The organism is Sphingobacterium sp. SGG-5 (assembly GCF_011043525.1).
Taxonomy (GTDB): Bacteria; Bacteroidota; Bacteroidia; order Sphingobacteriales; family Sphingobacteriaceae; genus Sphingobacterium.
Genome location: NZ_JAAKGO010000002.1, coordinates 1 through 57,671 on the forward strand (window position 1 = coordinate 1; position 57,671 = coordinate 57,671).

The 57,671-nt window shown below is 43.1% G+C and carries 48 protein-coding genes; 13 read left to right on the forward strand and 35 right to left on the reverse strand.

Annotated elements, in window-relative coordinates; all coding sequences use genetic code 11:
• From G5B30_RS02365 to G5B30_RS02415, 11 genes are all read right to left on the reverse strand, one after another.
• Positions 1-297 (reverse strand): glycoside hydrolase family 20 zincin-like fold domain-containing protein (locus tag G5B30_RS02365; RefSeq protein WP_206366983.1); only part of this gene is annotated, 297 nt, incomplete at its 3' end.
• Positions 298-378: 81 nt separating this feature from the next.
• Positions 379-1,488 (reverse strand): family 43 glycosylhydrolase, encoded by a 1,110-nt coding sequence (locus tag G5B30_RS02370; RefSeq protein WP_240903078.1) that lies wholly within the window; start codon positions 1,486-1,488, stop codon positions 379-381.
• 40 nt (positions 1,489-1,528) lie between these two features.
• Entirely contained in the window at positions 1,529-2,704 is a 1,176-nt protein-coding gene (locus tag G5B30_RS02375) for a sialidase family protein (protein ID WP_165318371.1), read from the reverse strand.
• Positions 2,704-4,413: a hypothetical protein gene (locus G5B30_RS02380; protein WP_165318372.1), complete on the reverse strand. Its 1,710-nt coding sequence runs from the start codon at positions 4,411-4,413 to the stop codon at positions 2,704-2,706. Before G5B30_RS02380 ends, G5B30_RS02375 begins: the two co-directional genes overlap by 1 nt.
• Positions 4,414-4,418: 5 nt before the next feature.
• On the reverse strand, positions 4,419-5,750 hold the full coding sequence (locus G5B30_RS02385) for a sialidase family protein (RefSeq protein WP_165318373.1): 1,332 nt from the start codon (positions 5,748-5,750) through the stop codon (positions 4,419-4,421).
• Positions 5,751-5,812: 62 nt separating this feature from the next.
• Positions 5,813-7,495: an IPT/TIG domain-containing protein gene (locus G5B30_RS02390; protein WP_165318374.1), complete on the reverse strand. Its 1,683-nt coding sequence runs from the start codon at positions 7,493-7,495 to the stop codon at positions 5,813-5,815.
• 97 nt (positions 7,496-7,592) lie between these two features.
• The gene (locus tag G5B30_RS02395; RefSeq protein WP_165318375.1) at positions 7,593-9,008 is read right to left on the reverse strand and encodes a DUF4998 domain-containing protein; all 1,416 of its coding nucleotides are present in this window, start codon (positions 9,006-9,008) and stop codon (positions 7,593-7,595) included.
• Positions 9,009-9,019: 11 nt separating this feature from the next.
• Positions 9,020-10,195 (reverse strand): DUF5000 domain-containing lipoprotein, encoded by a 1,176-nt coding sequence (locus G5B30_RS02400; RefSeq protein ID WP_165318376.1) that lies wholly within the window; start codon positions 10,193-10,195, stop codon positions 9,020-9,022.
• Between the two features lie 80 nt (positions 10,196-10,275).
• A complete protein-coding gene (locus G5B30_RS02405; RefSeq protein ID WP_165318377.1) occupies positions 10,276-12,204 on the reverse strand; it encodes a RagB/SusD family nutrient uptake outer membrane protein in 1,929 nt (642 codons plus the stop codon).
• Positions 12,205-12,217: 13 nt separating this feature from the next.
• Positions 12,218-15,388 (reverse strand): SusC/RagA family TonB-linked outer membrane protein, encoded by a 3,171-nt coding sequence (locus tag G5B30_RS02410; RefSeq protein ID WP_206366984.1) that lies wholly within the window; start codon positions 15,386-15,388, stop codon positions 12,218-12,220.
• 250 nt (positions 15,389-15,638) lie between these two features.
• A complete protein-coding gene (locus G5B30_RS02415) occupies positions 15,639-17,003 on the reverse strand; it encodes a hypothetical protein (protein ID WP_165318378.1) in 1,365 nt (454 codons plus the stop codon).
• 311 nt (positions 17,004-17,314) lie between these two features.
• Between G5B30_RS02415 and G5B30_RS02420 the strand changes: the two genes are divergently transcribed.
• The 3 genes from G5B30_RS02420 (at position 17,315) to G5B30_RS02430 (ending at position 20,371) form a co-directional block, all read left to right on the forward strand.
• Positions 17,315-18,301: a helix-turn-helix domain-containing protein gene (locus tag G5B30_RS02420; RefSeq protein WP_165318379.1), complete on the forward strand. Its 987-nt coding sequence runs from the start codon at positions 17,315-17,317 to the stop codon at positions 18,299-18,301.
• Between the two features lie 678 nt (positions 18,302-18,979).
• Positions 18,980-19,597, forward strand: coding sequence for a hypothetical protein (locus tag G5B30_RS02425; RefSeq protein ID WP_165318380.1), 618 nt, complete (start codon positions 18,980-18,982; stop codon positions 19,595-19,597).
• Between the two features lie 90 nt (positions 19,598-19,687).
• A complete protein-coding gene (locus G5B30_RS02430; protein ID WP_165318381.1) occupies positions 19,688-20,371 on the forward strand; it encodes a hypothetical protein in 684 nt (227 codons plus the stop codon).
• Here the strand turns inward: G5B30_RS02430 and rfbC are convergent.
• From rfbC to G5B30_RS02445, 3 genes are all read right to left on the reverse strand, one after another.
• Positions 20,352-20,897: a dTDP-4-dehydrorhamnose 3,5-epimerase gene (gene rfbC / locus G5B30_RS02435; RefSeq protein ID WP_165318382.1), complete on the reverse strand. Its 546-nt coding sequence runs from the start codon at positions 20,895-20,897 to the stop codon at positions 20,352-20,354. The two genes, G5B30_RS02430 and rfbC, sit on opposite strands and share 20 nt — an antisense overlap.
• 95 nt (positions 20,898-20,992) lie before the next feature.
• On the reverse strand, positions 20,993-22,042 hold the full coding sequence (rfbB, locus tag G5B30_RS02440; RefSeq protein ID WP_165318383.1) for a dTDP-glucose 4,6-dehydratase: 1,050 nt from the start codon (positions 22,040-22,042) through the stop codon (positions 20,993-20,995).
• Positions 22,043-22,046: 4 nt separating this feature from the next.
• Positions 22,047-22,535 (reverse strand): adenylyltransferase/cytidyltransferase family protein, encoded by a 489-nt coding sequence (locus G5B30_RS02445; protein WP_165318384.1) that lies wholly within the window; start codon positions 22,533-22,535, stop codon positions 22,047-22,049.
• 267 nt (positions 22,536-22,802) lie between these two features.
• On the opposite strand from G5B30_RS02445, the gene G5B30_RS02450 reads away from it, so the two are divergent.
• Positions 22,803-23,603: a tyrosine-protein phosphatase gene (locus tag G5B30_RS02450; protein WP_165318385.1), complete on the forward strand. Its 801-nt coding sequence runs from the start codon at positions 22,803-22,805 to the stop codon at positions 23,601-23,603.
• On the opposite strand, the gene G5B30_RS02455 is transcribed toward G5B30_RS02450, so the two are convergent.
• The 7 genes from G5B30_RS02455 to G5B30_RS02485 all read right to left on the reverse strand — a co-directional run bounded on the left by G5B30_RS02455 (position 23,600) and on the right by G5B30_RS02485 (position 30,065).
• Positions 23,600-24,604: a type IX secretion system membrane protein PorP/SprF gene (locus G5B30_RS02455; protein WP_165318386.1), complete on the reverse strand. Its 1,005-nt coding sequence runs from the start codon at positions 24,602-24,604 to the stop codon at positions 23,600-23,602. The two genes, G5B30_RS02450 and G5B30_RS02455, sit on opposite strands and share 4 nt — an antisense overlap.
• Before the next feature lie 85 nt (positions 24,605-24,689).
• Positions 24,690-24,863: a hypothetical protein gene (locus G5B30_RS02460; protein WP_165318387.1), complete on the reverse strand. Its 174-nt coding sequence runs from the start codon at positions 24,861-24,863 to the stop codon at positions 24,690-24,692.
• 318 nt (positions 24,864-25,181) lie between these two features.
• Positions 25,182-25,832 (reverse strand): carboxypeptidase-like regulatory domain-containing protein, encoded by a 651-nt coding sequence (locus G5B30_RS02465; RefSeq protein ID WP_165318388.1) that lies wholly within the window; start codon positions 25,830-25,832, stop codon positions 25,182-25,184.
• 68 nt (positions 25,833-25,900) lie between these two features.
• Complete coding sequence (locus tag G5B30_RS02470) at positions 25,901-26,176, reverse strand: NifU family protein (protein WP_165318389.1); 276 nt, start codon at positions 26,174-26,176, stop codon at positions 25,901-25,903.
• Between the two features lie 12 nt (positions 26,177-26,188).
• Positions 26,189-26,407: a hypothetical protein gene (locus G5B30_RS02475; protein ID WP_165318390.1), complete on the reverse strand. Its 219-nt coding sequence runs from the start codon at positions 26,405-26,407 to the stop codon at positions 26,189-26,191.
• 77 nt (positions 26,408-26,484) lie between these two features.
• Positions 26,485-29,310, reverse strand: a complete 2,826-nt coding sequence (locus G5B30_RS02480; protein ID WP_165318391.1) for an outer membrane beta-barrel protein — start codon at positions 29,308-29,310, stop codon at positions 26,485-26,487.
• Between the two features lie 11 nt (positions 29,311-29,321).
• Entirely contained in the window at positions 29,322-30,065 is a 744-nt protein-coding gene (locus G5B30_RS02485) for a hypothetical protein (RefSeq protein ID WP_165318392.1), read from the reverse strand.
• A 191-nt stretch (positions 30,066-30,256) separates the two neighbouring features.
• Between G5B30_RS02485 and G5B30_RS02490 the strand changes: the two genes are divergently transcribed.
• From G5B30_RS02490 to fabD, 3 genes are all read left to right on the forward strand, one after another.
• Complete coding sequence (locus tag G5B30_RS02490; RefSeq protein ID WP_165318393.1) at positions 30,257-30,856, forward strand: ribonuclease HII; 600 nt, start codon at positions 30,257-30,259, stop codon at positions 30,854-30,856.
• Between the two features lie 566 nt (positions 30,857-31,422).
• Positions 31,423-32,655 carry a pitrilysin family protein gene (locus G5B30_RS02495; protein WP_317164308.1) on the forward strand — a complete coding sequence of 411 codons (1,233 nt, stop codon included), beginning with the start codon at positions 31,423-31,425 and terminating at the stop codon, positions 32,653-32,655.
• Between the two features lie 131 nt (positions 32,656-32,786).
• Positions 32,787-33,674: an ACP S-malonyltransferase gene (gene fabD, locus G5B30_RS02500; RefSeq protein ID WP_165318394.1), complete on the forward strand. Its 888-nt coding sequence runs from the start codon at positions 32,787-32,789 to the stop codon at positions 33,672-33,674.
• Positions 33,675-33,706: 32 nt separating this feature from the next.
• On the opposite strand, the gene G5B30_RS02505 is transcribed toward fabD, so the two are convergent.
• Together G5B30_RS02505 and G5B30_RS02510 are read right to left on the reverse strand one after the other, a co-directional pair.
• Positions 33,707-35,011 (reverse strand): acetylxylan esterase, encoded by a 1,305-nt coding sequence (locus G5B30_RS02505; RefSeq protein ID WP_165318395.1) that lies wholly within the window; start codon positions 35,009-35,011, stop codon positions 33,707-33,709.
• 67 nt (positions 35,012-35,078) lie between these two features.
• Complete coding sequence (locus tag G5B30_RS02510; RefSeq protein WP_165318396.1) at positions 35,079-35,636, reverse strand: thioredoxin family protein; 558 nt, start codon at positions 35,634-35,636, stop codon at positions 35,079-35,081.
• Positions 35,637-35,944: 308 nt separating this feature from the next.
• Between G5B30_RS02510 and G5B30_RS02515 the strand changes: the two genes are divergently transcribed.
• The 3 genes from G5B30_RS02515 (at position 35,945) to dnaK (ending at position 41,509) form a co-directional block, all read left to right on the forward strand.
• Positions 35,945-38,605 (forward strand): outer membrane beta-barrel protein, encoded by a 2,661-nt coding sequence (locus tag G5B30_RS02515; RefSeq protein ID WP_206366985.1) that lies wholly within the window; start codon positions 35,945-35,947, stop codon positions 38,603-38,605.
• Positions 38,598-39,449 carry a GLPGLI family protein gene (locus tag G5B30_RS02520; RefSeq protein ID WP_165318398.1) on the forward strand — a complete coding sequence of 284 codons (852 nt, stop codon included), beginning with the start codon at positions 38,598-38,600 and terminating at the stop codon, positions 39,447-39,449. The genes G5B30_RS02515 and G5B30_RS02520 overlap by 8 nt, the downstream gene beginning before the upstream one ends.
• Before the next feature lie 146 nt (positions 39,450-39,595).
• Positions 39,596-41,509: a molecular chaperone DnaK gene (gene dnaK / locus G5B30_RS02525; protein ID WP_165318399.1), complete on the forward strand. Its 1,914-nt coding sequence runs from the start codon at positions 39,596-39,598 to the stop codon at positions 41,507-41,509.
• Between the two features lie 79 nt (positions 41,510-41,588).
• Here dnaK and G5B30_RS02530 read toward each other — a convergent pair whose 3' ends face one another.
• From G5B30_RS02530 to G5B30_RS02540, 3 genes are read right to left on the reverse strand one after another with little or no spacing between them, the layout of a single operon-like run.
• Positions 41,589-41,834: a hypothetical protein gene (locus G5B30_RS02530; RefSeq protein ID WP_165318400.1), complete on the reverse strand. Its 246-nt coding sequence runs from the start codon at positions 41,832-41,834 to the stop codon at positions 41,589-41,591.
• A gap of 18 nt (positions 41,835-41,852) precedes the next feature.
• On the reverse strand, positions 41,853-42,767 hold the full coding sequence (locus tag G5B30_RS02535; protein ID WP_165318401.1) for a sugar phosphate nucleotidyltransferase: 915 nt from the start codon (positions 42,765-42,767) through the stop codon (positions 41,853-41,855).
• Between the two features lie 19 nt (positions 42,768-42,786).
• Positions 42,787-44,346 (reverse strand): helicase HerA-like domain-containing protein, encoded by a 1,560-nt coding sequence (locus G5B30_RS02540; RefSeq protein ID WP_165318402.1) that lies wholly within the window; start codon positions 44,344-44,346, stop codon positions 42,787-42,789.
• 154 nt (positions 44,347-44,500) lie between these two features.
• On the opposite strand from G5B30_RS02540, the gene G5B30_RS02545 reads away from it, so the two are divergent.
• The 3 genes from G5B30_RS02545 to G5B30_RS02555 all read left to right on the forward strand — a co-directional run bounded on the left by G5B30_RS02545 (position 44,501) and on the right by G5B30_RS02555 (position 47,301).
• Positions 44,501-44,866, forward strand: a complete 366-nt coding sequence (locus G5B30_RS02545) for a hypothetical protein (protein ID WP_165318403.1) — start codon at positions 44,501-44,503, stop codon at positions 44,864-44,866.
• Between the two features lie 177 nt (positions 44,867-45,043).
• Complete coding sequence (locus tag G5B30_RS02550) at positions 45,044-46,585, forward strand: SulP family inorganic anion transporter (protein ID WP_165318404.1); 1,542 nt, start codon at positions 45,044-45,046, stop codon at positions 46,583-46,585.
• A gap of 68 nt (positions 46,586-46,653) precedes the next feature.
• Positions 46,654-47,301 carry a carbonic anhydrase gene (locus tag G5B30_RS02555; RefSeq protein ID WP_165318405.1) on the forward strand — a complete coding sequence of 216 codons (648 nt, stop codon included), beginning with the start codon at positions 46,654-46,656 and terminating at the stop codon, positions 47,299-47,301.
• 77 nt (positions 47,302-47,378) lie between these two features.
• On the opposite strand, the gene G5B30_RS02560 is transcribed toward G5B30_RS02555, so the two are convergent.
• From G5B30_RS02560 to G5B30_RS02600, 9 genes are read right to left on the reverse strand one after another with little or no spacing between them, the layout of a single operon-like run.
• The gene (locus G5B30_RS02560; RefSeq protein WP_165318406.1) at positions 47,379-48,557 is read right to left on the reverse strand and encodes an AGE family epimerase/isomerase; all 1,179 of its coding nucleotides are present in this window, start codon (positions 48,555-48,557) and stop codon (positions 47,379-47,381) included.
• A 12-nt stretch (positions 48,558-48,569) separates the two neighbouring features.
• Positions 48,570-49,505, reverse strand: coding sequence for a DUF4434 domain-containing protein (locus G5B30_RS02565; RefSeq protein ID WP_165318407.1), 936 nt, complete (start codon positions 49,503-49,505; stop codon positions 48,570-48,572).
• The gene (locus tag G5B30_RS02570) at positions 49,506-50,186 is read right to left on the reverse strand and encodes a GDSL-type esterase/lipase family protein (RefSeq protein WP_165318408.1); all 681 of its coding nucleotides are present in this window, start codon (positions 50,184-50,186) and stop codon (positions 49,506-49,508) included.
• A 2-nt stretch (positions 50,187-50,188) separates the two neighbouring features.
• Complete coding sequence (locus tag G5B30_RS02575) at positions 50,189-50,875, reverse strand: GDSL-type esterase/lipase family protein (protein ID WP_165318409.1); 687 nt, start codon at positions 50,873-50,875, stop codon at positions 50,189-50,191.
• A 12-nt stretch (positions 50,876-50,887) separates the two neighbouring features.
• A complete protein-coding gene (locus tag G5B30_RS02580; RefSeq protein ID WP_165318410.1) occupies positions 50,888-52,288 on the reverse strand; it encodes a DUF5009 domain-containing protein in 1,401 nt (466 codons plus the stop codon).
• Positions 52,289-52,296: 8 nt separating this feature from the next.
• Complete coding sequence (locus G5B30_RS02585) at positions 52,297-53,730, reverse strand: calcineurin-like phosphoesterase C-terminal domain-containing protein (protein ID WP_165318411.1); 1,434 nt, start codon at positions 53,728-53,730, stop codon at positions 52,297-52,299.
• 8 nt (positions 53,731-53,738) lie between these two features.
• Positions 53,739-54,917, reverse strand: coding sequence for a copper amine oxidase (locus G5B30_RS02590; RefSeq protein WP_165318412.1), 1,179 nt, complete (start codon positions 54,915-54,917; stop codon positions 53,739-53,741).
• A gap of 13 nt (positions 54,918-54,930) precedes the next feature.
• On the reverse strand, positions 54,931-56,256 hold the full coding sequence (locus G5B30_RS02595; RefSeq protein ID WP_206366986.1) for an alpha amylase family protein: 1,326 nt from the start codon (positions 56,254-56,256) through the stop codon (positions 54,931-54,933).
• 8 nt (positions 56,257-56,264) lie between these two features.
• On the reverse strand, positions 56,265-57,659 hold the full coding sequence (locus G5B30_RS02600; RefSeq protein WP_165318413.1) for an alpha amylase family protein: 1,395 nt from the start codon (positions 57,657-57,659) through the stop codon (positions 56,265-56,267).
• Positions 57,660-57,671: the final 12 nt, after the last annotated feature.

Genomic DNA, 57,671 nt, shown 5'->3' on the forward strand with positions numbered 1-57,671 from the left:
CGTGTCGGGGACCAGTTCCAAAAGGATGGATTTCCCTTTTCCATCTGGTTTTCCCTTTTTGAGGGCCAGCCCAGTACGGTCATATACCCCCTGCACAAAAAGATCGGCCAGTTTCAGCAGTTCCGGGTTTCCTTCGTCGACCCGGATAGCCACATTCCGGTCCAGCCTGAACGAACCTTTATGCTGCTCCACATGCAACGGCTCGGGGATCAGTGACAGTTTCTGTCCGGACTCTTGGGCTCCGCTCACAAAAAAACAAAACAGCAGTGCTAAACAATAGAAAATCTTCCGTATCATGTTATATGTTAAACTTTGTATAATATCTTTATGAATCTGTATATGGAATATTCTGACAGGGTTATGCCTCTTCCAGTCCATTTATTTCTTCTTAAATACCGGTGCCGGCTTTGCGGTCACACTGGGCGAGTTCCCTTCTATCACAGGCCATCCGTCCACCCAGGTCACCCTGTCAAGCATGAGTGCCCGACGACTAGCCCCACTGGCGACCGTCCCTCTTTCCTTATCTATCGCATGGTATATGAACCAGTCCGTTCCCTCATCGTCGGTAATCAAACGTGCATTGTGACCGGGACCGGCATACATCGCATTGCCCTGCAGGAACAATGTTCCCTTTCCACGTTCACGGATATCGTTTCCGTTTTTGTCTAAATAAGGTCCTGCCAGTGTTGTCGATCTAGCAATCCTGACATGGTATGTACTGGATGCTCCGCTGCAACAGCCACCTTTTGAGCCAAAGAAATAGTAATATCCGTCTCGTCTGTGCAGCATGACCCCTTCAAAATCTCCTGCCGCGATCTTAAATTTTTTGCTAAGGTCAGGGACCGATCTCCCGTCCGGTGCCAGCTCTATTCCATAGGTACCCTGATTGGATGACGAACTGAAGCTTCCCCAGAACAGGTACTTTTTCTCCCCTTCTTCCCAGTACAGCGGATCGATGGAATTGGGCACGCCCACTTCACTGCTGGTAAACAGTTTGCCATGGTCCACAAACGGTACAGACGGGCCGGGAGACGTGGCCAGACCTATTCCGGGATCTGTGTCCCCCCACAGGGAATAGGAATAATAAAGGAAATACATGCCGTTGATCATGTTGAGGTCCGCTGCCCACAGAAAACCGCTGTTCTTCCATGCGGGCTTGGTAATAAAGGCTGCACCCGATACCCTCCAGTTCACCAGGTCCGTAGACCTCAGTACGGGCATCAGCCGGCTGCCTTTGCCATCCCCCCAGTTGTCCTCCGTACCGACTGCATAAAAAATACCCGTACCGGGATCCCGAATGACCGTCGGATCTGCCAGTATCGGCTCAAAAACCGGATTGGTATAGCTGCCTGAAACCTCTTCCTTTGTACCCTCATCCGGAGCCGGCAATCCTTCCCCCTTTTTATCCGGACCGTTGCCTTTTCCGCATCCTATAACCAAGACCGCTATCGTAAACAATACGGCGTATTTCAAATGTTTATTCATCATGGTATTCGCCAAATTCAGTTAAAATACTTCTGGAATACGTTTATTTCCCTTTTTGAGATCCTATTTCCAAAACGCTACCTGCTATAAATCTCGTTCCATTATCCTTATTGTAATAATAAACAACCAATACGCGTTGCTCGTCCAACTGTACCGACCAAGGGTAGCCTATATCACCGTTGCCCCCATCGTTTCGGATAACAAATTCTTCTGCCGTATCGAAATCCGTACATTCTGCATTCAGTATACGGGCACGTATACCATAAGGTTTATGCCGATAACCATAGACAAGCAATACCCGATCGTCCGGCAACCTCAGAGCATGGCACGGATGCCCTTTGAAGCCCATGGACTGCCAGGAAAAGGTCTTCCCTCCATCGGTAGACCGTGCAATACAAGCCTGATCACCAAAATTAGCGGTCCGCATGAAAGCGACAATATCTCCTTTAGGTGTTTCATAGACCGAAGTTTCATTGAAAGATATCCGCTCATCTTTTGCGACAATAGAAATATATTCCCATGTCAGTCCCTTATCTCTTGAAGTTAACAGATAGTTCGAAGTCTTCCCTATACTATCGTGTGCGACAGCTACCCAGAGTATACGACCATCTTTGGCTTCAAACATGGCACCACGGTTATAAGCAGATATACCTTCTCCATATGGCCCTACATGCCGTTCATCAGGAATATGAGGAGGATAATAAGGTCCATTCCAACTTTTACCCTGATCTGTCGACCGCAACATATATCCTCCTAAAAAAACAAACTCATTCGTATGGAAAAGAGGTTTAGGCGATTTATCTATCAAACTTTTATCTACAGTTGTCCAGCCATAGCTCGCACAAAGCAACGTACCGTCTTTAAGCTGTAACAAACAAGGATCTTGTGATCCGCCAAAGGCATGGGCATAAAGTATCTGCGAATTTTTTGTCCAAGTTTCCCCATCGTTAGAGTTGACAGTCACCAAATAACTATTGTGATCTACATGCATATTGTGTGAAGCACCTAACAAACGCCGGTCAGGCGCTTGTCGGAATGCGACAAGAAGTTCGCCACCTTTCTTTTTTATGACAGACGGAAAAGCGTTATAGAACAAGGTGTCTCGATAAACAATCACATCCTTTACTTTACGCAAACCACTATTACCTTGTGCAGATACAGCAGTCAATAATAAACAGCAAAACAAAGTAGCGCTTAATCTCCTACAATTTTGTCTCATTATCTTCTAAGTTTAAATGTCGTCATATTTGCCATAGATACGATGGACTCATTATCTTTATCAAGGTTACGAATACCCACGGGTTTTCGTTTATCCTGTATCCAGGTAATTATTCGGGTCTGTAATCGTCCCTCCAACACGACACCTGTTTCCTTGTCCACCCATTGCTCACGTTTAAACAGAATTTTGCCTCCACGCTCGTGCAAGAATCGGTAATTCGATTTACCGACACGCTTGACCTCCTCTTCCGGCAATATATCCTCTAATGTGATGCCCCAGTCGGACAACCATGCTTCCCCAGAAGACACCAATAATCTACAAGGTGTGTCTTCATACAATATATCTTTTTCATAGTGGATATCCAGCTCTTTCATTTTTACAGCCGGTAGATCTGTCGCGCGCAAAGCAGGTATCCTGATACTCTCTACGGATTGCCATCTATCTCCCGGTTGTAGTCCATCTGTAGGCAACAATGCCGAAAGTATAGCGATATCGGGAGCCAGCCATTGTGCGTACGCTCCTTTCGTGTTTACGTCCGAAATCTTTCCCTGCCTATTTATCCGCATCGAGATCTTTTGGTCTTCATTATTCTCGGCTGATTTATCAAACCATTTGAAACTATGAACCGAGATATCAGAAAGAAAAGAATTGCTGAATGTATCCTTCTGAACAGAAATATCCAACGCTGCCGTCGCTTCAAAATAAGGCATTTGAGTCGTAGGTCTTGGCATGAAAAGCTTATATTCTGTATGGTTTATTTTAGAAAGAGAATTAGCTCCCGGAACAGCCTGCAACCCCGCCACACTGACATCATAGTGTAAAGACCGATGTATCGAATAATCAGCAGGATGTACACCTCGATCTGGTTTCATATACCGAAATAGCTGCGTCAAGATCCTTCCGTTATCGGCCCAAGGTCTGGAAATGTTTCCTGTCCAAGACCCTGCATCTCCCACCAGGATTACCTTTCCTTTGCCCGGCCGAACCATCACAATACCAGCCCCAGACACCGAGCGATCTTGATATGTACTATCCGAATAGACATCCAATAAAATTTCAGCTCTTTCCGCCTCCGGTAATACTTTAAGTGTGCAACCCGCTCCATAATGAAATACCGGCACATCGTAGAAATAGGAATGTCCTGATGGTATGACATTGTCCGAATAGTGGGTATCGTCATTGTTCCACGTCAAACCAAAGCCTCGCAACAATTTTTTCACTTGTTTAGTTTCAAAAGACTCGTTAAAACGGTCTTTCTCTACAGCATTCAACATCACCATGAGACTACCTCCCCTCTTCACAAAATTGGTTAACACCACAATTTCCTGATCACTTATCACCTTTGCATCCGAAATCAATGCCGGATTATCTGCCGCAAAAATCACAACTCCATTATAGTCTTTCAACGTCTTATCATTATAAGCTATACGGCTCATGGATATGGCATACTCATCGGAAAGGATAGTATACAAATGGTCAAATGTATTCGTATGCACAAAATCATTCCAACCGTACCTCCCGTCCGAATCCAACCAACTCCCGGTAACGATATGATTACCTACTTTGGTCGACGGAAGATTATGGTGGTGATAATCAAACAACAATCTAAAACCCGTATTCTGGTTATAATGAATGATACCGTCCTGCCCAAACAGGCCATAGTTGCTGACCAGACAGACAAGTACAACAGTAAAAAGTCTAACTAACATATATATCACAAAAGTTTAATAGATACTTCACGAACCTTAATGGCTTTTCTCAATTCTCCTGATTCAGTTTTATACCTAAAATCCGAGTATATCAACAAAAACTTATCCTTTCCAGTAAATAATACTTCAGGGTAACTGCACGAAATATTATTTTCATGCACGCCTTCAACCCAAGGTAACATTTCAAAGGGATCAGACCAGGTATCTCCCTCTTTATCCAGAGCGACACGTATTTGCATTCCGGGTCTACCAGAAGCTAATATCAAAGCACCGTTATCCAATTGCCGTAGCTTGGGCAATACGCCATTTTTCGTAAAGGCGACCGGTTTAGTCCAATTCTTTCCCTCATCGTCAGACCGGCTAATGTACATAGGACTGTTTCCCAATCCATCGGTCGTCCTTAACACACATACATACGTGCCATCTTTCAAAATCTCAAATGTAGGTTCCGTATAGCCTAAAGCATGTCGTTGGCCGCCTTTAGGATCCTTTACCGGATCGTAGGCATAAGGGATGCGACCGATTAGCCGCCAGGTTTTCCCATTATCTTGCGATTCATAAAAAGGAACATCAGATGGAGGTACAGCGCCATTCTGAAAAGTAAATCCAGGATATACTCCCGCTACAATAGTACCATCAGTCTTTAACTTCATATCGCCCCACCATACGACAGGCAATAAATTATTGTCCGAATATCGAACCATATCAGGTTCCAGGATGGTATTATGCTCTATCGTCCAAGTGCTACTTTCCTTTGTCCGACGCAACAAATACACGCCCTGCAATTCCTTGGGCAGATCTTTTGTTTTCCAAAATTTAAATGTACGTCCATATGCTTCCCTGACAGTAGCAATAGGTTCGGGCAATTTAAGCGCTTTAAGAGGAATAGCAGCCGGTGTATGGATATTTAAAAATTCTCGATTTTTTAATGCCAGTCCTCCCCCGATAGGCTGCTTGGCAGGTCGTTCCCAAGTTTTCCCCCCATCTTTTGAAACAGCAAAGCCATTTCCTCCCTTTCCATAACTTTCCGCATGATCATCGGCCATATTCCACCGGGCAACTATTTCACCTTGGTCTGAAGTATACAAACTCGGGAACTGAAAGAATCCCCACTTATAAGCTTTATTGGCAACGGCTACGACGATAGGTTCACCAAAACTAATCTTAAAAAGATTCTGGCCATCTTTTTGATAGATATAATTCATTTTATCGTACGCAGCTATACCTTCTTTCAAAGGTTGCCTATCTGCATCAAACCGCGCGTCTTGCACTTTGGCAACCGGCGTTTGCACTGCACATCCTGTCAACAGAAAAAGCAATCCGTAGTATCTTCTCATTATATATTGTGATTTGCAACTTAATATTGTTCACACTATTTTTTCTTACGATTTAGACAGAGTTATATCCTTTTAACCGTCACTTTCCTTACTTTGATAGCCTTGCGGGTTAGCCCCTCAGGTGTTTTATACTGAAAATCCGAATAAATAATCAAAAAACTATTATCATCCATTTTCAACATTTGTGTATACCCACAGGAAGTACCTGTAGGGTCACCTGCGGAGGAACCTTCTCCTTCTAGCCAAGGCAACATCTCAAAAGGTTCCGACCAATCATTCGGATCATTATTCAGCATAAAACGTAACTGCACCCCCGGCCTTCCTGATGCCAATGCTACGACACCGTTATTCAGTTCCAATAGCTTAGGCAGCACCCCATTTCCGGTAAACACTTTTGGTGCAGACCAGCTTACGCCATTGTTGGTCGAAGTTGTCCAGTACATCGGGCCCTTTCCAAAACCGTCTTGTGTCCGAAGAACAGATAAGAAAGTGCCATTTTTTAAGGCTGCAAAAGCCGGCTCCGTCCATCCAAGTGTTTTCCGCTTATTACCATTCGGATCCAAGGAAAGGTCAGGCTGATAAGTAATGCTACCTTGCTTCACCCAGGTCTTACCAAAGTCTGTCGACTTGTAACAGATGACACCTGCAGGGTCTACCCCGCCACTTGAATTGATTTCGAAACCGGGATAAGGACAAGTATATACTCCATCGGAAATTTCCTGTATATCACCCCACCAAACCACTGGAAATACATTACCGTCAGCGTATCGAGCTAATTTAGGACTGACCAGTGCCCCTCGTTCGGCAATCCAGGAAGTCTGTCCTTTTTTCATACGAGATTGGTATGTGCCCTGCAACTGTAGCGGTAACTTATCGTACTCGTAGATTTTGAATATCCTTGAGTAGGTCGATTGATCTTGCAAGGTGGCCACTGGATCCAGGAGTTCTAAATCTTCTAATGGAACAGCAGCCGGGGTACTGATAGCAATTCTATCCCCATTGCTTAGCAGTATCCCCGCTCCGGTAGGTCCTTTGGCGACCGTTGTCCAAGTTTCCCCGCCATCATTCGACACAGCGCTATTGATGCCTGACGATGGTTTTCCGTAGCTCTCCGCATTATCATGATTCATGGACCAGCCAGCAGCTAATTGTCCGGACAAAGAGCGACGTATAGAAGGAAACTGATAAAAGCCCCAGCCAACCTCTTCCTCGGCCACTACGATCAACGATGGTTTACTTAATTCAACTTCTAACAACTGTTGTCCATTACGTATGTACTTGACCACCTGCTCATCATAAGACATAATACCATGTTCGATAGCTGCTATATTGGGATTTTTGTCTTCTATCCATTCGATGGTATCTTTCTGCACTACTACAGGCTCTTCTATTTTTCGCACACGGAATGACTTTATGTTAGAGGTATTACCTCCTACTACGACAGATACACCGATCTTTGACCCATCAGCCAATTCCGGGACTTTCACCGAAATAATACCATTAGATAGATCCAATACTTCGCCCATCACATCGCCGAACTTGACTTGAAGAGCTTCCGGACTATTCCCAAATCCACGTCCTTGCATCTGTACTGTAGCCCCCGATGCAGCGACATTAGGCAATATCAATTTAAGCGACAGCGCATTCTCGTCAACTTTTGTATTCGGATCTTCGGTCTTCTTCGCGCACGATGTAGCGTCCAGAAGGACGAACATACACACCAAGTTCAATAAAATAGTTTTCATATATGTACCTTTTATTTTACAATTCATTTCCTATTCTTTTTCTTTTATAAGATCCCTCAGATAGACAAGGGATCTTAAAGTCTTAATGTATAAAATTCTATGGCCTGCTAAAGCCGTGCAATACAGCCGTATGATTTCCTTTTATATCCGCAATCGTCAGATCAGTACCGCTCCCTAGTACCTTTCTCAGGTCATAGGCTGCGACCAAACCCGGTGTCTCTGCAGTAACCGGATTAGCCATATCTTGCAGGATATCTTCCGGACTAAGGGCTTTTTTCCAAAAACGCAGATATGCGATCTCACCATTAAAAAACTCTTTTAGAGAGCCAGTGGAAGACTCTTTCCATGTTCCAACAAGGACGTCGGAAATATTAACGACATTGGGGTTTTCCGGAACAGCCGCGGGTAAAGTCGCCGTACCGACCAGATTTCCATTTTGGTATAATTTTATTTGCTTCGTGGATGAATCAAATATGGCTGTCAAATGAAACCAAGTATCCAATGGATAATAGTCATTTCCCGAAAGTACGTTCGCTCCTCCGCCGGGATTTGGATTCGAGCCAGATCTATAATACCAATCGGCGTAGGTACGGCGATTAGACAGAGGCGCGATACCGTATCCTGTATTACCATTAACAGGATCAGCAGTAGTAGAAGTATAACGTTTCATTAGGAGTCTTTGAGTCTTGTTGCCTACTGGTGTCTTGATCCATAAAGAAATACTTAATACTTCTCCAGAACTAATGTTAAAATCGGGATGATCCGCTATTGTCATATACTGATTAATCCCGTTAAATGTTAATCCTTCGACCACATACAGCTCAGAGAATGGCAAATCGCTGTACTCCGTATAAAAGGTGTCTATGGCATTCTCTGTAGGCAGATATCCTGTTCTATACTTTAGATTTCCATCGAACATATTGAGATAAAGTATAGATCTCTCCTCTATCGGAAGCTCCACCATTCGGGTATTGCCATCTGTACCATCATATTCAATTTCAATATTAACGGCACCTTCAAAAACACCTTTCCAGGTAATGTCAAGCTCATTGGCAGATTCTAAATAGATGGCTTTATCAATCAATCGAGCATTTAGACTGGCTCGATAATTATCTCCATATATTCTACTTGAGAGTTCGGTCGTTAATGATTTGCTCTTGCCATCCGAAGTGGTGGTTACCAACTCGAATGTCAGAAAATCCTCAGGTAGGTTAGGCAATTGCACCTCCAGTTCCTGCCCAACACTATTGTCCGGTATGGTATATACCACAGAATCTGTTCTGGAACGCCAATACACTGTCATCGTCCGGGCTTTGGGGTCTTTGTTCACAAACACGAGCTCCGCTCTTTTGTTTCCCGGGTGAATATTGACTTGGTCCAGTCGGGCCAAGTACGTTGTTTCTCCCCGTTGGAGGTATTCGTCATGCAGATCATTCATCCTGTCACAGGAAGTAAGCACGGCAAAACAACCAACCCATAGCCACGATATATATTTAATGATAATCGTTCTCATATTTATTGTATTTATTTTTGAACTTCTCCCCATAAGGTCATCTCCATAACTTGCGTATACTCTGATCCACCCCATGTGTCGATCACATACCAACGTATATATTGTACAGGAGGGATATCCAGTGGAAAATTCCATTCTTCTCCATTGACATGTCCATAGTTATAATCATCATCATTAAACTCACCCAAAGGCAATCCTGAAGGCTTAAACGAATCAAATTCTCCCAATAGTGTCCATGTACTGAAATCCGCATTTACGTTGGGATGGTTGGATCCCCATATCTGGAATTTCTTGGGATGGGCAAAATTATATAATGTAGTTTCCTCTGGTCGGTTGTTAATTCTGATACGGCTCAGCTTAGCCATCTGTCCCATATTAAAGGTATTATCATGTGTATAGCTCGCAAAACCAGCGCCACCTCCCGATATCACGTTGTTCCAGAGGTTTTCTATCTTCCAATCTACCGTATTATAAGCATTATAAGGTATTCCCGAAGGATTCCAACGACTAAACTTGGATTTGTCTAACTGCTCTTCAAAGAAAGGCTTGGCTTTTATATACAACGTATCGGAAAAATTGTCCCAGCGATCCCTAAAGTATAATCCAAAAAAACGTTCTTCATCGTTGTATCCTCGTACATTGGCACCTCCGGCTACCGCACTGGAATAAAACCGATCCGCCTCTGTCCATTCTTCTTCTCCATACTGATCGGTGGTTGTCAATACCGTCAGCACCACATCCGATTTGTGAGGATTCTGCCAATCAACACGTATACCTCCAAAATCATCCTTGATTGTCACCCCCTCGATCATGTCAAATACCGGCGCATCCAAAGGTTGAATATCTACTTTAACGGGCGTAGAGGCATTTTCACTTTTATCATAGGCTATCAGTTCGATTTGTTGTGCGACAGATTTGCCAAAACCTTCCAACGTTATTTTCCGGTTAAAGACCGATGATTTTTGTTCTTTAGTTTGACCATTGACTTTATAGACAGCTTTGACATAAGAAAAATCTTCATCCGTTGGTACTATATAGCTGATGACGCTTCCACCTGGGATATTTTCCACAGAAACTCCCGATACCGGCCCGGGTGGAATATCATCCAAGGCATATTGGCCGATATAATCTTCTCCACATCCCCAAATCAGGAATGGTAAGATCAGATACATTATCTTTTTTTTCATATTCATCTCTTTTTGTTTTTAATTGAAAATGGAGAGTTGAAAATTCACAATTACAAATTCGTAATTCCTAATTCCCAATCTTACCATCCCGGGTTCTGAACCAGGTTTTTATTTCGTAGTACCTCATCCTGCATGATTGGCCACAGTATATCCCGCAATGTATACTGGCTGCGGTTGTGTGTAATTACCTGATAAAATTCCTGCGGTGTTTCACCTTCTATATTCCATCCCCGAACAGGTTGGTTCATATACTCGATGGATTTCTTCCATCTTCGCAGATCCCAAAAGCGTTGCCCTTCAAAAGCGAGTTCAATATTCCGTTCCTGACGGATAATCTCCCGCATCCCTTCTTTCGTAGTTGGTTTTTGAGGAAATTTGGAATGCTGCGCCCAAGAATCGACAACACCATTCAACCCCGCCCGGAGCCTGATCAGATCTACAAAATGATATACTTCACTATTGGGTGTAGGCAAACTTTCGTTCAATGCTTCCGCATATAGTAAATAAAGATCTGCCAAACGGAATAAAGGAAAATCAAAAGGCTTTCCAACATAGGTATCTTTGCCGGTATAAGCCGACATAAAATTGGATAATTTTTTGATATAATACCCTGTGGTCGTATAGCGCTGATTGCCGATCATTCCTCCGGTTATGGATTTGAATTTGAAATCCAAAGGCCATTGTGCATTTTCATCAGTTCGTCCTAAACCAAACCACCAACCACCATCGACGCCCAAAGAACCGTAAAACCGAGGTTCACGGTTCAAGTGCAAACCAATCGTCCTGTATCCCGGCTGCATATATGCTTCTTGGTCTTGCGGCACAAAAGTGAGGGTCATGCGATCGTCATACGCATAATCCACATCTTCTTCTATTGGAACCCCGTTGTTCGAATAAAACAATTCGGCCATTTTAAGCGTAGGTACAAACCATTGGTACACTACGTTTTGATGATCACTGTGGAGCCGCGGTATCGTGCGCAGTTCCAATCCAAGATTTTGGATATTTGGACTGCTGCTATTAAAATCAGACAAACTCCATATTCGCTCCTCATTGAACTTGTCTGCGATAATCTGGCTCACCTGCATGACCTCTATAGTCTCATCACTGACATTAAAAGTCGTCTGATGATGATATAATTTAATCCCGGCCTCGTGGGCTATATCAATAGCGTCTTTGGCAGCCTCAGCGGCTAATGCCCATTTATTCGGATCTTCAATCGTATTAAATAAGGCAACACCTCGCTTATCGATCATATTGGCATAATCCTGATTACCGTTGAACAAAGGACTGGCTGCCGTCACCAATACTTTGGCCTTAATCGCTGCCGCAACAGGTCTCGTTACACGTCCCGCATCGGACACCATATTATCCACTTCCAAATCCAGATTCGGTATAGCTTCATCCAGCAGTTGTACAATATAAGCCACCACATCGTCAATAGGTTCCCTATAGACCATCAACTCTTCTGCAGAGGCATTGGCGGGCAGATTTTCCCGGGCAATGGGAATCGGTCCATACAGTTGCATCAAATAGAAGTGATAATAGGCTTTTAACGTTTTTGCTTCAGCAATCCATTCTTCCCGTTCATAGCTATCCAAGTCCCTTGCCTTGTGTACATTGGCAATAAAGGTATTACAATCCCGAATAGCTTTCCATAATGCATTTCCACCTTCGATATTGTGCCAATAACTATATAGCGGCCGAGTGACATTATTTCCGTTGACAGCCAGCTCCCGATGATATTGCCTCCAACGTTCTAGACCACCATCATCAAGAAACTGATGGATCCAAATATCGTCGCCCGCGGCAAAACCGGGATCATAGCGTGTCCCATTGCGAGGAATCTGATTATAACAGGTCGCTAATGCCCGCTGAGCACTTACCCTGTCCTTATAGGCATCATCTATCGTGGCTATATTATCCGGAACAACGTCCAAATATTTTTGGCAACCGTAAAACGAACTGCTTACGATAAGGATTAAAGCTGTTTTTATTGCTAATCTCATAACTGACACATAATTATAGTGAACACTGAACTCCAAAATTGTACACCTGCTGCAGTGGGTACCCCAGACCGTTACTTCCCATTTCCACATCCCAAAGCTTGAATTTGGAGAAATTGTACAAGTTGGTACCATTGATATACATTCTTATCTTGTCTATCCCAATCCGTCTGGTCAAGGTTTCCTTGAAAGTATACCCCAATTCAACCTGTTTGATACGCAAAAAAGATCCATTCCGCATAAACCAGGTACTTACTTTGGTATTATTTGTACTCGTAATATCATTCAATCGTGGCCAGAGTGCTTTCAGATTTCTGTTGTCTTCGGACCAATGATCGTTAGCGTACGCCTGCAAGAGCTGATTCTGTAAATCGAGACCTGAAAGGTAGCCATCATTTATCTCTTTTTGAGACCTATAACTTACAAACGGAGCCGTAGCTGCCGCATCTATCCAAAATGAAGATTTGGCAGACCCTTGAAAGAAAGAAGAGAAATCTACACCTTTATACCCCAACGAGAATCCAAAACCATAGGTCATCCGAGGCGTCGTCGGATAACCGATAGGCACCATATCCAGATTCGTAATCACACCATCCTGATCAATATCCTTGTACTTGATATCGCCGCCTAATACCTCATCAAACTGCTGCGGTGAGTTATAAGCTTCCTCATCATCGACAAATAAGCGTTCGGCGACAAAACCAAACTGTTGCCCAATGGGTAAGCCCACACGGGAGCGCCACGGAAATGCACTGTAATCCGGCTCTTCATATTTGATATATTTACCTTCCGCGTAGGTGAAATTCCCCCGTCCGGAAACAAACCAGCCACTGGCAAAATTTTTGTTCAGCTCTAAAGAAACATCTATACCTTTACTCTCTGCCTCCCCCACATTCGCTTGTGGCAAAACAACTACCCCCATCGTATTTGGCGTATGCGCACGGGTCATTAAGATATTGTACCGATGCTCTTTGTACACATCCACGACGAGATTAGCCATATTGAACAATCCTACTTCAGCACTCAGATTCAGCTTTCGTGAAGTCTCCCAAGTAATATCTCGGTTCTCCAAACGTCCCTCTGACACACCATATATCCTATTTCCAAATTCGGACCCGAAGGTGTAACCCGCACTCGATATATTAGGATCGACTTCAGACAAATAGAAGAATCTGTCATCCAGACTACCGATGGCATCGTTACCCACTAGGCCATAGGTTCCGCGCAATTTCAAATTAGACACGACCCGCTGTATGCCATTTTTCCAAAATGGCTCTCGAGACACATACCAAGCTGCTCCCACTGACGGAAAGAAGCCAAAACGGTGCTCTTTGGCAAAACGCTCCGACCCATTGTAACCAAAGTTTCCCTCTAAAAAGTACCTGTTTTGTAATGCATACGTAAAACGTCCAGCTAATCCCAGGTTTCTTCTAGCCAGTGAATTTTGCAAGCTACCGGCATTTGCAGAAATTTTATTTTGCATATTATACACCAACATACCGCTGACCGAATGGTCTTTTCCAATATCCGTGCTATAGCTCAAAATACCCTGAAAATAATCCTCGGAAGTAATCTGCTTAGAATCTTCGGTATAATCCAGGTATTCCTTACCAACCGTTGGGTTCAGATTTGTCAGTACATATTCACCTGTTCGCTTGTCATAGCTCGACAAAGCGTAATAAAATGGGCTATAAGTACGGGACACCTGGTAATAATTGTACCGCGTGGTATTATACATACCGCTCGCTTTCAATCCTTTCAAGATGAAATCCAGATCCTGCTTAACCTCAAATTGAGCTAAAAACATGGCATTGGTATAGTCCCGGTAACCTTTCATCAGATTCGCATAAGGGTTTAAATAATTCCCCGAGCCAGCATTTCCAAACAGGATATGTTCGGTGGTACGATTTTTTTCATCCGGCTCATAATAGGCGGGAAACAGTACAGGATCCGTACGCATAATCTGCTTGTAAAAATCGGCCCCGCTACCTAATGGTCCAGTATAATCCGTCCAGGTCGAATTGAGACGAACAATAGCTTCTGTTGTTTTTGTCAAGTTGATATTTACATTGGAGCGTAGTCCGTACGTTTTCAGATCAATACCATTGTTAAAGTTGTTGCGGTTATCGACCTTAAGCATGCCATTATCCTTGTTGTAAGTCGCCGCCACATAATACCGTGCAACCTTACCTCCCCCACTGACATTCAGATTGAGCCGGTTATTAAAGGTCCGATCTTTTAACAATAAAGATTGCCAATCTGTAGCCGGATAAATCATGGGATCTTCTCCGACAGCAGTCCGCTCTATCTGTTCCCATTGATATTGCCTGTTTCTTCCCCTCGTCAGACTCGCCTCATTTGCTAACTCCATATAAGTAATCGGATCCGCAAGCTCAATATTCTGTGTGGGTTGTGAAGCCGAAGTTTCATAACGTAAGGAAATACTGGCTTTTCCCTCACGTCCTTCTTTCGTCGTGATCAAAATCACGCCATTGGCTCCCCGGGCTCCGTATAATGCCGTCGCTGACGCGTCTTTCATAATAGAGAAGCTTGCCAAATCATCTACTTGCAACCGTGCCAATTCCGTCGCAGGAACTTCTACCCCATCTACCAAAATCAATGGTCGGTTGGAATACCCAAAACTCGTTACCCCTCGAATAAAAAAGTCCGCATTGTCCGCGCCCGGCTCTCCACTTTGCTGGAATGCAATCAAACCGGCGACACGTCCCGCCAAGGCAGTTGTCAGGTTACTTGATGGTACTTTCAGCTCACTAGGCTTAACTGTAGTTATAGATCCGACTACGCTTTCTTTCTTCTGCTGTCCAAAGGCTACGACCGTAACTTCTTCCAGGGCATCTGCTACAGGCCTCATCGTAACATTAATCTCGGTACGTGTCTCGACCGACAATGTCTGCGTAGTGAAACCGACATAAGAAAAAACAAGCTTTCCATTCTTGTCTACCATAAGCGAGTAACGTCCTTCCTCATCAGCCAACACTCCACGGCTGCTTCCTTCGACTGTCACCGTAGCTCCTTGTATAGGTTCTCCTTTATCATTCAAAATTCGCCCACGAACAAGATGCCCTCCCTGTTGTGCAAGAAGAGAGGCATGCGTACTGAGCAAGATAAAGACACACATCAACCACCTAACGTGTATCCGTTTACATTTTGCTTTCTTAATAAACATAATAACATTCGTTTTCTTTAAGTTTTATAAATTGGAAGCTATCTTTAATCCTATCGGTCAATTTGGATTTACATATAGATCTGCTTCAATACAAAGATATTTGTATGTTCATTGCACAACTACAATTATTATCTTGATAAATGATACTATATTTCAAAAAGAACTAAGACGCTTAAATACAGGAAATTCATCCTTTGTCGACAACTAAAAAACTTTAGAAGGTTCCTTAAATTGGGGAGGGGATTGCCGGCTATTTATTATGCCACTCCATCTGCCGCAATAGTGCTGTTCTGATCTTTTCCTCGGCCATCTCCTCCAAAAAACTCGTCCGACATCGCCAGGTTTCATATCCGCCTAACGCTATTTCATGTACAGGAGGAACATAACCTACATAATCATTCGCCAAGCAAATGGTAAAATACTTACCTAAGGGAGCTGCTTCTTTCAATGCTAAACCGGTCTCTGCAAAAAATTCACCTCCCAAAGCACCAATAATCCCCGATCCTATACGAAAAGATTGGATTGGGAAGTTTCTTTGCTCGGGAAGTTCGGCCAACAACACCTGTTCTCTCGCATAGATCCGCCTATAGCCATCATCATCTAATTGAATATGCTCATAATCCGTATCCATGACGGTTTGTTTTGCTGATTCTAGTTCCGACTCCGATGGCTTTCGCAAGCCCACCGGTAGCTCTTCGAACAACACCTCCAAAACCGGATTTTCCTCCCAGTGGAGATTTGGAATATCCTGCAAGACCTTATCTGCCAAATCTCGGCCAATAAAGGCACTTCTTTGATGCATTTCATTCGGATAACGAGCAGAACCCATAAAGTCCCAGATATTAATCTCCCCGCTGGTACCATTGCTCATCACCCCAACAAAGTCGTCTTCAGGGGCTAGCCCCTGCTTCAGGCTGTGGGCAAAACAGCCAAAATAATCGGCACTGATCGTACCACGCTCAGCATCGCCCACATAATGCAGCGAGTAATTTGCCAAAAGGGATATCCAGCTATCATCCAACCCTTTTATTGCCAAATAAGCCAGCTGTGTATCAGGTTCTGAATTGCTTTCTACAATGTATTCTTCAATACCGAAAGGGTTTGTCTTAACAGAATCATATCCTCCTGTTACCGGATTGGAGGGTTTGTATTCGGGAGCCATCTTATACCTTCGGCACAATACGTGCTCTGGTGCATCTACAGTACCAAAAGCTATTTTGCTGGGTTTGAGCACAGATAAAGTATCCACGCTTGCATCTACCAAGATTCGATGTAGCTTTCGTCGATAGGCCAGATCAGCGTGGCCCATCAGCAGATCCGTAATCGCTCCGGCAGAATGCGTGTGTGTCGCGGAAATCAAAATATGCGATGGAGGTATCCCCGTGATTTTTTTGATCTCAGCTTTCACCTCATCTAAAAAATCCTGCTGCATAGCGCAGATGTCTACCACCACAAATAGCAATATCGTGCTGCCACGCTGTAACGCCAGCGTTTTTGCGTACAATGGATCATGAATTTTATTGGCGTATCTACTTTGAAACTCTCCATTGATTAGTGTGCCCAATGGAGGGGTAATATCTCTTTGCAATGCTCCTGCTTGAAAATTAGTATCCATATGTTTGAAGAATAGCTCAAATATAGACCTTTGGGTCGTTAAAAACCGCTATTATTCTTTATAGAATTGATACAATATTTCAGAATTTGCATGGCAATGATCGGGACTGTTATATAACAAAACAGCTAAGGGTTCTTTACAAAAGGTATTTTGCAAATGATATTAATATTCGTACCGCTTCTTTTTTAGAATATTACAGTGCCGTAATTATCGGACCGTCGCTCATAATCGCTTGTATTAAAATACTAATTTAAAAAAGTTTTTAAAGCATCTACAGTATAATAAAAAATTATTGTAACTTAAACAACAATTTGGACACAACCATTAACCATATATTAAGACCTTGTCTATCTGATTCGGAGGATTACCCCGAAGCTCCGCCGGCGAGTGGCCTGTATTTCCGGTTTTTAGAGGTTGAGGAAACTGCTTGGATCGCACCCGGGCTTCAGGCTACTTATAAAGATATCGAGCATATACGGGTTATAGGCTTCAAGGGAACCCTGGAGCGGCCGGAAGCTTTCGAGCTCCTTCATGAGGGAGATATGTTGTGGATGTCCTTTCAATTTTTAGGGAAGTCCATCGTGAACAACGGCACGATCCAACATCTCGGTGCTACTGAATATACCGGTTTTCATAACAATGGAGAGCGTACGATCCTTCAGATCGATCGGGGCAAAACTTGGTTATCTTTGATCGGTATCCGTGATCCTAAGCTCTCCGCACTACAGGCGGAATACGAAAAGATTGCGACATTCCTTTTCACCCAAAAACCGACACAGCTGGACAAAGCATTCCTAATCGGCTATAAGCAAAAGCGTGTTTTGGAGAAAATCCAACAGTTGCGCGCCGGTGCTTACTCCTTGTCTGCAAAAATAATATATCATGTCAATCAATTGATCGAGTTGTTTGAAGAAGACCTTGCTGCGTTCGAAGATAAGGCCAACAATACCGAGGTAGCTTTGTACTATAGAGCGCTGGATTATATTAAGCAACATATCTTATTCCGTAAAATCCCACGAAAGGAAATTGCCGATCAGTTGTGCGTTACCGAAAAGACGCTGACACGTGCCTTTAGTCAGAAGAAAACGACGATTAGCCAGATGATTCAGGTTGCCCGGCTTGATCAAGCGCGGGAATGGCTCCGGCAGGGCGATCGCCCGTTAGCGGAGATAGCTGCCAATCTGCATTTTGAAAAGACTGACTTTATCGCGGCTTACACCACCTTGTTTAATAGTAGCCCGGAAGAAGATCGCAAAAACCGAAGTCGATCAAAACCTCGTGATGCGTCTGGGTTTTGACCTCAGATAGGTGTCTTTTTAACTATGGTCAGACAGCGCTCACCTTGAGTTGAATCAGATCGAACTCGAGTTCAATCACGTTTGACTAGAGTGAGATGACGTCTACCTTTGGTCAAACTGGATTAAACTCTGGTCAGGTTGCTTTTAACTATAGTCAGACAGCGATTACCTTTAGTTGAATCAGATCGAACTCGAGTTAGATCACTTTCGACAAGAGTCAGATGACGTCTACCTTTGGTCAGATTGCTTTTAACTATGGTCAGACACCGTTTACCTTGAGTTGAATCAGATCAACCTCTGGTTCGATCACTTTCGACTAGAGTTAGATGACGCCTACCTTTGGTCAAATCGAATTGAACTCTGGTCAAATTGCTTTTGACTATGGTCAGACAGCGATTACCTTTAGTTGAATCAGATCAAACTCGAGTTCAATCACTTTTGACTAGAGTCAGATGATACTCACCTTTAGTTGAATCGCATTGAACGCTATCCAAAAAAAACACTAATAGTCAACAAGTTACATGATATTCTGAAAAATGGGACAAAAACATTTTCGTTCTCCCCTGTTTTATGTCCCGTAATTTTTCTGCTTTTGCCAGGGTCTGTTCCCATCTTTGTACCGTTAGCTAACATAGAAGTATAAATTAATTGTTTAACAAAATTTAAAAAAGTAAGGTTATGAGAAGACCAACAACACAATTCAAAAACCTCGATGCAGCACAGTTAATTCAGTTTGCAGAGGACATCGCAGAGAATATCGCTACGAACAGCGATATATTTGAAACGCCAACACCAGATTTGGCAACATTAACGGCAGCGATCACTGTCTTTCGGAACAGTGTAACAGCCGCGTTATTCAACGACAGGCTTGCCATTTCGGCAAGAAACGAAAAGCGTGCGGAGCTGGAAAATGTGATCTACGAATTAAGCAAATACGTAGATACCATTGCCAAGGGCAACGAGACCCTTATTCTAAGCGCCGGCTTTACACCTTCTAAAGAGCCAGTTTTTGATACCGAGCGAAACCCGAAGGCTAACCACCTGCGTGTGGAGCCTGATGGGCTGGGGACATTGCGGGTGCAGGCAAAGGTCACGCCCTGGAAGAAGGCCCGTTATTACCAGTTTGAATACCGCAAAAAAGGAGTCGATACAGCATGGGAAAGAATATTAAGTACCAAGGCTGTACTGGAAATCGACAACCTGGAAGCGTTTCAGGAATACGAATTCCGGGTGACTTATCTGGGCAGGGATACAGTCCCTAACTATTCGGATGTAATATCCACTTTCGCATTATAGCTGCGAGCAGAGAATGGCTGTCCGAAAGCGTTTTTCGGATAGCCATTTCTTATCGTATATATCGTAAAAAAAACATATCATTGCATACACATGAAGATCATTGTTAAAGAACACCCACTTCGCCCGATTGTACTCCGATTTGACACCACAAAACAGCCCCCCGAGTTTGAAAAGGAAGCTCTTGATGCCTACTATGCCATGCACGACAAGACTTGGGAAACCAAACAAAACCTGCTGACACATAAAGACAGTTTGTATGAACTTGATGTACAGATAACCGAACTGGAGTATAGGTTGTTACCTATCGAACATCAGGTGAGCTTTCTGGAGGCCGGATTCAAACTGGTCGACAACGTGGAGCTGCCACCGGTTGATAAGGATTTCAGTATCGGTATCGGTGAGTTTAGAGCAGAAGTTAACACCCACATCACAGACATGCAGGAATTGTACAAAGACCTGATGCCGGAATGGAAGTGGTTTGACAACTGGGCTGACTTCATCTACGACCACGAAGATTGGTGCGCTCCCGGTGACAACGAACTGATACACCAGGTGTATCGACGCTACGAGGAAGTTTCGGTAGACATTGTTTCTCTGGATAGGGATCAGCAGGAGTTTTTTGGTGCCCATGGCGAAGTAAGGCAGCTGCAAAGGGATTATTTTGCGTATGGTAAGCAGGTATTCGACATGTATAATGACCTAAACGAGCGGGCTGAAAAAGTGTACAAACGAGCCAACCGGGTTAATGAGTATGTCATTGAAAAGTTTGACTAAAAAAAGGCAGCATCTCATCTTTATCGGAGATGATCAACTCTTCATGCGGGAGTTCCCAATCTATCCTTAAGTCGGGGTCGTCAAACTTAACACCACACTCGGATTCTTTGTGATAGAAATTGTCACACTTGTAGAAAAATTCAGCGGTATCGCTTAACACGACAAAACCATGCAAAAAACCTCGTGGAATAAAAAGCTGCAGGTTGTTCTCCGCCGAGAGGCGAACGGCTTCATATTGACCGAAGGTCGGTGAATCCTTACGAGCATCTACCGCCACATCAAGCACTTCGCCTTGCAACACCCGCACCAGCTTAGCCTGGGCATATTCGCCTGTTTGGGCGTGCAGCCCCCGCAACACGCCTTTTGTCGAAAAAGACTGGTTATCTTGCACAAAATGGATGGAAGTACCACTTATCTGCTGAAAGACACGCTCGTTAAAGCTTTCGAAAAAGTATCCCCGGCTATCGCCGTATTTAGTAGGCTCCAGAATATAGCAGCCTTGTAGTTTTGTTTCTGTTAGTTTCATGTAGTTAACACAGTTACAGGGTTACACAGTTACGAAGTTACGTAGTTCCAATAGAATAACTTTCATCACCTTCATCACCCCCACCACCTCCATACCTATTCATACTGCTTCTCGTAATACCGCTGATAGTCGCCACTGGTCACGTTGTCCAGCCACTCTTGATTATTCAGATACCAATCGATCGTGATGCTTAATCCCTGCTCGAAGGTAACCGACGGCCGATAGCCCAATTCTTGATTGATTTTTGTCGCGTCAATAGCGTAACGTAGGTCGTGTCCCGGTCTATCCTTAACAAAGGTTATCAGCTGCGCTGCCGTCCCTGCTGGCCTGCCGAGCTTTTCGTCCATCTGTTTACATAACTCTTTGACCAAATCAATATTCTGCCACTCGTTGAAACCACCGACATTGTAGCTTTCGCCATTTTTACCGCCATGAAAGACCAAATCTATAGCTTTCGCGTGATCGACGACATACAGCCAATCCCGCGTATATTTTCCATCTCCATAGATAGGAAGCGGCCTATTATTTAAAATGTTATGTATACATAAGGGGATCAGCTTCTCGGGAAAATGGTTCGGGCCATAATTGTTAGAGCAGTTTGTGATTACCACAGGCAACCCATACGTATCCTGATACGCCCGCACAAAATGGTCAGAAGAAGCCTTAGAAGCCGAGTAGGGAGAATGGGGATCATAGCTCGTTTCTTCCGTAAACAGGCCGGTATCACCCAAGGCCCCATATACCTCATCGGTGGAAACATGATGGAAACGCTTACCCTCGTAATTGTTCTTCCATAATTCCTTGGCTGCATTCAACAGATTGACTGTACCGATCACATTTGTCATTACAAATGCCGTAGGATCCGTTATCGAGCGGTCTACATGCGATTCGGCGGCCAGATGAATGACCCCATCGGGCTGGTATTGCTGAAAAATAGCCTGCACTGCGCTGTCCGCCCTGATATCTGCCTTAACGAAAGTATAATTTGCCCGGTGTTCTATATCCTTCAGGTTTTCCAGATTGCCGGCATACGTCAAAGCATCCAGGTTGATGATATGGCAATCGGGGTATTTGGTTACAAACTCCCGTACAACATGTGACCCGATAAATCCTGCACCACCTGTTATTAATATGGTTTTAGTCATCTGTTTATTTTTGTTTTCCGTTCTTCTCCGCTTCCTTCTCCGCAACAATACGGCGCAAGCCCGAACTGGAAAAGCGGTGGTCACGGCTGTTAAAATACAACTCTATACCTTTCTCTTCACAATATTTGCGACCGGTAAAATCTTTATCCTTGTATTCATCACCGACAATACGCACATCCAATTTGAAGGAACGTAAAATATCTTCGAGGTCTTGCTCCGTAGAGTAGGGAACAATTTCGTCCACGTATTCGCATCCCCGAAGTTGGATATAGCGTTCCACCACAGTTTGTGTCGGCTTATTTTTATCGGGTCTATCCAACGTAGGGTCCATCTGCAATCCACATATGAGGTAGTCACACTGACGTTTGGCCTCAGCCAACATCATAATGTGTCCTGCATGCAATAAGTCAAATGTAGAGAATGTAATCCCCACCCTGGGACCGGGATTATAATCTCTTCTTTTTTTTGTGATGGTTTCCTTTTGGGTGTTCATAGTCTTTTTCGATTGATTTTATTACCGTTTGTCAATCGAGGACTAAGTTAATGCAAAAACTCAACAATTAAAAACCCGAATGTCGACGCCTTTCCTCTATCGTACACACGATTATTACATTACATTTTTTAACAGATGGCACGACTTTTGTCTTGCTAATTTTATACCGACGAAAAAACATTAGACCATTTTTAAAATAAAAAAAGGTAGCATTTGGGGGTAACATATCGTTATAAAGATGGATGCCTTATAAAGATTAGTTGAAATATGAATTTTATATCACGTTTATTTAAAAACGGACAGAACAGCCCAACGGTAAAAGTTCTAGGTAAATTAGCTTTTTTGGAAGTTGATATGCATAATCATCTTTTACCGGGAATAGACGATGGCAGCTCTAATGTAGACCAGTCATTGTCGCTTATCAAGGGGCTGAATACATTAGGGCTTCACAAGTTCATCTGCACACCACACGTGATGGAGGATGTATACTCCAATACAAAATCGACAATCTCCAAATCCTGTACAGAGCTTCGGAAAGCTTTACAAGAGACAGGCAACAAAACCCAGGTTTTTGCGGCTGCTGAACATATGATTGACCATGGGTTGCCACACTTGATCGAAAAAGACAATCTCTGCGTGATGCCGGGTGGCTATGTGCTAATTGAAATGTCGTATTTATCAGAATCACAAAGTCTTTTCCAGATCATCTCGGATATTCAGAAGCTCGGCTACAAACCTATATTAGCACATCCGGAACGATACAGTTATTTCCACTATAATTTTAACATGTACAAACAGATACGGGATGCAGGTTGCTTATTACAGATGAACTTACTGTCTATCTGTCGGTATTACGGTACGGAAGTAAAGGTAGCCGCTCTGACGATGATCAAATCGGGGATGTATGATTTTGTGGGCACCGATCTTCATCACGATCGTCATCTTCAAGCACTGATTGAAGTGGTAAAAAGATATCCTGTACGGGAATTACTAAAAACCTGTGATATCCTCAACCCGACACTATTGGATCACATGGCACAAGACAAATCAACCATCGCGGTCGGTTAAAAAAACCTTGGACTTACAATGCGGCGGTTATGCTGCCCAAACTTCACACCTAAGGTCAGTTCATGTGTGCCGGACTGAAGGCCTGCCATTTTGTTAAGCATATGATCATAAGAATACCCTATCGCAAATTTGGGGTTAAGGTAGAATTGTGCAATGCCGCTGATCGCGTTCAAAGCACTTAGTTTATTAACCGTGTATTCACTATAATCACGAGAAAAAACTCGCGCACGCATACGATAGCCAGCTCCTAACCATAAACGATCATTAAAAATGAACATCGCATTGAGGTCCATAGCCGTTGGTCCTCTAAAATCATCTTTCACCAATAGACTTGGACGTAAAAGAAGATCACGCTCTAGCTCCAGTAGAAGTCCGAAAATAAAATAACCTTGTACTTTACGATAGATGCTTTCGGTAGTATTTTTGCTGAATTGAAAATCCTGGTCACTTTCAGTTCCTGCAAAAAGATCTTGTACCGATACACCCGCATACCATGTGGGGTTACTGTAATACACCCCTAAGCGAATATCCGGCTTCCAAGTGCTTATCACGCCTAATGGTATAGACTCATCGCCTTTATCGTTATACTCTAATTTGTTGCCATCAAGACCATATTGGGTAAATCCTGCAGCAACACCCAAGCTCAACCGTTGCCTATCGTATGGATCAAGCTGTAACCGCAGGGCGTAATGCCCATATACACTGACTGCACTTTGGGCGCCAAGCTGATCGCCAATAACCTGCACGCCTACGCCATGACGGCGTTGCACATCATCCAAAACGCCATCCAGCGATATTGAACCGGTTTTTGGTGCTCCTCGCCATCCGGCCCACTGGCTACGGAGTCCGAGCTGACCAAACCATTCCTCTTTATAACCTGCATAGGCTGGGTTAACGCTCAGTGCATTAAAGATATATTGGGTAAATTGAATATTCTGTTGACAATATCCGGATACAGCCGACAAAAGCATAAAACATACGGTCCAAAGAGATCCTTTCATATTTTCGATATCCTCTATCTACAAAATACGATTATTTATTTCGCTTTATCAATAGTTTATAGAAGGTTACAGGGTTACTTAGACCTTAGATTATCGATAAGTGCAGGACAATCGGGCCTTCATCATTTTTTTGCCACCGCTCATCCTCTCCGTCGCTGCCGCGACATGGCCCTACTTTTTTTCCGCAAAAAAGATAGGCAAAAAACTCGCCGCTGTACCCAGATGCTACAATGGTAGTGCTTCCTCCTGAAACCCGCATCTGGCTAAGGCGGCATTTTAGCCAAACGGAGAGCTTGTGCTACCTGCATAACGCAAGACCCGATTGCCCTGTCGATAAGTGTAAAAAGAAGTAGGTAGCAAGAAAAGAAAGAAGCACATACCATACAAAGACCTAAAAATGTCGCCTTAGCGGGTCGCGGGTAGCAAGAAGGAAGAGACGATGTAGCGAGCCGGTACAGCGACACGCTTTTGGGTACCTTTTGGCAAGACAAACCGAACGAAGTGAGCTCTTGAATGCCGTTGAAGACAGACATTTTATGAAAAAAGTACCTGCCCGTCCGGCACAGAGGACAACAAACTAATACTTCAGCTTTTCGCGGCTATAATCTCCTCTTCGTATCTGGTTTATGAGTTCTCCCCAAGCGAACGGGTTCAACAAGGGGTTATTCATCCGTTGGTTAATATGCTTATTACTCATAATCGTATGCCGTTGTAAGGAGTGGTAGCTTTGAATTTCTTCTGCGCTCCGTGGTACAATCTGGGCTAAAGCCGCCATGGCTTCAGGGCTCAGGTTCCGCTTTGCAGCGGCTACCGGATCGTCGCCGGGTTTCAGTGCCATAAAATCGACCAGATAGTCTTCATAACTGGCCCATGGATAAGGTGTCACGGCAGGAAGTTCGATAACGAGGCTGCGCATCTGGATGTGTGCGGTAAACTTATCACCCTGCACGTCTGGAATGACATAGGTCAGTGGACTAAAGCCCACGCTTGTAAATGATATCGTATCTCCGGCATGCGCAACGAAAGAAAAATAACCATCATTATTCGAAATAAATGTCTGGTCCCGGAATGAAATATTCTTAATGGTGGCAAAGGCTACAGGCAGGTCGGCATTGTTGGCAGAAGTAATCAGCCCACTGAATTGCAGGATGTTCCTTTCCTGCCCAAACGATAGGTATCCGCTAAGACATAGGAAAAAAACCAGTAGGTATGTTTGATAACGTCGCACTTTAACAAAACTAAACAAATATTCACGCACACGCTGTTAAAATGTGTTAAGCCGCTGAAACAAGAGTATTACAACTGATTCGGATTGATGGCATTCGGATCATCCATTTCCGTAATGTTCAACGCTTCTACAGCAACGATTTCGGGAACTGCCTTTTTGATCGCTTGCTCCAACCCGGCTTTAAAAGTCATGATACTCATCGAACAGCTCGCACAAGTCCCCAACAACTTCAATTTCACCACGTTGTCACTCGTAATCTCTTCAATACGCACATTCCCGCCATCTGTCTGGAGATAGGGCCTCATACTATCTAAAGCTTGCTCTACTTTCTCGTAAATAGTCATTTTATGATTGAATTACTTTAACCATGTAAAGATAATCATTTTTATTGGTTTTGTATATAATGCCTCTTTATTCAGCAGGGCAATCGGGTCTTCATCATTTTTTTGCCACTGCTCATCCTCTCCGTCGCTGCCGCGACATGGCCCTACTTTTTTTCCGCAAAAAAGATAGGCAAAAAACTCGCCGCTGTACCCAGATGCTACAATGGTAGTGCCTCCTCCTGCAACCCCCATCTGGCTAAGGCGGCATTTTAGCCAAACGGAGAGCTTGTGCTACCTGCATAAGCCCTGCTTTACTCAGCTCCTGGAGATTACATCCTTGGACGTCGCATACCTCCCGGAAATCTTTGCTCCGGTTGCGGTGCCATGCCCGAAAATTTCTGTAAACGGAAAGTAAATGTCAGCATAAAATAGCGGGCCAGACGATTGGTACGGCTGTCTGTCAACACCTCACCTACGGTACGGTTGATATTGACCTGTTGATTTAACAAATCGAAGCCCTGAAGACGGATGGTACCACGCTGTCCCTTTAAGAGCCGTTGTTCGATATAGGTATTGATGATGAACGGATTGACATTATCCGAATAACCCTTGTTAAAAGACTTCGACACATCCGCCCCAAAAATCGTCGTCGGCGAGAGATTTACCGACCCGATAAAAGATGGCGCAATAGACGTTATATTTGGCGCCTCAAACTGTGGTAGCGAAGAATTAGTGATATTATACGAGTAGCGCACACCGGGATTTAACTCCAGATTTTCGGATGGGTTATAGCGGAAAAATAAGTTCTGCATCAAAATCGTATTATTGGTGATATTCTTTCCGTAGTCTTCCAACGGGGTATCTTCTTCCGTCGCCAGATAAGAAATATTTTTACTGTACGTCACCCCTCCCATATACATGATATTATAGGTCTTGTCTTTCAGCGAACGTCCGTAATGGTAAAAAGAACGTATGCTATATACAGGGTCACTCTCATTCCGATAACCGATCTCCTGAAAAAGCCCTTGACCGGAAACATTGTATCTACTGTTCAGCGACACAATCTTATCTTGTGTCAACTCGGCACGAAGAAAGGCAAAGAAGGTTTTCCCCTTTTGGAAATCACCTGCACGGTAACGTAAATTCACGCTATGGTTAAACTCCGGATCCAGATCCGGATTACCAATGGTCGTCCGTGTACGGTTTGTAGAGACTTCAAAAGGTAATATCTGCGAAACCGTCGGTTCGGTGGATCTTCCCGAATATTGTATGCTTAAATTCGACTGCCGCGAGAACTTATATTCAAAACGGGCAATGGGTACAAAATTAAAATTCTTACGCTCAATGATCTCGTGCCTCTCCGAGCTATAAGCATCCCCTTGCAGCAAAGATGGTTGCACGGATGCGCCAAACGAGTATTTCACCTTATCGTTTTCAAACCGGTAGCTTGCTCCGAAACGGTGTGTCGTGAACTGGTAATCGTAGTTATAATCGTAATTTAGCCGGGGATTACTTAAATCATTACCGTCCTGATCCTCAGCATGCTGATCCTGTCTATCAAAGTTGTCGTAATCGTTAATGTTATAATCGTAGGTGAGCTCCAAGCGACCTTTCTCCGAAAGGGGTTCTGTGTAAGCAACTGAGGTCCCAGCATTCCAACTTTTATTCTGAGCATCCCGAATCGCCTCTTCATATACCGATCCGATCTGTTCCCCTTGATTTGCCGGATCATACACCTTTTGATCCAAAATTTCAGTGAAGTCACTTTCCGTAACGGCATTGTCGTAGTTAAAGTCAATAAATAGATTCCTTCCGTTGTCGCTCAACTTTCGGTTATACAAACCGCTGAAATTATAACGCGGTGCTGTGGAACTGCTTGTTGATGTCTGATCCTGAAAGTTGTCTAAGATCGATTTTTCAATGAATGTAGACTGCGAATTTCCATCGGAGCTGTTATCGTCAAAGCCCAACTGCGGCGTAATCTTGATATAATCCTTATCGGTAATGTTCCATTCAAGATTACCTTCAAATCGGTGGTTGGCCCGGATGTTGTTATTCTCTTTATCCATCTCTTCGGTCAAATCCTGGCCAATGTATTCCGTAAACGAGTTGGTCACCAAATCATTGTCATCCCGACCGTACGAGTAGCTCCCATATGTTTTGAGCTTTTCACTAAAATCGTGTCGGATATTCACGCCGATGGAACCTGTATTGGTAATCCCCTCTGAACCGCCGAACATTCCACCACTCCGAGAACGTCCGCCACCACCGCCCGACCGCCGGCGTGCTCCGCCGCCCATGGACTGAAAATCGAAGAGACGCGCATTCATATTATTCAGGTTGCCCAAGACGGACACTTGTGTATTGTTATTGAGCCCCATCCACATGCCCGTAGCTTGATACCGTTCTTCGGTTCCTCCACCAACACGTAATGTTGTCATATATCCTTTATTATACTCTGGATCGATCACAATATTCAATACCTTTTCGGAGTCACCCGATTTATTGCCGGTTACATTGGCCATATCACCGTAATCGTCAATAATCTGCATTTTCTCGATTACATTAGCAGGCAGGTTTTGTGTCGCGGTCTTCACATCCCCACCAAAGAAATCCTTACCATTGATTCGGACACGGGTCACCTCTTCCCCCTGTGCAGTTACATTGCCGTCCTTATCTACCTCTACACCCTGTAATTTTTTCAAGGCATCCTCCGCCAGTGCTCCTTCCCGAAGCTTTAGATCTTTCGTTGAATATTCTACCGTATCACCTTTTACCTGTACGGTGATTACCCCATTGATCACGACTTCTTCCAACATGTTCGGAATACCGACAAGCACAAAGGAAGGAATCATCATCTTAGATTCACCTTTTGGAAAATCAATCTCCTTTTCATATGGTTCAAAACCAATACTATTTACGCGTACAATAAACCGGTCTGCCTGCACATTATTGAAGGTATAAACACCGCCTACAGAAGAACTGGTCACCAAGGAATCCTGAGGAGAAGTCAGTTGCACGGAAGCTCCAGCAATTACACGAAAGGCTGTATCCCGCAGTAGCCCCTGCACAGTTTTTCCGGATTGACCTTGCGCAAACAATACTTGCATGACCAAGGCTATGGCTAAAATGCCAGAATTATATTTTTTATTCATTGCTTCTATGCTTATTTTAAAGTGTCGACTACCCAGATTTCTGTTTCCTCGCTATAAGGATTTCTTAATGTAGGCCCTACGGGGCGGTAGATACCATACATGCCGCTGTAATTCGGCGTGCGTTCTTTTGTCGCCTGTTGCAGCTGATGGTATTGTGTATTGATCAGGAGCTGCACGGCGATTTCATCCGATTTGAATTTTATCAGGTCGAGCGGGATTACCGCTTCGTAGCGTAAATATTGATTGCTGTCGATCTTAGCGACCGCCTGAATACCGTAATCGTTGTGAAGAGACAGCAGCCCGTCCCGTACTTTCGTAAACCCCCGGACAAAATAACCTCGCGTAGTATGCAGCAGATCTTGTTTGATATTCTTCCTATCATGATCTTCATCCTGCCGGATAGCACGGAGGCTCTCCCGATCGGCCAAGGGGAAAATCAGCTGCGCACCGTCTTTCTTTTTGTGATTATAACTCATATTTAATACAATCCCCCGAAGGATAGCTTCATTCTGCAATGCCGGATCTTTAATCACGACAGCGGCGTAGAGATGATCGGCATCACGCGACAAGGCACATTGCCACAGCTTGCTATCTGCGCGGTAAAAATGACCTTCCCACTCCGTAAGATCCCCATCTACAACGACATTTGGCAGGGACAAAAACGTATAATCGGCAGGCTTTTTCTTTTTTTGTGAAAAAGACAACAACGGCAACAATATGCCTATGATCCAGAAATAATGTTTATATCTTACCATGTTCTCTGATGTTTACTTCATAATCTTTCGTCTTTGCTCTTTAATCCATCATCCCAAATGATTATTTTTACACAAAAGTTTTGCCGTTTTTGCGTTAACAACTTCCTATACGACACAAAAGAAAGAAATTGTAATGTAAATAAACGTTAACAAAAAATCATCACAGAGAAGTTACATTTTATTCATCAATAATGTTATTATCTTTTTTCCAAGAGCAATTGATCGAAGCAGGTTGTGACGAAGCAGGCCGAGGATGTCTGGCAGGACCTGTCTTTGCTGCTGCCGTGATATTTCCGAAAGATTATTATAACCCTGTACTGAATGATTCAAAAAAACTCTCTGAAAAGCAACGGATGACACTTCGCCCGGTCATCGAGCAGGAGGCACTGGCCTATGCTGTCGCCAGTATTTCTCCCGCGGAGATCGATAAAATCAACATTCACAATGCATCCTACAGGGCGATGCACCTGGCATTAAATGCGTTACAGGTAAACCCGGAGTTTATTTTGGTCGACGGCAACCGCTTTATCCCCTATCCCGACATTCCCCATGAATGTATCATCAAAGGCGACGGCAAGTATCTTTCGATTGCTGCTGCATCGATTTTAGCAAAAACCTACCGGGATGAATATATGCATCAACTCGCCCAAGATTATCCGGTATACGAATGGCAGTCCAATAAAGGGTATCCTACGGTCGTACACCGCAATGCTGTCCTTACGCATGGTTTCAGTCCCCATCACCGCCGTACCTTCCGGGTAACCGACCCGCAGCTGAAATTAGCTTTGTAATCACTAATTACTTGTTTTTTCTACTTTTTATCGCTTAAGCCGCGATTAGTTCCTACTTTTTTTCCGCAAAAAAGATAGGCAAAAAACTCGTCGCTGTACCGGCTCGCTACATCGTCTCTTCCTTCCTGCTACACGCGACCCGCTGAGGCGACATTTTTAGGTCTTTGTATGGTCTGTGCTTCTTTTCTTGCTACCTACTTCTTTTTACACTTCTCGATAATCCTGCCTACCGCAGGCAGGCTAAGGTCTAAGTAATCCTGTAACCTTATATTAGAGTTACATAGTTACAGGGGAATAAGGCAGAAAGAAAAGATAAAAAAAGCAGAATCCGTACAAAAGCAAAGAATGCTGCCTCAAAAGTTTAGCTTCGCTGAGCTCCACTTTGTTCCGGTTTGGCGATAGCAGTGGGAAGCACTATCCGTACAGCCAAAAATTTTAAGCAGCGAGTTTTGATTACTTTTGCGGCCAAAAGTAATAAAGCCCCTTCGCGGCTCGAGCGATAAGAGAGAGATAGGAAATATGAGAGAATAAATTCCGTAGCTTTGCACGGCATTTATTTTATGTTCATGACGGAATACAATCTCATCCAGTTGGATAACGGTATACGCATTTTGTTGCACCACCAGAATTCGCCCATCACACACTGCTGCCTGATTGTCAACGCGGGCTCAAGGATAGAGCAGGAAGGAAAATTCGGCATGGCCCATTTTATCGAGCATCTTTTATTTAAACGCACCGAAAAAAGATCCACCAGCCAGATCCTCAACCGCATAGAACAGGTTGGGGGTGATTTAAATGCTTATACGACAAAAGAATATACCTGTATCCATGCTTCATTTTTAAACCCATACCTGGAGCGGGCCATGGATCTTTTTGAAGACGTTCTTTTCCATTCGACGTTCCCGGCTCACGAACTTGAAAAAGAGAAAAGTGTGATTCTCGACGAGATTGCTTCCTATGCAGATAGTCCCGAAGAGTCGATCATGGACGATTTTGAAGACATGCTCTTTCAGGGATCGGGATTGGGCCACAACATTTTGGGACTGGAGGATGATCTGAAGAGTCTTTCCCGTACCGATGTACTGCACTTTATCCAACAGGCGTATCATACCGACGAGATAATAATTGCCATTTCGGGTGATTACTCGCTGAAACAGGTGGAAAAATTAAGTCAGAAGATTTTTGGACATATCCCTTCCAATACTACACCCAGACACCACGAGACCGTTCAGCTACGTCCCAGCGAACACCGCATCATCAAAAAACCCATCAATCAGGCACATTATATGATAGGAGCGCAACTTTTTGGTTATTTCGACGAACGGAAGATGAGCATGCTCTTGCTCAATAATCTGCTGGGCGGAATGGGTATGAGCTCGATCCTAAATCTGGGTATTCGCGAGAAATACGGCATAGCTTACACCATCGAATCGAACTTTACGATGTATAGCGATGTGGGTAACTTTAGCATCTATTTAGGAACCGATGAAGAAAAGCTACCCAAAGCGATTAAGCTGGTCCAGAAGGAACTGCAAAAATTACGCGACCAACCGTTGAGTGGTTTACAATTGCAGCGTGCCAAACAAAAGTTCAAAGGGCAGATTGCACTGGCAGAGGAGAACCGGATGAGTATGATTATTGCGGAAGCAAAAAACATCCTGGATTATAACCGTGTGGTAACGTTGGCGGAGGTATTTACAAAAATTGACGAGGTTAGAGCGGAAGATATTCAAGCGCTGGCCGTTGAGTTTTTTGACCCTCAACGACTCCTGTCTCTGTCCTTTGTACCTGAAGATTAACCGGCAATCGTCATGGCGAGGAGTACGGCTTGTCCCGAGGGTCGGAAACACGGCAACCTCGATTTGGGATTTAGATTTTATTATATTTGTGCGAAATAATTAAAAAGGAATAAAACAGAAACAACTACAGCATGAAAACTGCATATATTTTTCCGGGTCAGGGCGCCCAATTCGTAGGAATGGGTGAGGACCTATACAACTTGAATGATGACACGAGAGCCTTATTCGAAAAAGCGAATGACCTATTGGGTTTTCGTATCACAGATATTATGTTTCAAGGCACAGGGGAAGATCTGAAACAAACAAAAGTTACCCAGCCTGCTATATTTTTGCATTCGGTTATTCTCGCCAATGCTATGGGCGATAATTTCCAGCCGACGATGGTTGCCGGACACTCCTTGGGGGAGTTCTCCGCGTTGGTGGCTGCGGGAGCATTATCCTTTGAGGACGGACTTAAGCTCGTGGCACAACGGGCCAATGCGATGCAGAAGGCCTGTGAACTGGAGCCTTCGACCATGGCGGCTATTTTAGGCTTAGACGACGAGATTGTGGAACGGATCTGTGCACAGGTAGAGGAGGTGGTCGTTCCCGCTAATTACAACTGCCCCGGACAACTGGTTATTTCAGGGTCTATTGAAGGTATCGATAAAGCATGCGCGCTACTTACAGAGGCAGGGGCTAGAAGAGCCATGAAACTCAATGTGGGTGGTGCTTTTCACTCACCATTAATGGAACCTGCCAAGGTAGAATTACAGGCAGCAATAGAAGCCACCGAAATAAAAGTGCCTATATGTCCTATCTATCAAAACGTAGATGCCAAATCATATACCGATCCTGTTCAGATTAAGGCCAACCTTATTTCACAGCTCACCGGAGCAGTTCGTTGGACACAGACCGTACAGCATATGCTGGCCGACGGTGCTGAACATTTTGTCGAAGTCGGGCCGGGCAATGTATTGCAGGGGCTGGTCAAAAAAGTTGATCGGCAGGCGCAGACGTCGGCTGCAGAGATTTCATAAAAAAAGAGAGAGGCTTCGACCTCTCTCCTTTTTTATTTCAGTTGTTTCACCAACCAGTCCTCGACCTTCTCACGCTGTTGCGGAAAAGTCCAATGTCCTGTTTCCTGAACAACATACACCTCCTTAGGTGCTTTAATCTGATTGTAGGCCGCATAGTAAGAGGTAGGCGGGCAGGTATCATCGTTATAGCCCCAGGTATAAAATCCCGGAACCTGAACGGAACGGGCGAAATTGACAACATCGTAATATGCCGACACCTTGATTTTTTCTTCTTTTTTCAGAAACGATGCATTAGAATCGTTGAATAGGTGTGGCCAGCCGCCCGCACGGCCGTGTAAATAGCCTGTCAAATCACAAAGTGCCGGATAAAGTGACGCCAGATGTTTTACACGGTTATCTAATGCTGCCGTTATAATGGCTAAAGCTCCTCCTTGGCTACCGCCCCAAACAGCTAAATTCCCACCGTCAAACTCGGGTAGTGAAAACAGGTAATCCACAGCACGCACACAGCCGAGATATACGCGCTTATAATAATATTTATCTCTATCGTCTAAATTCGAATAATAATAACCCTTTAACGCACCAAAACGAAGGTTATCGTACAATTCCGCTTCATATGTTACAGGAACACCGTGAATACCGATCTGCAAGGTGATTATCCCTTGTTCTGCCAGATTGATAATTCCCGAATACGGACGAACACCCGCTCCAGGCACCTGAAGTACGGCTGGATACTTTCCTACCTTTTTCGGCGTAGCCAAAATCCCATACAAACGAGCTCCTGTTTCGAAATGTTGGATATTCACCTGATATACATTGACCTTCTCGGTACAGCGCTCGGCCAATAAGGTCACCTTGGCATCCATAGGAATTTTTGCCGCTGCAGCTTTAGCATTGTTCCAGAAATCCCAAAAATCTGCGGGGAGCTGTTGTGTAGGTTGGATACTTTCGGGCGCAAAACCCGCTGTGGCAATACCACGGTATTCTTTTCCATCAACAGTCACGCGTACGTCACAACGCAGAAAACCCGGTTCTTGAAGAGTAGCCGCTTTCCCGACAGCCGTATAAGGTGATTTTACGACCACCGTGCCGGACTGTGACGCTTTCATCTTTTCCAGACCGATCGTATATCGCACCTCCACATTGTTAAGTGGCACCTGGTGCTGGAGCACGGTGACAGAGAAAGACGCTTTCTCACCCAGCTGGTAGGTCCAGTCGGGTTTATCAGGGGTGACAACAACTTGAATGAGTTCTGTCGAGCGCGTCTGTGCCGATACCATATGGGAAAGGCACACCACATAAAATACGCTCAGGATAAAGGATAATCTGTTCATCATGGAATATACTATAAGTTTACTAAGAGGTGTTAAAAGCGTCTAAAGTAAACAAATTATAGTTAATTCCTTATAGAGACCGAAGAAATGTCAAAAATTCCTGCTGAAGTTCCGCTCCTTTATCGTCGTTATACCACCGTTGCAATGCTTCTTTAATTTCTTCAAACGTCCTTTGTTCTTCCTGCATCTTCTGATATAATGCCTGTGCAGGTTGGGGACGTGGGCCCCAGGTAAATAGATCTTCACCGGCTTTATTTCGGATAATTAGTTTTGGGATAGATTTTCCTCCGTTCGTCAGATAGTCATTGATGAGGTAGGGTTCCGAATCCCGCAGCTGGATTTCCAAGCGAATATTGGGGTTGAGCTCAGCTATCTTTAAGATTTGTGGCACCGAGTGAGCAGCATCGCCACACCAGGGCTCGGTAATCAGAATCCATTGTTGGGGCTCAGTGACGGCCGCTATCTGCGTTTTTATCTCTGCATTGACCTCAAATCGCTTTAGCCAGCGATTCATTCGCGACCAGTTTAATTTGGTGTAATTCAAATACTCGGGATCCGCATAAAGTGGATACTTTTCCGGTTCTGCTAAAACGGCTTCAAAATAAGCAACGTATTCTTCAAAGTTCATTTTATCCTTTTTTTTCACAAAAATAGGCATTCCTTACGGGAAGAATAGTCATCAAAATGTTGCAATTCGTTAACGTTTATTAATACTTCTTCTTCTACCTTTGAAAAAAGGTGTCTCAAAAGGTCGACAAGCCCAAAAACGCGTCATTATGAGGAGTCTTAGCGACGTAATAATCTGCGTTTTGATTGATTAACGCATTCATGTCCATAGATTTCTCCTCCTAACGTCATTCGAAATGACGGCATGGTTTACTTTTTGAGACCCCCTCATAATTTCAGATGAAAAGGCAACTATTATTTATTTTTCTTATGTTGACCGTAGTCACAGGCTATGGGCAGGTTGATATCTCGGGGAAAGTGTTGGACAAATCCGACAAAAAACCGCTGACCAATGCGTCGATCGTCCTATTGAATGCGGACTCCATATTAATGCATTTTACACGTGCGGATGAGAATGGACGATTTACCTTAAAAGATATCGATAAGGGGCCATACCTCATGCTGGTCAGCTATCCTAAATTTGAGTTAATATCTAAGCCCCTGCAGGTAGAAGACAAGGCCATCAAACTGGACGACATCGAAGTCAGCTCCCAAATGAACCTTATTGAAGAAGTGGTGGTGACGCAACGTATTCCCATCCGCATCAAGGGCGATACGATTGAATACGATGCGGCCAGCTTCGAAACGGAGAAAAATGCAAAACTCGAAGACCTCTTACGGCGCTTGCCGGGGCTAACAGTGTCGGCCGATGGGCAGATTACAGCGCAAGGCAAGTCTGTATCAAAGGTATACATCGACGGTGAGGAATTCTTTGGGTATGACAACAAAATCGCTATCCGGAATATCCGTGCAGATGCCGTAGATAAAGTGCAAGTGTACGAAAGGAAGTCGGAAGAAGCTGAACTTACGGGTATAGATGATGGTGTACGGCTGCAAACGGTCAATGTGGTGTTGAAAGAAGAAGCCCGGAAAGGTATATTTGGGAATGCCGAAGCATTATACGGCACGGAAGATCTGTACGCGGGGAGCCTGTTTGCCGCAAAATTCAACAGCACAGAGCGTATCGGTATCACCGCCTCGACCAACAATATGGGGGCATCGGGCAGAGAAGGAAGTCTGCGCATGAACAATCAGATTCACGGCGAACCGCTGAATACTTCGATAGGTGCCAACTACCAAAACCGATTATTCCAAAAGAAAGTGAATGTGAATGCGAATTATAATTTCAACAATAATAGCATGCGGAATGAGCGGGAAAGCTATAATAAAGAGATTCTCTCGGATGATGTCCTGAACGAGACCAAAAGAACCTCCAATACATTCAACACCAGCCAGTCGCATGGTGTACAATCGCATTTCCGAATCCGTATCGACTCGACACAAAATATGGACGTACGTCTTAGCGGCAATATCTCGACACGGGAGAATGGCAGTTCTGTCGAAAGCAATACCAATGACGAAGGCCAGAATCCTATCAACGAATTCAGAAGCAGGCAAAACAACCGTGGAAATTCCAACTCGAATAATATACGCTTGAATTACCGCAAGCGACTGAATAAAAATGGAGCATCCCTAAATGCACATCTAAGCAATTCTTATTCGAAATCGGACACGGAGAATGATGTCTCGGATAGCACCTACTTTTTCCGCAACGATAGCACGGTGCGTGTCAATCAAAGACGCTTAGGGGACGATCTATCCAATAATTTCTCGACCCAACTGAGCTTCAATAATCGGCTGACGCCGAAGATAAATTATTCTATCGGCTATCATTTTTCCAACTCCAATCAGAAAAATTACACGGATGCCTTTATTTCAGACGACATGGGGGTAACTTCTCAGATTGACACGGCCTATTCGCAACATCAAAATGACCTGTCGACCAATCAGGGTGTCAATGCGAATATGTTTTTCAACTTGGAGACAATCACGATCAATGTCTCCAACAGTACGTCCTATAAAAACCAAAATTTAGACGATTATTATAGAGACATTGATCTCTCGCGAAGTTTCTGGGACAACAGTTTTAATACGGATGTGAATTATAAAATATCGACACGCAAAAATATTCGTGTATCGTATCAACATAGCAATGTTATCCCGACGTTCGGGCAGCTGCAACCCTTGCAGCCGCAAACAAATGCATTGTTCAGACAAGAGGGAAACCCCGATCTGCAACGTGCAACCCGAAATTCTTTCCGCACAAATTACAATACGATCAGCCTGCTGAAAGGCACGAGTTTGAATCTAAACGGTGATATTTCCTTTGTCTCTAATCCGATCATCAATAAGCGGGAAATCGACAACAATCGTATCACCACCAGTACCTTTGTCAACATCAACGACCGTTCAAGCTGGCAGGCAAGTGTGAACGGGGGATTTAACAAACCTGTTTTTAACAAACAGGTACAGTTCAACGTTCACTCCAATTTAACGTACAACAACGGTTTCAGTTATATTCGCTATAATAACGCAAACAACTACGAGCTGAACAACCTGCAGAACACCAATGGGAGTATCGGCATCGGTATGAATGAACAGAATTCCAGCGGCTTTGATTTTGATGTCAATGCGAGAATTGGCGCGAATAATCAACGGAACAGCTTACAAAAAGATTTCAATTACACCAATATGACCGCTGGCGGATCGGGTTATATCAAATATTTTTTACCAAAACAATTCAACGTGACGACTAATCTGGTTTATTCCTTCGAAGGACCTACAAAATTCTACGACGAGAGTATCCATCAGTTTTACACCAATGTGGAACTGAGCAAAAAGTTGCTGAAAAGTGAGAGTCTGGTGGTCAGTGTGCGAGCCTTCGATATTTTTAACACGTTCAATACCATAAACCGCAATGTCTCGGAAACTAATTTCTCCGAATCAACGCAGTTGATGTTGACACGATATGTCCTCTTTGGGCTGAAATGGGATTTTAATAAAAACTTAGGGAAGAAAAAAGATGAATAGATACATTTTACTGCTGATAGCACTTATCTGCGTAGAGTTGTCTTACGCACAATATGCCTATTTTGGCAGCCGAGGTAAGATCACCTTTGACCGCACGATGTACACCCGGGCACGTATGCGGGAGATGATGTCCAATTCTAACCCCAACACAAACAGATCTTTCCGAGGAGGGCGTGATGTGAGCACTCTTCCCGAGTCGACCACACAGCAGATGGAACTGTTTTTTGATGAAGATCACACCTTGATGCGGCATATTGTCGACGAAGAAGCGGGTTCGGGAAGCCGAAGTGCCGTAAGAACCGGCGGAGGAGCACGAGGACGACAAGGCCGCGGCGCGACAGGGAATGCACCACGAGCTAACGTGCGTAGCATGAATGCGCAAAAAACTATCTATCAGGACTTGAAGAAAGCTACCTCGGAGATGCAGGTCACAATAGACGAAAAATATATTCTATCCGATTCGTTATCGCCCATCACCTGGCGGTTTACCGACGAATACCGCAACATAGCCGGAATGGAATGCCGGCGTGTCAATGGGGCGACCAAGGATTCGTTATATCTTATTGCCTTTTATACCGACCAAATCCCGGTATCCGCAGGTCCGGCACTCAGCCACGGCCTGCCCGGTATGATCTTGGGCTTGGTTATTCCCGAGATGCATATACAGTATTGGGCAACAGAAGTCTCGTATACAAACGATCCTGTGCCTAACGATTGGCGGGATAAAAAGTCTCACATGATGACGCTTGATGAATTCTCTGACACCCTCGGTCATTTTTTCCGCCGCCGCGGGAATACCAATGACAGTTTCAGGCGGCGAGTGCTTGAACAGTTGATTTATTAATAAAATGACACTTTGTCACAAAAAAATGTCATAATCGAGACAATATGATATAGTTTTATATTTTAAAGTCCCGAATCTTTTATTGGCACAAGGGTTGTTACTAATTGATATATTAAAGTTAAACACGAAATAATTAAACAAGAGATATGTCAAAAATTATAGGAATCGATTTAGGAACTACCAACTCATGTGTGGCCGTTATGGAAGGAAACGAGCCGGTAGTTATTGCCAATAATGAGGGCAAACGTACAACTCCTTCTATTGTGGCTTTTGTGGAAGGTGGCGAACGGAAGGTGGGGGATCCTGCCAAACGTCAGGCTATTACTAACCCACATAAAACCGTGTATTCGATCAAGCGTTTTATGGGTGTTACTTTCAACGAAGCAGAAAAAGAAACACATCAAGTACCTTACAAGGTTGTAAAGGGCGACAACAATACGCCACGTGTAGAGATTGATGATCGTAAATATACCCCTCAGGAAATTTCGGCTATGGTTCTTCAGAAAATGAAGAAGACTGCCGAAGATTATCTGGGTCAAGAGGTGTCGCGCGCGGTCATCACTGTTCCTGCTTACTTCAACGATTCTCAGCGTCAGGCGACAAAAGAAGCCGGTGAAATCGCAGGATTGAAGGTAGAACGTATCATTAACGAACCTACTGCTGCGGCATTGGCTTACGGCCTGGATAAGTCGAACAAAGACATGAAAATCGTGGTGTTCGACTGTGGTGGTGGTACGCACGATGTATCAGTACTCGAATTAGGTGATGGTGTTTTTGAAGTAAAATCGACCGATGGCGATACGCACTTAGGTGGTGACGACTTTGATAACGCTGTGATCAACTGGTTGGCCGAAGAATTTGCCAATGAAAACAACGGCTTTGACCTGAAAAAAGATGCTATGGCGCTTCAGCGCTTGAAAGAAGCTGCTGAAAAAGCAAAAATCGAGCTGTCCAGCACATCGTCTACAGAGATCAACTTGCCGTATATCACTGCAGATGCTACAGGTCCTAAACACTTGGTGCGTACCTTATCACGCGCTAAATTCGAAAGCTTGGTCGCTGATTTGGTCAAACGTACAATAGATCCTTGTCGCACCGCATTGAAAAATGCTGGCTATAGCACATCGGATATCGACGAAATCATCTTGGTAGGTGGTTCTACCCGTATCCCTGCTATTGTGGAGGCTGTAAAGGATTTCTTCGGTAAAGAACCTTCTAAGGGTGTAAACCCGGATGAAGTTGTTGCACTGGGTGCAGCGATACAAGGTGGGGTATTGACCGGTGAAGTGAAAGACGTATTGTTATTGGATGTTACTCCCCTTTCATTAGGTATTGAGACAATGGGTGGTGTGATGACCAAGCTGATCGAGGCAAACACCACTATTCCAACCAAAAAATCGGAAGTGTTCTCTACAGCGGCAGACAATCAGCCGTCGGTGGAAATCCACGTCCTACAAGGAGAACGACCTATGGCGGCTCAGAACCGTACATTAGGACGTTTCCAGTTGACAGATATTCCTCCTTCGCCTCGTGGTATCCCGCAAATCGAGGTGACGTTTGATATCGATGCCAATGGTATCATTAAGGTTTCTGCAAAAGACAAAGCTACAGGTAAAGCGCAGGATATCCGTATCGAAGCTTCTTCTGGTTTGTCAGATGAAGAAATCCAAAAGATGAAACAGGAAGCAGAAGCCAATGCGGAAGCCGACAAGAAAATCAAAGAGGAAGCGGATAAATTAAATACGGCTGATGCCCTTATCTTCTCTACAGAAAAACAATTGAAAGAGTATGGAGATAAGATTTCGGCAGATAAAAAAGCACCGATCGAGGCGGGTCTTGAGAAGTTGAAAACAGCACATGCGGCTAAAAACTTCGACGATATCGACACAGCTTCGGCTGAACTGCAAAATGCATGGAATGCCGCATCGGAAGAGATGTATGCCGCTTCTTCACAACAAGGAGGTGCACAACCTCAGGGTGACGCCGGTCAAGCTGATAATGGCGGAGGCCAGGCGGGCGGGGATGATGTACAGGATGTAGATTTCGAAGAAGTAAAATAAGGTTACGATACGCGCTATAAATAAACAAAGCCTAAGAAAATTTTCTTAGGCTTTGTTTATTTATAGCTATGGGGCAATACTACATCAAACCCATCAACAACCGTAGCGGTAGACCAGTTGAATCGGCCTTTGTATAGTCAAATACAGCTTCAATGATAAAATTCGGATGGATATATCCAATAATTAAACGCGGGTTTAATTGCGTAAGCATATTGTCTAACGCACCATCACAGAACTCTCTGTCAATGGTAAGAGCGATACTACACGCCACTACGAATACAAGAGAGTAGCGCAGTGCCCGAATAAAATAAATGTAACTGTTCATAAGCTATGATGATAATAACTAAAACAACTTTTCAGGATAGACACCCGTTGCAACCAGTTTCGAAATATTTTCCTGTACAATAGGTTTATCTTCCGAGTAGGTTACACCAAACCATTTGGATGAGGTCGGAATAACTTTAAAATCGGCTATACCGTGCTTCACCATATAATCCGGTACGGACGGGATAAAAAATTCAGCTTTAAGGTTGTCACCGTTCTCTTCAACAAATTTCGGAAACATCGACAAAGCGACCTCAAAAACTTTCGGCGTGAAACCCCAAAAATTCATGGATACACGTGATTCCGCTGGAAGATCATATTGGACACCGTTCTCCTCATAAACAATCTTTTTACGATCGTCCTCATCGGTGGTGTAATATATATTCGTACGTTCAGTGACCGACGCCATATTCCCTTCAGCTGTCACTTCACATACTCCTCTGGAGACGTAGCCATAATCCGACATTGTGTTGCCGACTTGGAATCCCATAAGGGACATATGGTCATCGCGTACTTCATTTCGTAGGAACTCCCCCATCTTCATAAAAGGCTCTGTCCCGTAGAAATCATCGGCATTGATGACACAGAACGGTTCATGTATCAAATCTTTTGCACTCATAACAGCGTGTGCCGTTCCCCAAGGTTTTGTTCGCTCAATGACACGGTCCACACCAAACTTCGTTAAATCAAAATCCTGGAAAGCATAACCTACCTCAATTTTTCCGGCTAACTTTGCATCGAATATACCACGCATTACCTCTTCAAATTCTTCGCGTATAATAAAGATTACTTTTCCAAATCCGGCCTGTATCGCGTCATAAATCGAATAATCAATAATAGTTTCTCCGTGAGGACCAAAGCCATCCACTTGTTTTAATGATCCATAACGGCTAGCCATTCCTGCGGCAAGAACTAATAATGTAGGTTTTTCCATAGCTACAAACTTAGAAAATTTATCTCTTCTTAAAGAATGAATTTAAGATTCCCGATGCTATCTTACCTAATAGCTTCACACCTTCCCGGGCGAGCGTGCGGCTTGCTTGCGTCTGCGCAGCCTCCAACGGCGTTTGTCTTCTCGACCGTGACGCCGTACTCGTTTTGGTACGCTTTTCGGCCTCCTTTTGTGCCTTCTCCCGTTCCGCCTCCAACTCTTGTTGCTGCTCATACTGCACCCGTCGCGCTTCCAAAATTTCTGCGGCCGATTGCCGTTCTATGCGCTCCTGATATTTCGCATAAAAATCGGAGGCTTGTATAATCTGCCGATAATTTTCCGGCTGACAAGGCCCCATCACAGCCCGGGCAGCTACCAAATGCGTAGCGACAACTTCGGTGGGTATGCCCTTATCGTTCAATACCGTTATCAGTGCCTGTCCCGTGCCCAATGCCGTCAACGTTTTATCGATCTCATAAAAGTCAGAAGTAGGATATGTCTTTACCGTCTTACGCAAGTTTTCCGCATCATTTGGCGTAAAAGCCCGCAACGCGTGCTGTATACGGTTGCCGAGCTGCCCAAGTACGCTCTCCGGAATATCTGTCGCTGCCTGCGTACAGAAGAAAACCCCCACTCCTTTGGAACGAATAAGACGGATAATCTGCTCTATTCTTCCCAAAAATGCTTTTGATGCACCATTGAATAACAAGTGGGCCTCATCAAAGAAGAACACCAACTTGGGCTTATCCAGATCGCCCACTTCGGGGAGCTTCTTAAACAATTGATCCAATAAGCTCAGGAGAAATGTCGAAAATAGCAGCGGCTGATCCTGGATATCGGAAATATTCAGCAAGCTGATCACACCTTTTCCATCAACCTTACCAAAGAGATCCTGGATATCAAATTCCTTTTCTCCAAATATATGTGCCATCCCCTGCTGTTCGACTGCCACAATCTTTCTCAAAATCGCACCCGAGCTCGACGAACTTATCTTACCATAATCATTTTTAATTTCGGCTGCCCCCGGACCTTCAGAAAGATAAAACAATAGCTTCTTCAAGTCTTCTAGATCGACGACCGGAAGCTGCGTATCTTCTGCATATTTGAATATAGCACTTAAGACACCGGATTGTGTGTCATTCAGATCAAGAATACGGGCGAGTAATACCGGGCCAAAATCCTCCACAGTAATACGCATGGGGATTCCTACTGCTCCACTTAACGAAAAAAGCGCTATCGGAAATCCCGACGGCTCAAAAGGGACGCCTACGGCATTTCCTCTTTCAATAAGGGCATCATTTGTCTTGCCGGGTTCTGCCAATCCCGATAAGTCACCTTTAACATCCAACATAAATACAGGAACGCCCTCGTCCGATAACTGCTCGGCAATCAGTTGTAAGGTTCTGGTCTTTCCGGTGCCTGTCGCTCCGGCAATCAAGCCGTGGCGATTCATCATTTTTAACGCTAGTTTTACCTGAGCGTCTGTAATTATTTCACCGTTTAATATACCCGATCCAAGCTGTATAAAAGCACCCTTTGGATTATATGATGCGGTAACTTGAGCAATGAAATCTTCTTTCATAATCTACTATCGTAAATGATTATCCCAATTTAGCAATAATTGCGAGAAATTAAAGAATTTCTATGTTACGTATTTTAATCTGTTTTTGTAAAATTTTCATAATAAAATTCTATTTTTTATTGTTTTATTTCTCATAAATTTTATTTTTGTAGCGATGTTAGTGAATGATAGCATGTTTAGCCGAAGTCAGCGTATTATTGCTGCCAAGATTTGTTTTCTTGTTTTCGTATCCAAGATGCTTATTTCCGCTACACCTATGTTTGTCAACGTCTTGGACAAAGGGACTATCCTTCAAGTTGTCATGCAGCTGGAGATCGAGCTTCTTTCCAACAATACGAATAGCACAACGAACGAAGATCTCCACGAACATGGTGTAAAGATCTTTAAACCTGATTCGATAGATTATATCGGTTTCAATCCGACAATCGAAAACAGTGCAAAAACACGCAACTATCTAAAAAATGAGAAAGACATCTGTAGTTTCCATCCTACAGTACCTACACCGCCTCCCAACTGCTAATACTTCATTATTTTACAGCTTTAAGCTTTAAGTCTGTATTATAATTCATTTAAGCCCTACAAAACGCGTCATTACGAGGAAATTGACGACTGCGAAGCAGCTCGGAAGGAAACCAATCTGCGCGTTCAGTCTGGGCATTCTATATGGTTTTAAGTATTACATTTTCAAACAAATAATATGTTAGGAACACGTATGTCTGCCTTTTTGAAATTATCAAAAAGAGACTTAAAATATGATTTCCCGGCCAGTGTTGTTGTGTTTTTAGTCGCACTGCCACTGTGTTTGGGTATAGCTATGGCATCGGGAGCGCCATTATTTGCCGGATTATTAACCGGTATCATCGGAGGTATAGTCGTTGCCTCTGTTTCCGGATCTTCATTAAGTGTGAGCGGACCTGCTGCAGGTCTTACGGTGATCGTGCTCGGTGCCATCCAGGAATTAGGCGCGTATGAGACTTTTTTACTTGCCGTATTTATAGCTGGGATATTTCAACTGATTTTGGGTATCCTGAAGGCAGGAATGATCGGCAATTATTTTCCCTCTTCTGTCATTCTGGGCATGCTGGCTGCTATCGGTATTACCATCATGTTAAAACAATTGCCTTTAGCTGTCGGGTTGACCGAGGCACAACTTACCGACGTGAACGCAGCCTTTTCGGCCATAAATTGGGGCGCGGCAATAATCTGTTTATTATCCCTTGGCCTACTTATCTTTTGGCCATCAATCAAGGGATTAAATAAAATTCCGGCTCCTTTAATGGTCGTATTGACCGGCATAGGGTTAGCCTACCTGTTTGAAGGAACGCCCTTCGCTTTGATTTCGGCACATTTTGTTGCTATTCCGTCGGTATCGTCCTTTGCTGAATTTACGGGATTGTTCGTTTTGCCTGATTTTGGTCAAATCATCAACAAAGAAGTGTGGATAGTCGCTTTCACCATTGCTATCATAGCCAGTCTGGAAACTTTATTAAGCATCGAGGCTATCGACAAGCTAGATCCATTTAAACGCAGCTCCCCTACAAACCGAGAACTTGTTGCCCAAGGGATAGGCAATATGACGAGCGGTCTTTTAGGAGGGCTTCCCATGACATCCGTCATTGTACGTTCCTCAGCTAATGCGAATGCAGGTGGGCGTACCCGTCAGTCGGCTATGCTACATGGGATATGGTTGCTCGTCGCCGTACTGGCGATTCCCACATTGATTAATATGATTCCTTTGGCCTGCTTGGCAGCCATCCTCCTCCATACGGGGTATAAATTAGCTCAGCCGGCCTTGTTCCGCCGCATGCATAGTAAGGGATTGGATCAATTTGTTCCGTTTACGCTCACCATTGCTGCTGTGGTATTTACAGATCTGCTTACCGGTGTAGGAATTGGCATCCTTATCGCCACCTTCTATATCTTGCGGGCGAACATGCAAAATGCCTATAAATTTAACATCGTGGGCGATGGAAATAATAGGGCCATATTTGTATTAGCGGAAGAGGTCTCGTTCTTAAATAAGGTACCTATACAGCAAAAATTGTACAGCCTCCCTAAGTCTGTTATATCGGTGACCATCGATGGCAAAAACAGCAAATTTATCGATAAGGATGTCATCGAAGTGATCAAAGGTTATGAGCAGAATGCGCGGAGCAAAGGCATTGCTATAGAACTTCAGGATGTCACTTATAAGAAAAAGGCTGTCTATAGAAAACAAAAAGTCGAAAAAGTAGTCTAATAATACGATTTTAATCATAAATACTGTAAATTGTGCGACGCACGTCAACATCATCTTAACATATAAACATGGGAAATAAAAAATTAGAGCTCAGTTTCAAAAAAATATTAGAAGGAAACAAGGGCTGGGTAGATTTTGTCAAAGAAGACAAAACAGGACGATTCCAACAATTAGCCGCAGGCCAGCATCCGGAGATTTTCTGGATAGGTTGTGCCGACAGCCGTGTCCCGGCAAACGAAATCACGGGTACCAAGCCGGGCGAAGTATTTGTCCACCGTAATATCGCCAACATGTGCGTCCATTCCGATATGAATATGTTGTCAGTACTGGATTACGCCGTCAATGTGCTTCACGTCAAACATATTGTCGTTGCCGGACATTATGGCTGTGGAGGGGTAGCTGCATCACTCAGCCGTGAGCAATTCGGTATTATTGACAACTGGTTGTGTCATATCAAAGATGTGTATCGTATCCATGCTGAAGAAATCGACGCGATCAAGGATCCAACAGAAAAAACCAATAAGCTGGTTGAGCTCAACGTCAAAGAGCAAGTATTCAACCTGTGTACGACATCCATTGTGCAAAATGCCTGGAAAAATGGATATGATCTAGCTGTACATGGTACAGTTATCCGTATCGATACAGGTGAGCTGCTCGACCTGGACACAACTTTTACAAGCAACGAAACTTTAGGGAAGGTGTTTGCATTTAAGTAAGATCCTTACAGGTAAAATAAAAAAGCCGGTACGATTGTACCGGCTTTTTTAGCATTTACGCAAGAAACTTAAAGCTTTTATCGCGTAAGCACAATCGGTTCTTGCAGTTCTTCTAAAGCGGTATAAACTTTGAACAAAGCCCGTGGCACGTGAAAACAGCCTTTCCATTTACCACCTTTCAAAGTAAGCAGATGTTTCCCTTGTCTATTCAGGTAACCGTACCATTCACCATATGTTGGATCTGCAAAATTGCCAAACGAATATTTATCCAATTTCTCAAACCAATCTTTACACTTTTTATTTCCAGTATAGACATATCCTTTAGCCATGCATACTAAAGCCTCTAAATGCACCCACCAAAGCTTCTGATCCCACTCCAATTGTTGCACCGGTCGACCCAAAATATCTTTAAAATATAAGATACCACCAAACTCTTCATCCCAACCAAAGTCTAACGTACGGAGTGCTATATCCACACATCTTTCCATGAGTCTACGGTCACCTCGACGGTTCGCCAAGTCCATCATAAACCACATCGCTTCAATGATATGCCCTGGGTTGACCAGCCTTCCGTCAAACGAATCCGAAAAAGAACCGTCCTGATTAACATTTTCCATAATCAAGCCTGTGTCTTGTTGATAAAAGACTTCCATTACTTCATGGATAATATTATCAACCAACGATTCGACCATATCCGTTCCCACAATATGTTCAAGCTCTAAAGAAAGGTTGCTTAGGATCATGGGTAGGGCAAATCCTTTTAGCGATCGTGTTTCGGGATAACTTTTATTGTACTTTCCCTTCGGATTATCCTGTCTTGCTAATATCCGCTTGAAGGTATCGTGAGCGACCTGCCCATACTCGTCCTTGTTGGTAATCTTATAAAGTGCACCCAACCCCATGCTGGCAAAACAATCGGAAAAGATATTGTATGGCTGTACCAAGGGTTGTCCCGTTCTGTTTAAAGAAAAATACCAATCACCATCTTCGTTGCGTCCATTCTTTAGCATAAAAGCAGCGCCTTGTTCGGCCATTTCTTTCCACGCATCTCGCTGTTCCACCTGATCGTACAACATTGACGCTGTCCATATCTGCCGTCCCTGCAACCACATAAACTTGTCTGTATCGAACACAGTTCCATCCCGATCCAAACAGGTAAAAAAGCCACCATATTCCTTATCTATGGAATGCTTTTCCCAGAATGGCATAACATTCTCCAACAATTCCTTTTTATACCGTTCAACAAATTCCTTCATTTCTTACCGTGCTTATATCAATGTTTTTATATATTCTTTATATCTATTGTACAAATGTCCTGCTTGCAAATACGCAGATTGTGGGCTCATAAAATGAGAAAATTCAAAAGTGATAGCTTTCTCATATCCTGCCTTTCTTGCCGCTTCCAGCTTTAAACGTAGCTTTTCAAACTTAATCGGCAAAAATTTGATTGGCATATCGCGGTCAAAGGACTCAGCATTCGTCCAGCATTGCATATTATATTTATCCGCCAAGCCCTTGTTTACTGTAAAAAAGTCTTCTAACTCATGATAATCGATATGTCCATCTTGAAAGGCCACCGCATCGACAGCATGATGTATTTCATGAAATATCTCATTCCACTCCTTTTCATGCTCCTGAATAGACACCGCATCCGTCTTTGCCAACGTAGGAGAGGCTGCCATCACCGCTTTTTTACCATCAATCCAAGGTGAAATAAATGTTGGTAAATTACCACTTACGGCCTTACACTGTTCGCCGAGAATACGAAAAGCACTAGCGGCTCCCTTAGTTTGGCGGCTAATCTCCATACTGAGGTACCATCCACCGAAACTGCTGTAATGTCCGTATCTATTCCATACCTCGTCAATCACAAAACGGTTGGCATCGATTTCGGGTTGCATATCTCCGGTATCCCAATATTTTCCACTATCATATAAACCAAAATAGAATTTCATACCATGCTTTTCGGCCAACTGAAGGAACATATCGACCAAATCAACCGGTGGAATATAACACCCCATATTTTCCTGCAACCATGTAGATGGATACGTGATGAACCTTCTGTAGCCGCTACGAATCATAATGACCGTATCAATGCCAACAGCCTTCATATATCCAAAATCACGATCCCATTCCTCTCTACCCCAATTCTGATGCGGTATATCGTGACTGATTTCATCCAAAAAAGTACCCGTAATCTTCATTTATAAATATTTATGCGCTTTTAAATACTCGACCCAACGTATGTAGGCATCTGTATTGATATGAATTCCATCTATTGTATATTCTTCCTTCAAAACATAGCCATCCGCTAAAGCCTCTTTAACATTAACATACGTGATATTATACTTTCTTGTTAATGTTTCTATGCCTTTATTCAAACTCCTAACCCGTTCCTCCTTCCCCAGCAAATAGTCATATTTCAATACATGCTCATTCAGCGGTAAGACGCTTTGTAGATATATTTTTGTCTTAGGACTCTCTTTCCGAATAATGTGAATGATTTCCTCGTAGTTCTGTAGGCTCCAAGCCGTGGGCAGGCCTCGACCGACGTCGTTGATGCCCATCATCAAGAAAATCTTTTTAGGCTTTGACTTTACCACGTCAGCAATACGGGCTTTCATCCCAAATGTGTTGTCTCCCCCAATGCCACGATTGCCGACCTTATATTTTCTCCCAATCAACTCTTGCCACGACCCACGCTCTGTAATACTATTCCCAAAAAACACCACATCATACCTAAGATGTTTCAGTTCTTGATACAATTTCTCACGAGATGCGTAATACCAATTATTGTAGGTGCTATCTTGCGATTTGTCATTTGTTTGCCCCAACAGATGTAGGGAGCACAACAAACCTAAGACCATGATTACACTCTTTTTCATGCTTACAATGCCTTTACCTTTTTTAAATAATTAACCAACTCTACATAAGCCGAAACTTCCAAATGAATACCATCCGGTGTAATTTCGGAGCGTAGATTTCCATTTTTATCGGCAAGAACAGTATGTAAGTTAATAAACTTCACCTTTTTATCGGTCTGCGCCAGTCGCTGCAATCCTTCATTCAGTATCCGAATATCACTATTCGTAACCATCTTAAAGGGTTCGATCAACTTATCTGGATTAACCGGTAATATGCTATTGAGATAAATTTTTGTTTTAGGCGAAGCTCGCTTAATTTCTCGTATTATTCTGAAATAATTATCGATGATGTTTTTTGTGGGTACACTTCGTTTGAGATCATTGACACCAATCATTAAAAATATCTTTTGGGGCTGATGCCGGACTATCTCATCCAATCTTGCCAATACACCATAAGATATATCTCCACTGATGCCCCTATTCAATACGGGTAGTTCAGGTAAAATGTCGTTCCACCTACCGGCATCAGTAAGGCTATTTCCCACAAATATAATGGCATGCGGAAGAACCGGCATCTTCTTAAAATGAGCCAATTGCTCCGTATAACCGGAAAAAATATAATTACTATCAATCCTAACGGCAATTTGGGCACTCAAAGGCCGAAAACCAATCAAAACTGCAAATAAGATTAGAAATTTTATTTTATTCATCTCCAACAAAATTTAAGAGCGCCAAAACCATTTTTTATTCGTTGCATACACGGTAATCAAAACCACCAATACGATATATACTGTCGTTCGTACTAAGCCGAGATACGGATTGACATGAAATAACGTATCAAAAACAGGCAAAATCTGTAGCAAACCCAAAATTGGTGTAATACAAAATGCCGACACACAATAAGCAATCATAGGGTTCTGCCCGTTTTTCACTAGGGAAGAAATGATCCCATTATTTGGAAAACTTTTCGTCAAATAATCGCAAACGATATAAAAAACAAAAGCCAACCCACTGGTCAAAAACCAATAACTAAAAGAAGAAGGATCCTTTTTAATCCCCCCATCCAAAGGCTCGAAGAATAATGCTATTGACGCCAAAGCAAATCCCCAGCTGATTAAAATTTTGTAAAAAGAAAATTGCCCTTCCCTATTTTTTGTAAAAAATAATAAAAACAATATGCCAAAGACAACATGTCCCACCAAATTGAAACCGAGCAAGCGCATGTATAGGGTCACGACATGAAAAATAACGAAAGCCAGGCCGAGCAACGCTAGCATCCTAGCTTTCTTCTGTTCTTCATGGGTATAAAAATTATTTGCAATATCTTTATTGCTGACCAATAAATCACCGAGTATCGAGCCAGGTAATACAATGCATAGATATTTTAGAAATGAAAAATTGTAAAACCATTTTATATCGGGGTGAAAGTTCCAAAGTGCGGAAGTCCAGCTTCCTTCAATATCTTTTGTAAACCAGATACCGATAAAAGCAACAAGTACCGCCAAACGCAATAGGAAATTTCCAGCGGTCAGCAACCAAAAGACGGAACCGAATACTGCCATATTGGCTAAAACCAGAATGATAATATTACTCTCTGATTTGTCAAACGTATTCCCAAGTATTTCACTGTGATAATAAATCAATGCCCCTATAATTATAAACCCTAGAAGCTGCAAACCATATCTCTGGAGTTTCCCTCCTTCAAAGCGCATGAAAACTAAGAAAAAAGAGAAAAAAGTAAGCAAAGAAGTAATATAGTTCAACCAGTTTGGTCCTGTTAGATTTTCTGGCGTAAGATAGGCTAAAGTAATCGCAAAAAACACCAGCAAAATTCCTCGTCTTAATAATCCAGAAGCAATGATACCATATTGTCGATTTGCCAATTTATTTCTTAACGCCAAAGGAAAAGCTGCCCCCATAGCAAACAGAAAGAAAGGAAAAACAAGATCCACCCAGGTGATACCTGGATTATCAGGATTGAATTTGAAGTCTGGAGGCCCGACCTGAGCATGATACATCCATGCCGGGAAATCGGATGTCCAGGGAATCACGGCAGCAAGGACCATCCCGATGATAGCCAATCCGCGAAGCAGATCTATGCTATGGTTTCTTTTAATTGTCATCCTTTCATCTACTTTTTTAATACTTCCGTATATACATGACCAAACCGATCCGTAACTCGTACTTCTACCTTAGAAAGGTCATCTATTCCCTCTGCTCGAAATAAATGCCCCGTAGCAGAAGGACTGATCCAATCATATTTCAACTTCCGTTTATCGGATAACAACTCTCTTGCTAATGGATCAATGCCTTCAAATTGCTCCATGTCTCCTTTCTTGACACCATTTTCAAACCACTCGACTTTCCATAATGGATCATAGTTCCAAATATTCGCAATAATAGTATGTGTTTCAGGATCACGATAAACTCGCATTTGATAAGTTCTATCGTGACCGGCACTTTTGTAGTACCATTCTACGTCATTCCCATGTACTTCATAAACGGCATATCCCCGGGGAGTACCGTCTGTACAAATATCTGCTTGCCACCATGTCCCACAGGCCGCTGCTGTGTTGTGTTCGTACAGACGCTCATGATGTACTACATTTTGGTTACAGTGTGTATGTCCCGATATAATGTGTGTCTCATAATTCTCCAACAGTTGATACAAAGCACTTGCATTCACTGTTACCCCTGCCAAGGCTGTGTAGTCATATACAAAGGGTTTTCGTTCAGCTTGTAACTGCGTGGGGATGTGCACAAGTAAAAAGACAAGCTTATCTTTAGGGACATAAGATAAATCTTTCTCTAACCATTTAAAAGTTTTCTCATCGATATATCCCATATAAAAGTAATCCCGCCCAATAAAAAAATTATTATTCAACACTACGTAATGTGCATTCCCCTTATTAAACGAGTATGTCGTAGGGCCAAAATACTGATTAAAATGTCTTTCAGATGTTTCATGAGACCTTCCCCAGTACGCCATATCGTGATTGCCTATTGTTCTAAAAAAAGGTATAGGTAGAGATGACATCGAATGTATATAATTGGGGAACAGTTCGGGCTTATCTCCAACCATATCACCTAGATCTAATCCAAAAATATCACTATATGCATACTGTGGAAGCAAAAGATTAATATCAGAAACGATAGCCTCTTTGTAAATATCATATTCCGTTTCACTAGCAGCTTGTACATCCGTCTGAACAATAACGACATGATTGGTGTCGTCTTTTTTATTTTTTAATAAATGAAAATTATAAACACTTCGGTTGTTTACAATCTCTTGATAAAAAATAGGTCGTGTTTGCTCTACACTCACAAGATATCTCTGAGGTATAGAGATTTGAACATATTTCTCGTCTCCATAAACGCTAATTTCATAATGTCCATTTTCATCAGTCTGCGCCATATGAATACCACAGCTCACAACAACTCCAGCTATTCCTTTCGTGATTTCATCGTAAACGTGACCGGAAATGGACTGTTGCCCATACACAGAAACCAATCCCCCGAAAAGGAAAACCAATAATAGTGTATAGCTAGGCGTGCAAAATTTCATGATAAAAATTATTTACCAAGATCTACAGGAACCAATATCAACGGTGTCGGCAAACAAGAGGCTCCTGGTGGAGAATATGTAAAGTTGATTTCCTGAACATCTTTTGATGGATCCGGCGTATAAACTTCTAAAAGAATCGCTTCTGGAGCAGCTTTGGTAACCAATCGATTTAATGGATATTGAACAACTGTTTTTTTCATTTCATTATCGAACATTTCCATCGTCAGTCCCATTCCACCACACCACTGATTATCAGCTGATCTACAATTCCATGTAATTAGAGCTAATCCTTTTCCATCGGTACTCTTCCATTTGATATTGGTATTATATAGCACACCGTAATTTCCTGCATTTTTTGCAAACTCTTTATTCGGCCCTATTGTTCCAGTTATCCAAGGATCGTCATTACCGTCTGCTAGAATAAGCTGGGAAACACCATTTTTAGTATCAATAGTATCTCTGGAAGTCACTTTATAATTTGATATCGGAAATATTCCACGACCTGCGTTGACATGGCTAAATGGTATAATCGTGTCTATATCATGGAATGCTTTAGGCCCCTCTTTTTCAGGGGATGTCTGCAGTACACTGATGAGTCCGGGTTGGTCAATGACAAATTCATAAAACCCATGCACCAATTCATCATATCGCACTATATTTTTTTCTAATTGCTCATCTATAGCGATTACTTGTCCTGGCTTGACTATGCGAACATTATTTATTTCATTGGACACAAAATAATCGTACAACCCTTGTTTGCCTATTTGGAAATAATTTGTGCTCGGTCTCTGAGAAGAATATTTCAACATTCTCAAATGCATATTCTCCTTACCCATGTTTTTAATGACGGCCGATATCTTTCTTGGCATTTTTTGAGGCTCTTTAACACCATTCACGTTATAGACATACAATCGCACTGCACCAGGCGCTACACTTTCCTGCATGGCTATAGCCTCTGGAATTCGAATATATTCCGGATCGTCAGAAATAATATACTGTGGTCCGGGCATTGCTGTTTTATCATATACTATTTTCGGAAAATCCATGGTCAAAAAATCATGTAAAATCACGATATCCCCTTGTTTTGCCGATGTCAGCGTCTTGGATATTGTGTGTAATTTATTCTGCGACTGTACGCTTTGAATAAAAACAGATAGCATGAGTATTGTCAGTATATTCGCTTTCATTAAGAATTTATTATTAGTTATTTAACCCCTTTTTAATATGATCCCACCATCCATAATTTATAATATGTACAATATCAAATATCATCGACCCATGGGATTTTTGACGACACATCTTTAATGCGTTAACAAATTGATCCGGCTTCCCTTTGTACTGTTCTACATATAGCCCCGCATAAACTGGAGTCTTACCCTTAGTAACTTTATTCACTAATTCGGCAGATCCTTCTACAGTGTACCAATCCTCTTTCTTCACTATCAGTCCAGATTCTAAAGCCTTCTCAACCGTATCCGCTTGTGTAAGCAGTTCAGATTTTTCCACCTCAAAGTAGTAATTCCCCGTAGTAAACAGATCCAAGGCCTCGGCATAGCCGTATTCCTTGTATGTAGGGGTTGCCCAATCAAAATCCTCGCTTGGGTCATATTCCTGACTGGCAAAATTAACTCCTACATCGAAGTATAAGGGATACCACGATCCCGTGTAATCTCCAAAAATGATATCCGGATTAATCTCCTTAAGCTCCTCTCGAGCCGTATAGATAAAATCATGTATTATTTTAGCTCTCCATTCCAACCATTTTTTATATAGGGGGCCTTCTTTTCTTTGACTTCCGTCAAAAGAAAAAATATCGGCGGGAAAGTAATCCACGTCAGCTCCAATATATGCCTCAAATATCTGTCTACTTTCATCGGAGAAATCCGCATTTAAATTATCAAATCGAACGCGATCTAATATAATTCCATCCAGTTTTGGATATAAACTCACCAGCTCCTTCAAAATAGATAATTCATATTTTTGTACTTCAGGTAAAGCAGGGTTTAACATGGCAGAATATTTATTCTTCTGCTCCGTAATCAGTTTCATTCCTTCTGGTAAATAAGATAACGTCTGCCATTTTGCTTTCGTGGTATCTTCGTATACGACTCCTCGATCAAAAAAATTATGCCCAGCAACGAATACATTAGTCGAGGCATGTACTTTCAGACCCAAGCTATGCCCCTCTTCAATAAAGAAAGACAACATATCCCATGTGGTGTCTTTAGTAGCACGGCTGTTTCCCCATGATATCATAACGGGAGCTATTTCACTGGGATACAATACTTCTCCCGTAATTGGCTTTACATCTATTACGACGTCTGTGATACCAACTTCTTTCGATTTTTGAAGATAAAATGCAATCGAATCTTTATCGCAAAAACGATCAAAATTGGCTGTGGCATCAAACCACAATATATTCCTGTCCACAAAGTAATTAGCCCTACTATTTGTAGACTTATTCGAAGTACTGCATGAAGAAAAAAACAAAGCTACAGCAAAAACTAAATAAGATAAACGCATCATACTTTAAATTAATTTTTAATCCCCGCCTTCACCGCATCAAAAAGAGTCTCCTTCAGTTGATTATATTGTGGAGCATACATATGCACCACATCAAATAGCATAATACCTCCGGACGTTCTAGACAGAATATAACGAATAGCTTTCGTGATCTCACCTTTATTGGCGTAACTAACGTTCCCAACATCTATACTTCCATACAAGGGAACTTTATCCTTTGTGATATAGGATGCTCCATTTAGTGATCCTTCAATACTCCACCAATGATATTTCATGCCTGCAGTGACAGGATTATCCGCTAACATTATCTGCGTAAAATAATTCCCGGTCATTAATATATCCAACTCTTCTGCGTATCCCGTCTCACCATAACCTGGTGATGCCCAATCGAAGCGAACTTCAAAATCTTGAAAAGGATCATAGTCTTCACTTGCCCAGTTCACGCCCACTTGATAATACGTGGTATACCAGGATCCAACATACACACCAAATTCTACATTGGGTTTTACGGATTTAACGGCCGCCCGAGCTTCACCCATAAAATCTTTAATAACCTGGGAACGGTATATGAGCCATTGTTTGTAATATTTGCCCGTTGCTGAAGGTAATATTTGCCCTGAACTCTCTCTCCAAGACGAAACGATATCACTTGGGAAATTCATGTTCTTTGCCTGTGTATCATTGTATTTTGTTTCCAAAAAAGAAATGAATTGTTGCTTACTAAAGTCCGAAAAATCAGCCGTTATATCCGTATATCGTCCATAGTCCAAGATCATCCCATCCAAATCAAACTTACCAACGATCTCCTTGATGATATTCAGTGCTTTTTCCTGTACCTCGGGAGCCGCAGGGTTGACAAAGACATTTTTTCCTGTTTCTGAAATTGGTCCTAATGTACCTGCTGTATTTTTTACAACTATCGACTCATATTTGCTACGATACGTTGGATTATCAAACACATATCCAAACCCTCTACGATCTCCATCCACAAATGTCACGATAGACAAGTACACTTTGAAATTTCTTTTCTTTGCTTCGGAAATCATATAGGGAACATAATCCGATAATCTCGTCTTGCCGTCCCTTTCCGTTATTTCGCCCGTATAAGCACTTGGATACATGGTGTACCCAGAGCTCCCTTTTACATCAATCACCAAACCAGTAACCCCTGAATCTTCCAAAATATCCATAATCTCTACTATGCCTTCTTTATCACTAAAGCGGCCATAGGTCCCAAATACGTTGGAATTAGCATCTACCCATACCAAAACTTCCCGTCCAGCTTCGTCATCAGTGTCTGGGATCTCCGTATCGGGATCTTTCGTATCTGGCGGTGGATTACCCTCCTTTTTACAAGAATACATTGTAAAAAGTACGAGGGCCAAAAAAATTACTTTATAATTCATATGCTATTTTTA

Coding starts and splice junctions, on each gene's coding strand:
- G5B30_RS02415 (WP_165318378.1), bottom strand. CDS start 17,003: ATGGATACTAATTTTCAAGCAGGAGCATTGCAAAGAGATATTACCCCT.
- fabD (WP_165318394.1), top strand. CDS start 32,787: ATGAAAACTGCATATATTTTTCCGGGTCAGGGCGCCCAATTCGTAGGA.
- dnaK (WP_165318399.1), top strand. CDS start 39,596: ATGTCAAAAATTATAGGAATCGATTTAGGAACTACCAACTCATGTGTG.
- G5B30_RS02400 (WP_165318376.1), bottom strand. CDS start 10,195: ATGAAAAAAAAGATAATGTATCTGATCTTACCATTCCTGATTTGGGGA.
- G5B30_RS02395 (WP_165318375.1), bottom strand. CDS start 9,008: ATGAGAACGATTATCATTAAATATATATCGTGGCTATGGGTTGGTTGT.
- G5B30_RS02405 (WP_165318377.1), bottom strand. CDS start 12,204: ATGAGATTAGCAATAAAAACAGCTTTAATCCTTATCGTAAGCAGTTCG.
- G5B30_RS02585 (WP_165318411.1), bottom strand. CDS start 53,730: ATGAAATTTTGCACGCCTAGCTATACACTATTATTGGTTTTCCTTTTC.
- G5B30_RS02515 (WP_206366985.1), top strand. CDS start 35,945: ATGTTGACCGTAGTCACAGGCTATGGGCAGGTTGATATCTCGGGGAAA.
- G5B30_RS02410 (WP_206366984.1), bottom strand. CDS start 15,388: ATGTTTATTAAGAAAGCAAAATGTAAACGGATACACGTTAGGTGGTTG.
- G5B30_RS02370 (WP_240903078.1), bottom strand. CDS start 1,488: ATGATGAATAAACATTTGAAATACGCCGTATTGTTTACGATAGCGGTC.
- G5B30_RS02575 (WP_165318409.1), bottom strand. CDS start 50,875: ATGAATAAAATAAAATTTCTAATCTTATTTGCAGTTTTGATTGGTTTT.
- G5B30_RS02375 (WP_165318371.1), bottom strand. CDS start 2,704: ATGAGACAAAATTGTAGGAGATTAAGCGCTACTTTGTTTTGCTGTTTA.
- G5B30_RS02550 (WP_165318404.1), top strand. CDS start 45,044: ATGTTAGGAACACGTATGTCTGCCTTTTTGAAATTATCAAAAAGAGAC.
- G5B30_RS02520 (WP_165318398.1), top strand. CDS start 38,598: ATGAATAGATACATTTTACTGCTGATAGCACTTATCTGCGTAGAGTTG.
- G5B30_RS02475 (WP_165318390.1), bottom strand. CDS start 26,407: ATGGGGGTTGCAGGAGGAGGCACTACCATTGTAGCATCTGGGTACAGC.
- G5B30_RS02590 (WP_165318412.1), bottom strand. CDS start 54,917: ATGAAAGCGAATATACTGACAATACTCATGCTATCTGTTTTTATTCAA.
- G5B30_RS02540 (WP_165318402.1), bottom strand. CDS start 44,346: ATGAAAGAAGATTTCATTGCTCAAGTTACCGCATCATATAATCCAAAG.
- G5B30_RS02565 (WP_165318407.1), bottom strand. CDS start 49,505: ATGAAGATTACGGGTACTTTTTTGGATGAAATCAGTCACGATATACCG.
- G5B30_RS02390 (WP_165318374.1), bottom strand. CDS start 7,495: ATGAAAACTATTTTATTGAACTTGGTGTGTATGTTCGTCCTTCTGGAC.
- G5B30_RS02495 (WP_317164308.1), top strand. CDS start 31,423: ATGACGGAATACAATCTCATCCAGTTGGATAACGGTATACGCATTTTG.
- G5B30_RS02450 (WP_165318385.1), top strand. CDS start 22,803: ATGAATTTTATATCACGTTTATTTAAAAACGGACAGAACAGCCCAACG.
- G5B30_RS02485 (WP_165318392.1), bottom strand. CDS start 30,065: ATGGTAAGATATAAACATTATTTCTGGATCATAGGCATATTGTTGCCG.
- G5B30_RS02505 (WP_165318395.1), bottom strand. CDS start 35,011: ATGATGAACAGATTATCCTTTATCCTGAGCGTATTTTATGTGGTGTGC.
- G5B30_RS02430 (WP_165318381.1), top strand. CDS start 19,688: ATGAAGATCATTGTTAAAGAACACCCACTTCGCCCGATTGTACTCCGA.
- G5B30_RS02480 (WP_165318391.1), bottom strand. CDS start 29,310: ATGAATAAAAAATATAATTCTGGCATTTTAGCCATAGCCTTGGTCATG.
- G5B30_RS02570 (WP_165318408.1), bottom strand. CDS start 50,186: ATGAAAAAGAGTGTAATCATGGTCTTAGGTTTGTTGTGCTCCCTACAT.
- G5B30_RS02600 (WP_165318413.1), bottom strand. CDS start 57,659: ATGAATTATAAAGTAATTTTTTTGGCCCTCGTACTTTTTACAATGTAT.
- G5B30_RS02560 (WP_165318406.1), bottom strand. CDS start 48,557: ATGAAGGAATTTGTTGAACGGTATAAAAAGGAATTGTTGGAGAATGTT.
- rfbC (WP_165318382.1), bottom strand. CDS start 20,897: ATGAAACTAACAGAAACAAAACTACAAGGCTGCTATATTCTGGAGCCT.
- G5B30_RS02460 (WP_165318387.1), bottom strand. CDS start 24,863: ATGCGGGTTTCAGGAGGAAGCACTACCATTGTAGCATCTGGGTACAGC.
- G5B30_RS02595 (WP_206366986.1), bottom strand. CDS start 56,256: ATGATGCGTTTATCTTATTTAGTTTTTGCTGTAGCTTTGTTTTTTTCT.
- G5B30_RS02490 (WP_165318393.1), top strand. CDS start 30,257: ATGTTATTATCTTTTTTCCAAGAGCAATTGATCGAAGCAGGTTGTGAC.
- G5B30_RS02380 (WP_165318372.1), bottom strand. CDS start 4,413: ATGTTAGTTAGACTTTTTACTGTTGTACTTGTCTGTCTGGTCAGCAAC.
- G5B30_RS02535 (WP_165318401.1), bottom strand. CDS start 42,767: ATGGAAAAACCTACATTATTAGTTCTTGCCGCAGGAATGGCTAGCCGT.
- G5B30_RS02470 (WP_165318389.1), bottom strand. CDS start 26,176: ATGACTATTTACGAGAAAGTAGAGCAAGCTTTAGATAGTATGAGGCCC.
- G5B30_RS02530 (WP_165318400.1), bottom strand. CDS start 41,834: ATGAACAGTTACATTTATTTTATTCGGGCACTGCGCTACTCTCTTGTA.
- G5B30_RS02580 (WP_165318410.1), bottom strand. CDS start 52,288: ATGACAATTAAAAGAAACCATAGCATAGATCTGCTTCGCGGATTGGCT.
- G5B30_RS02555 (WP_165318405.1), top strand. CDS start 46,654: ATGGGAAATAAAAAATTAGAGCTCAGTTTCAAAAAAATATTAGAAGGA.
- G5B30_RS02385 (WP_165318373.1), bottom strand. CDS start 5,750: ATGAGAAGATACTACGGATTGCTTTTTCTGTTGACAGGATGTGCAGTG.
- G5B30_RS02455 (WP_165318386.1), bottom strand. CDS start 24,604: ATGAAAGGATCTCTTTGGACCGTATGTTTTATGCTTTTGTCGGCTGTA.
- G5B30_RS02425 (WP_165318380.1), top strand. CDS start 18,980: ATGAGAAGACCAACAACACAATTCAAAAACCTCGATGCAGCACAGTTA.
- G5B30_RS02545 (WP_165318403.1), top strand. CDS start 44,501: ATGTTAGTGAATGATAGCATGTTTAGCCGAAGTCAGCGTATTATTGCT.
- rfbB (WP_165318383.1), bottom strand. CDS start 22,042: ATGACTAAAACCATATTAATAACAGGTGGTGCAGGATTTATCGGGTCA.
- G5B30_RS02510 (WP_165318396.1), bottom strand. CDS start 35,636: ATGAACTTTGAAGAATACGTTGCTTATTTTGAAGCCGTTTTAGCAGAA.
- G5B30_RS02445 (WP_165318384.1), bottom strand. CDS start 22,535: ATGAACACCCAAAAGGAAACCATCACAAAAAAAAGAAGAGATTATAAT.